Annotated in this window: 42 protein-coding genes; 33 read left to right on the top strand and 9 right to left on the bottom strand. The window is 39.5% G+C overall.

Going from position 1 to position 57671, the window contains the following annotated elements; all coding sequences use genetic code 11:
- The first annotated feature begins 69 nt into the window (after positions 1–69).
- The 3 genes from L870_RS0107020 (at position 70) to L870_RS16930 (ending at position 3620) form a co-directional block, all read left to right on the top strand.
- Entirely contained in the window at positions 70–1569 is a 1500-nt protein-coding gene (locus L870_RS0107020) for a radical SAM protein (RefSeq protein WP_028517540.1), read from the top strand.
- A 76-nt stretch (positions 1570–1645) separates the two neighbouring features.
- Positions 1646–2878 carry a hypothetical protein gene (locus tag L870_RS0107015; RefSeq protein ID WP_028517539.1) on the top strand — a complete coding sequence of 411 codons (1233 nt, stop codon included), beginning with the start codon at positions 1646–1648 and terminating at the stop codon, positions 2876–2878.
- A 19-nt stretch (positions 2879–2897) separates the two neighbouring features.
- On the top strand, positions 2898–3620 hold the full coding sequence (locus L870_RS16930; protein ID WP_051411453.1) for an ABC transporter ATP-binding protein: 723 nt from the start codon (positions 2898–2900) through the stop codon (positions 3618–3620).
- A gap of 243 nt (positions 3621–3863) precedes the next feature.
- On the opposite strand, the gene L870_RS19255 is transcribed toward L870_RS16930, so the two are convergent.
- Positions 3864–4214 carry a hypothetical protein gene (locus L870_RS19255; RefSeq protein WP_155250158.1) on the bottom strand — a complete coding sequence of 117 codons (351 nt, stop codon included), beginning with the start codon at positions 4212–4214 and terminating at the stop codon, positions 3864–3866.
- A gap of 136 nt (positions 4215–4350) precedes the next feature.
- Between L870_RS19255 and L870_RS0107000 the strand changes: the two genes are divergently transcribed.
- From L870_RS0107000 to L870_RS0106985, 4 genes are all read left to right on the top strand, one after another.
- Positions 4351–4782: a hypothetical protein gene (locus tag L870_RS0107000; RefSeq protein WP_028517537.1), complete on the top strand. Its 432-nt coding sequence runs from the start codon at positions 4351–4353 to the stop codon at positions 4780–4782.
- Between the two features lie 4 nt (positions 4783–4786).
- Complete coding sequence (locus L870_RS19250; RefSeq protein ID WP_155250157.1) at positions 4787–4948, top strand: hypothetical protein; 162 nt, start codon at positions 4787–4789, stop codon at positions 4946–4948.
- Between the two features lie 214 nt (positions 4949–5162).
- Positions 5163–5867: a LytR/AlgR family response regulator transcription factor gene (locus tag L870_RS0106990; RefSeq protein ID WP_028517536.1), complete on the top strand. Its 705-nt coding sequence runs from the start codon at positions 5163–5165 to the stop codon at positions 5865–5867.
- Positions 5864–7162 carry a sensor histidine kinase gene (locus L870_RS0106985; protein ID WP_028517535.1) on the top strand — a complete coding sequence of 433 codons (1299 nt, stop codon included), beginning with the start codon at positions 5864–5866 and terminating at the stop codon, positions 7160–7162. Before L870_RS0106990 ends, L870_RS0106985 begins: the two co-directional genes overlap by 4 nt.
- A 536-nt stretch (positions 7163–7698) precedes the next feature.
- Here the strand turns inward: L870_RS0106985 and L870_RS18480 are convergent.
- Positions 7699–8976, bottom strand: a complete 1278-nt coding sequence (locus L870_RS18480) for a sensor histidine kinase (RefSeq protein WP_051411452.1) — start codon at positions 8974–8976, stop codon at positions 7699–7701.
- A 2-nt stretch (positions 8977–8978) separates the two neighbouring features.
- Positions 8979–9656, bottom strand: a complete 678-nt coding sequence (locus L870_RS0106975; RefSeq protein ID WP_037271607.1) for a response regulator transcription factor — start codon at positions 9654–9656, stop codon at positions 8979–8981.
- A 236-nt stretch (positions 9657–9892) separates the two neighbouring features.
- Here L870_RS0106975 and L870_RS0106970 point away from each other — a divergent pair, with 236 nt between their 5' ends.
- Genes L870_RS0106970 through L870_RS0106955 form a run of 4 tightly spaced genes read left to right on the top strand, consistent with a single transcriptional unit; the run spans position 9893 to position 15189 of the window.
- Positions 9893–12079, top strand: coding sequence for an extracellular solute-binding protein (locus tag L870_RS0106970; RefSeq protein ID WP_028517533.1), 2187 nt, complete (start codon positions 9893–9895; stop codon positions 12077–12079).
- 2 nt (positions 12080–12081) lie between these two features.
- Positions 12082–12939 carry a carbohydrate ABC transporter permease gene (locus L870_RS0106965; protein ID WP_028517532.1) on the top strand — a complete coding sequence of 286 codons (858 nt, stop codon included), beginning with the start codon at positions 12082–12084 and terminating at the stop codon, positions 12937–12939.
- Positions 12936–13787 carry a carbohydrate ABC transporter permease gene (locus L870_RS0106960; RefSeq protein ID WP_028517531.1) on the top strand — a complete coding sequence of 284 codons (852 nt, stop codon included), beginning with the start codon at positions 12936–12938 and terminating at the stop codon, positions 13785–13787. Before L870_RS0106965 ends, L870_RS0106960 begins: the two co-directional genes overlap by 4 nt.
- 4 nt (positions 13788–13791) lie before the next feature.
- Positions 13792–15189: a biotin/lipoyl-binding protein gene (locus L870_RS0106955; RefSeq protein WP_028517530.1), complete on the top strand. Its 1398-nt coding sequence runs from the start codon at positions 13792–13794 to the stop codon at positions 15187–15189.
- Positions 15190–15340: 151 nt separating this feature from the next.
- Here L870_RS0106955 and L870_RS0106950 read toward each other — a convergent pair whose 3' ends face one another.
- The 6 genes from L870_RS0106950 to L870_RS0106925 form a co-directional block, all read right to left on the bottom strand.
- Positions 15341–15874 carry a hypothetical protein gene (locus tag L870_RS0106950; protein WP_028517529.1) on the bottom strand — a complete coding sequence of 178 codons (534 nt, stop codon included), beginning with the start codon at positions 15872–15874 and terminating at the stop codon, positions 15341–15343.
- Positions 15875–16086: 212 nt separating this feature from the next.
- Positions 16087–17268, bottom strand: coding sequence for a hypothetical protein (locus L870_RS19720; RefSeq protein WP_028517528.1), 1182 nt, complete (start codon positions 17266–17268; stop codon positions 16087–16089).
- Positions 17269–17330: 62 nt separating this feature from the next.
- The gene (locus tag L870_RS0106940) at positions 17331–18236 is read right to left on the bottom strand and encodes a PP2C family serine/threonine-protein phosphatase (RefSeq protein WP_028517527.1); all 906 of its coding nucleotides are present in this window, start codon (positions 18234–18236) and stop codon (positions 17331–17333) included.
- A 35-nt stretch (positions 18237–18271) separates the two neighbouring features.
- Positions 18272–19153, bottom strand: a complete 882-nt coding sequence (locus L870_RS0106935) for a vWA domain-containing protein (RefSeq protein WP_028517526.1) — start codon at positions 19151–19153, stop codon at positions 18272–18274.
- Between the two features lie 44 nt (positions 19154–19197).
- A complete protein-coding gene (locus L870_RS0106930; protein WP_028517525.1) occupies positions 19198–20541 on the bottom strand; it encodes a protein kinase domain-containing protein in 1344 nt (447 codons plus the stop codon).
- A gap of 20 nt (positions 20542–20561) precedes the next feature.
- Entirely contained in the window at positions 20562–21602 is a 1041-nt protein-coding gene (locus L870_RS0106925; RefSeq protein WP_028517524.1) for a leucine-rich repeat domain-containing protein, read from the bottom strand.
- Between the two features lie 514 nt (positions 21603–22116).
- On the opposite strand from L870_RS0106925, the gene L870_RS0106920 reads away from it, so the two are divergent.
- From L870_RS0106920 to L870_RS16910, 22 genes are all read left to right on the top strand, one after another.
- Positions 22117–23244 (top strand): sugar ABC transporter substrate-binding protein, encoded by a 1128-nt coding sequence (locus L870_RS0106920; protein ID WP_028517523.1) that lies wholly within the window; start codon positions 22117–22119, stop codon positions 23242–23244.
- A gap of 15 nt (positions 23245–23259) precedes the next feature.
- A complete protein-coding gene (locus L870_RS0106915; protein WP_028517522.1) occupies positions 23260–24465 on the top strand; it encodes a GGDEF domain-containing protein in 1206 nt (401 codons plus the stop codon).
- A 180-nt stretch (positions 24466–24645) separates the two neighbouring features.
- Positions 24646–25203 (top strand): hypothetical protein, encoded by a 558-nt coding sequence (locus L870_RS0106910; protein ID WP_028517521.1) that lies wholly within the window; start codon positions 24646–24648, stop codon positions 25201–25203.
- Between the two features lie 194 nt (positions 25204–25397).
- A complete protein-coding gene (locus L870_RS0106905; protein WP_028517520.1) occupies positions 25398–26495 on the top strand; it encodes a GumC domain-containing protein in 1098 nt (365 codons plus the stop codon).
- A 41-nt stretch (positions 26496–26536) separates the two neighbouring features.
- Positions 26537–28249, top strand: coding sequence for a [Fe-Fe] hydrogenase large subunit C-terminal domain-containing protein (locus tag L870_RS0106900; RefSeq protein ID WP_028517519.1), 1713 nt, complete (start codon positions 26537–26539; stop codon positions 28247–28249).
- Between the two features lie 76 nt (positions 28250–28325).
- Positions 28326–30047 (top strand): MutS-related protein, encoded by a 1722-nt coding sequence (locus tag L870_RS0106895; protein WP_028517518.1) that lies wholly within the window; start codon positions 28326–28328, stop codon positions 30045–30047.
- A gap of 219 nt (positions 30048–30266) precedes the next feature.
- Complete coding sequence (locus L870_RS0106890) at positions 30267–30977, top strand: class I SAM-dependent methyltransferase (protein WP_028517517.1); 711 nt, start codon at positions 30267–30269, stop codon at positions 30975–30977.
- Positions 30978–31376: 399 nt separating this feature from the next.
- Positions 31377–33581, top strand: a complete 2205-nt coding sequence (locus L870_RS0106885; protein ID WP_162148435.1) for an ABC transporter permease — start codon at positions 31377–31379, stop codon at positions 33579–33581.
- 36 nt (positions 33582–33617) lie between these two features.
- Complete coding sequence (locus tag L870_RS0106880; RefSeq protein WP_037271602.1) at positions 33618–34289, top strand: ATP-binding cassette domain-containing protein; 672 nt, start codon at positions 33618–33620, stop codon at positions 34287–34289.
- 585 nt (positions 34290–34874) lie between these two features.
- Entirely contained in the window at positions 34875–36035 is a 1161-nt protein-coding gene (locus tag L870_RS0106875; RefSeq protein ID WP_155250155.1) for an ACP S-malonyltransferase, read from the top strand.
- A gap of 50 nt (positions 36036–36085) precedes the next feature.
- Complete coding sequence (locus L870_RS0106870) at positions 36086–43132, top strand: condensation domain-containing protein (RefSeq protein ID WP_028517513.1); 7047 nt, start codon at positions 36086–36088, stop codon at positions 43130–43132.
- Between the two features lie 9 nt (positions 43133–43141).
- Positions 43142–44899, top strand: coding sequence for an ABC transporter ATP-binding protein (locus L870_RS0106865; protein WP_028517512.1), 1758 nt, complete (start codon positions 43142–43144; stop codon positions 44897–44899).
- A gap of 39 nt (positions 44900–44938) precedes the next feature.
- On the top strand, positions 44939–45619 hold the full coding sequence (locus L870_RS0106860; RefSeq protein ID WP_028517511.1) for a thioesterase II family protein: 681 nt from the start codon (positions 44939–44941) through the stop codon (positions 45617–45619).
- A gap of 23 nt (positions 45620–45642) precedes the next feature.
- Positions 45643–46782 carry an acyl-CoA dehydrogenase family protein gene (locus tag L870_RS0106855; protein WP_028517510.1) on the top strand — a complete coding sequence of 380 codons (1140 nt, stop codon included), beginning with the start codon at positions 45643–45645 and terminating at the stop codon, positions 46780–46782.
- A gap of 18 nt (positions 46783–46800) precedes the next feature.
- Positions 46801–47568 carry an electron transfer flavoprotein subunit beta/FixA family protein gene (locus L870_RS0106850; protein WP_028517509.1) on the top strand — a complete coding sequence of 256 codons (768 nt, stop codon included), beginning with the start codon at positions 46801–46803 and terminating at the stop codon, positions 47566–47568.
- Between the two features lie 9 nt (positions 47569–47577).
- Entirely contained in the window at positions 47578–48552 is a 975-nt protein-coding gene (locus tag L870_RS0106845) for an electron transfer flavoprotein subunit alpha/FixB family protein (protein WP_028517508.1), read from the top strand.
- A 67-nt stretch (positions 48553–48619) separates the two neighbouring features.
- The gene (locus L870_RS0106840) at positions 48620–49462 is read left to right on the top strand and encodes a 3-hydroxyacyl-CoA dehydrogenase family protein (protein ID WP_028517507.1); all 843 of its coding nucleotides are present in this window, start codon (positions 48620–48622) and stop codon (positions 49460–49462) included.
- A 128-nt stretch (positions 49463–49590) separates the two neighbouring features.
- Positions 49591–49821 carry an acyl carrier protein gene (locus L870_RS19245; RefSeq protein ID WP_028517506.1) on the top strand — a complete coding sequence of 77 codons (231 nt, stop codon included), beginning with the start codon at positions 49591–49593 and terminating at the stop codon, positions 49819–49821.
- Between the two features lie 12 nt (positions 49822–49833).
- On the top strand, positions 49834–50877 hold the full coding sequence (locus tag L870_RS0106830; RefSeq protein ID WP_028517505.1) for an HAD-IIIC family phosphatase: 1044 nt from the start codon (positions 49834–49836) through the stop codon (positions 50875–50877).
- Between the two features lie 29 nt (positions 50878–50906).
- The gene (locus L870_RS18475) at positions 50907–51602 is read left to right on the top strand and encodes a 4'-phosphopantetheinyl transferase family protein (protein ID WP_051411451.1); all 696 of its coding nucleotides are present in this window, start codon (positions 50907–50909) and stop codon (positions 51600–51602) included.
- A gap of 51 nt (positions 51603–51653) precedes the next feature.
- Positions 51654–56066 carry a non-ribosomal peptide synthetase gene (locus tag L870_RS16915; protein ID WP_051411450.1) on the top strand — a complete coding sequence of 1471 codons (4413 nt, stop codon included), beginning with the start codon at positions 51654–51656 and terminating at the stop codon, positions 56064–56066.
- Positions 56067–56314: 248 nt separating this feature from the next.
- A partial coding sequence (locus tag L870_RS16910; RefSeq protein WP_037271597.1) for a condensation domain-containing protein occupies positions 56315–57671 on the top strand: 1357 nt, incomplete at its 3' end.

The raw sequence follows: 57671 nt of genomic DNA, 5'->3' as shown, positions 1-57671 counted from the left end.
AAATTTGCATATAATACATATTAACAAATGGCATAATGGAAAAGTGATAAAAATATTAGGAGTTCATAAATGGGAAAAACATTGACGGTTGCATTTCAGACGCTGGAGAAAAATCAGTATCTTTATGATGTGAATACTGGCACTGTAATTTCGGATAACGGAATTCTTGGCGGTGCGATGCGTTTGTTGGACTCGGGTGCATCGGAGGATGAAGCGGAAGAGGCTCTTTGTAAGGAGTATCCGTCACATCTGGTACATGGTGTATTCCGATTCATTCGCCGATGGAGGGCGAATTACAGTGGCTTTGGAAACAGTTCGACGGAAAATAAGATAACAGAACCAAAGAAAGAACTGATTCAGGACGAGTATGATAACGGAATGACTTATTTGATGGTTCTGAATGTTACAGAGAACTGCAATTTCCGTTGTAAATACTGCTATTTGACGGAAGAGTATGATTTTACACGTAATCGTACTTCAAACCGTATGTCTTTTGAAACGGCAAAGAAGGCGATGGATCAGTATTTTGATTATCTGAGAAAACTGCGCAAGAAAATTCCCAATAAAAAAGCAGGAATTACTATTTATGGTGGAGAACCGTTGCTTGAAATAGATCTGGTTCGTAAGATCGTTGCATATTGCCGTGAAAACGAGCCTGTACCGATTATTCTTAATATGACATCAAACGGTTACTTGCTTACCGATGAGATCATGGACTTTGTAGTAGAAAATGAAATTCATCTTGCAGTAAGTCTTGACGGAAGCATGAAGAATCACGATAGAAATCGTGTACTGACAGGTGAGCAGGGGTCCCATGAACGCGTTGTTAAAAATCTGATGCGTTTTCAGGAAAAATACCCTGACTATGGAAACATCGGTATTATTTCTGTTTATGATACGAAAACCGATTTGGTTGAAAATGAGCGGTTTTTTATGGAAAATAAGCTTCCTCGTATCTTCTTTATAAATGAGGTTTCAGCAACGAACACAAATTATTACGATAGATTTACAAAGGATGATGTAAGAAATTTCCATGAAGTTCATGATAAGCTGATGAGAAAGTATATAAAAGCAAAGCAGAATAATGAAGAGATGTCAGATTATCTTCAGATGCTTTTTGAAGCACCTATATCACTGACGGTTATGCGTCTGCGTCATCTTGATGCAAAGTCTGCACTGCTTCCTTACACAAATACTTGTATTCCCGGAATGAAACTCAGTATCAGAACAGACGGAAAGATCGATATTTGTGAACGTATCAACAGTACTTTCCCAATTGGTGATATAGAAAACGGACTGAATTTAGATGCTATAAGCGGAATCATCAAGCAGTATAACGAGAGTGTAACGAAGGAATGCGCGGAATGTGATTCAAAGAACAATTGTCCGCTTTGCTTTGCATATACAAATGGAAATGGTGATTTTCACATTAGAGAAGGATTCTGTGAAAACTGGCGTAAATTGCAGAGAGAAAAATTCGCAGTTGTATACTCTATACTCGAAAAAAATCCAACAGCGTTTGATAATCTGCATAATAATCTTAGCAGTTCATTTTTATTCAGAGTATAAATATATACGGTATCCGCATGCCGAATGCATATGTGCATAAAATGTGGGCAGTATAAAATATAAGGAAGGTAAATAAATGACATATTTCCGCTTTTTTCCGGATGTGATCTGGATCAAGGGCAGGGTGCGTAGCACACTGTATGAATTAAGTGACCGCAAGGTGACTCATCTGTCAGCTGCGGATACAGCAATACTGTTTTCTTTTGCAGAGCGCAGCATTGAAGAAACTAAAGAGTTCTTCCCATCTGAGGATGTAGATAAGCTTCTTGAACAGATGATCGCAAATGCAATTGGTTCTGTTTATAATGGTGCTGTCTATGCAGAGCCGTACTTACCGCATATGCCGTTTGAACTGAAAGGTTATATGGAGCCTGTACTGAAAATTGACGAGTTAACGCTGGAACTGTACCCACAGGACGTATACGGTGTGCTGGAGAACAAGCCTTTGCTGATTTTCCAGGGATGTAACAGTTGTATTCCATCTGTTGAACAAAAACGTGATCAGGAAGAAGTCAGTGCGGAAATGCTTTCACAGCTTGCTGAATTAGATGAAATCTCAATCACAAATGTCAGACTGAATATTGGTGCTCCAACAGGACATTATGATGTATTCCGTCAGCTCATAGATCGCTGTGCTCACGGTGAAGACATTGGTGTTGAGTTTGTAACATACCTGAAGGAGATTTCAGGTGAATTTATAAAATTTGCGGCAGAATATGAAAATAGTACTATCGTAATTTGCTGTTCTGATGCAGAATGTCAGTCAGAGCTTGAATCAATCAAAAAGATTTCAACAGAAGCTTTGGAACACGGTGTTCGTACTGTTTTGAGTGTAATATATCTGCACAATACATCAGAGAATACGCATTCAGCTGTATCTGAGGCAGCAGCATCGCTTGGTGTGCAGCTTCGTACAACAGAATTGCTTAGGAGCGCAAAGGATCATGTGTTATCTATAGGACGCGGAGAAGATCGACTTGAACCTGCAGATGGTTCTGTATTTTATGCAAAAGGAAAGTACAGTACGTGTAAGTATGGTAAGCTTTCCATCAATTGTAACGGTGTTATCAGCGGATGTCTGCATGATAAGGCAGCTTACCCTCAAGAAGGCGGTTTATTTGATTTTCTGGTTAAAGAAGGACATAAGAGAGCTTGGGAAATGCCGAAGCGAATGTCTGCTGTCTGTAGAGAATGCGAAAATCGTTTTGCGTGCGTTGACTGCACAACTATTGAACAGGCACTGTATGAAAACCCTGAGTATATCAGCATGATATGCGGTTATAATACGCATACAGGTGAATGGTGCTAAAAGAAAAAGTGAGGATATAATGGAACAAATTGCATCTATTTCAAATGTCACAAAAAAATATCAGGGTGTTAGCGTTCTGAAGAATATCTCATTTACCTTAAACAAGGGAGATACACTCGGATATCTTGGCCCGAACGGATCGGGAAAGACAACAACGCTGAAAACAATGCTCGGCCTTTTGCGTTATGAAGAAGGTTCGATCACTATTATGGGAAATGATGTAAAGAAAGAGTATAACAAGCTTTATGGAAAAATCGGAGTGCTTTTTGATGAAAACGGACTTTATGAACGTTTGACAGCAGCAGAGAATATGGAATTTTTCCTGTCGGCTTACGGAAAGCGTGACCTGCTTCCTCAGGCAAAAGAACTGCTCGGAGAACTTGATCTTGGAGATGCAGGAAAGAAAAAAGTAGGTAAGTTTTCTAAAGGAATGAAGAGAAAGCTTGCTTTGGCACGTGCTATGGCAATTAGGCCTCAGCTTTTACTGCTTGATGAGCCTTTTGATGGCATCGACATTGAAAACCGATCAAGAGTTATTCGCATACTCCGAGAATATCAAACCGCACATAGTATTACTATGATGCTTACAACTCATGTTATGGCTGATATTGAGGAACTTGCATCGAGATTGGTTGTTCTGAAAAAAGGCTCTCTCATCGTTGATGAAAGTATGGAGCAGTTTTCTATGCGCAATGGTGCAACACTTACTGATAAATATCTGGAGGTGGTAAAGGATGAATAAAAGCTGGAGTAATGTTTTTCGTTCATTTGTACGAAAGGAATTGACAGAGACTTTTCATTCTATGATATTGATTTTATTGTTTAGTGTAATTGTCTCAAATTTACTTCAGTATGTAACGATGCAGGCTGTAATTGATCTTAAACTGTCAGATAAAGAAACAGGTTATCAGTTAGGCAACATTATGATGTATATGTCTGTTATCATAATTTTGTTTGTAGGTCATACATTGATAAATCGTTATATTTACGAGGAACGAACATCAAAAACGATAGGTGTTATGCTTTCGGGCGGTATGAACAAGACAGCAATATGGTGTGCTAAGTTATTCGTATCCATATTGCTCTGTATAGTTTTGCTTCTAATTGCTGTTGCTATAAATATGGTTATTGCATATGTAAGATTCGGAGTTATGGTCAGATTTACAGCGATTTCTGCGATACTTACATTTATTACAATGCCGTTTTTGTGCTTTGGAGTTCTTTCAATAATTTCTGTAGCATATTGGTATTTTAAAAATATGAATGTGTTTGGCATGATCTTTCCGATTGCAGCATATCTTGGTATCTGGAATCTGTCTATCAAGCTGGTTGGCATTGAGATACCTCAGTATATTGCATTGATTTCAATACTTGTAGGAGTTGCCTGCTTTATCGTGTCAGCGATTTGTCTGCGAATGATTCCGAAAGAACGTATCGCAGCAGCGACACAGTGACGGAAATGAGGTGATTTGATGCTTTTTAAAAATGATACACTTCAAGTATCAGTTCCGTTTGATGAAAACGAATGGAAGGCACAACCTAATTTTCAAGGCAGTTTCGTAACGCTGTTTGAACGCAGTGAAGCTGAAAACAAGTCGAGTCTTTCGGTAATGGTGTATCCCAATAACACACTTTCTATGCAGCAGATTTATCTTAATACTGTACTTGAATTAAGGAAAATGCTGAAAGAGTTTTCGGTAAAGCCGAATAATCTGAATGATAATATATGTGAATTTGAATATGAAGGCAAAGTGCAGGATATTAAAATGAAATTCTGTCAGCGAATATTCCGTTCAAATGTCATATGTTCCATTACAGGAGGATGTTCAGCTGAACTTGCGGAGAATCGAATTCCAAAATTGAAACAGCTTACAGAACAGATCACTGTTTCCGAGAGGAGTTGAATTTATGAAGCAAAAAAAATTATCGCTGAAGAAAATAATAATTTTGATTGCTGCTTCTTTAGCTATGGCATTTATTACAGCTTTAATTGTCCATAAGTTAGGATTTGACGGTGGCGGTTCCGACTCTGATATGAGTTGGTGGAATATGATAAACACAATGTTCTAAATCAGAAAAGATTTAAATACAATAAAAGGTTACATAAATCCTGCATACATTAATTGTATGCAGGATTTTTTTGTCTTGTCATATTAAATAGCTTTTATATCCAAGCTTGACAAACTGTTTTGTATCGTGTATAATAATTCTATCTGATTTGCTACTGATGATTATATGTTTAAATAAGGATGATGAATAGTTTCTTCTCAAGGAGGTAGTAAATGTGAAAATCGCAATATGCGATGATGATAAGATTTTTCGACAGCAAATATACAAATGTCTGAAAAATTATAATTCCAAGCTTGAATTAACGGAATATTCATCAGGAGCTGCATTATGTTCTTCTGATGTTGATTATGATATTATTTTTTTAGATATAGAAATGCCTGATCTTAACGGTATGGAAACTGCACAAAAATTACGTTCTGCAGGGCGGAACGGTTATATTATATTTTTGACCGCACACACAGAAATGATATATCAGGCATTTCATGTAAAAGCTTTCAGATTCCTGCGAAAGCCGCTTAAAATGTCGGAGCTGAGAGAGGCGTTTAGTGCGGCGGAAGCAGAACTTGCCGAAAATCAGGTATTGGTGATAAAAACAGGGGGCGATGTTTTAAGACTCAGAATAAGAGAGGTCATGTACTTAGAGGCTTATGGGGATGGAACATATATCTATAATGTTCAGGGAGATGTCTATGATGTGCATGAATCGCTGAAAGCGGTTGCAGAACGATTACCTTGTACAGATTTTTTTCGTATACATAAATCGTATTTCATCGGCTTGCGCTACGTCAGGGCTGTGAGTAACGGTAATGTTATCATGGATAATCAAAAAGAGCTTCCTCTTTCCAGAAGGAATACTGCGGCATTCAAGACAGCTTATCTTGAATACGTCAGAATGTATGGCGGAGGAATTTCAAAATGATAGACTTGCTAAAGGATATTGTAGATCTGATCGTAGAATGTGCAAAACTAATGTTGTGTCTGCATGGCTTTTTGAATTATAGATTCCGCCCCTCTCGGGCAGCAGCAACACTTTTTTCAGGCAGTATAGGTATAGTTATTTTGCTGAATATTATGCATATAAACTATCCTTCGGCGTTGCTGATGTTTGTCTGTATTCCCATATGTGCACTTTCTGTTTTGGGCAAAAAAAGATTTCTTTTTTCGGCAATTACATTTTTTGGCATCTGTTGTATAGATGAATTACTTGTGGCGTTTGTGCGTTCTTTCTTTCATATTTCCGCAGATGAGTTGCTGGAAAACCCTGTTTGGTTTGCTTTAATGAACTCAGCAGGTTTGTTTTTGTTGCTGTTTTTGCTGTTGCCGTGGAATATTCTGCGTCATAAGCGTAGCGGAAGTCAATACGGGTTAACTGAAATAGGAAATTCTTTTATTATATTTTTTCTGATCGGACAGATCGCTTCATTGATCTATATTAATGCCTGTCAGTTCGTTGGTTCTTCTATTAAGGGCCAATTTCTTCTGACAGGGTCTGCTTATATACTGGCAATATTATTCCTTGCATTGGGTATTGTGCTAAGTTACATGATCTCTTCCCGAAAACGTTATAAACGTCTTGCGATGGTCAACGAAAAGCTGTTGAAGCTGCAAAATGACTATTATCAGGAACAGATTAATAAAGACACAGAGCTGCGAAAATTCAGGCATGATATCTTTAACCATCTGTTTTGTGTTCATACATTGGTGCATGAACAGCGATATGATGAAGCAGAGGAATATCTGGAAAAGCTTCAGGATGTTGTTGAGAATTGCAAAGTCAGATATCAGACAGGTCATCCGTTGCTGGATGCTATCGTTAATGATATTGCGGGAAAATACAGTAATGTTGATTTTCAGATACATGGTATGATGTCAGAGGAAACCCGTATAACAGGTCCTGAGATTTGTACTATATTTTCCAATATTCTTGACAATGCTTTTGCTGCGGCTTCTGAATGTCCTGATGGCGGCAGTGTTCATCTGACTCTGAAAACTGTTGGAAGCAGTTTCTTTATTACTACTGTGAATACACTGGTCACACCTGTTTGCAGCAGCGCAAGAAGATTGCTGACCCATAAGAAAGATCCTGTCAATCATGGTATCGGACATCAGAATGTTGAACACTGTGTTGAGAATTTAGAAGGAACGGTAAAATATCATTATGATAATTCACAGTTCAGGACAGAGATTGTATTACCGTTTGTTTGCAGTGCTTGATTTTTGACCGTATGCCAATAAATCTACACCTTTCACCGTATATATATTGCTTTTTTATTCTGTTTGTGAGATGATAAAAAAGTAGTCGGTACATGGCTTATATGCCGATGTGCCAAAACGGACGCAGATGGAAGGTTTAGAAAATGGCAAACAATTCAGTTAAAAACACAGCATACATTGGTATATTTGATTGGTTATTCGGTAAAAATTAAAAACAGCCTTTGATTATCGGCAATGGTACTAAGTTAAAAAATGTAAATAGTCACAGGCCTAAACTGCATCATTTTGTGCGTACAGCATAAAACGAACCTATGGCATAATGAATTAATCAACGAACTGACTTCGCAATTCGAGCGGAGTCAGTTTTGTTTTAAGTTGAAAGTTGTGGAGTCGCCTGCGGCGACGTTATTTAAATAATGTGTAGGGATGACCATTGGTCGTCAGCTATTTACGATGTAAATAACATGAGCGCATTGTAGGGGCGCGTTCCGCGCCCCTACATAATACATAAAGTCCCGAATTGCTTCGGGACTTTATTATTTTTCACTGGGAAGTGTTATCACGAAAGAAGCACCGCCGAGGGAACTGTCCTCAACGGATATGGTTCCGTTATGGAGATCCATTATCTCCTTTGCAATTGACAGTCCGAGACCGAAGTGTGAGCGGTCTGTACGGGAGCGGTCTGCACGGTAAAAGCGTTCAAAGATATGTCGGCGATCCTCTTCGGAGATACCGCAGCCACTGTCGGAGACACGCACGATATGCTGCGAATTATCCACGCTGTAGGCTATCTCTATCCTTCCGTTTTCGGGAGTGTAGCTGACGGCGTTGTTCAGCAGTATGGATATTACCTGATTTATCCTCTCTGCATCTATCATAGCTTTCGGGATATTGTCATCGGGCAGCTTTACGGAAATGCTGATATTCTTTTCCTTTGCAGGCGAGAGAAAGGCTTCATAGCAGTCAAGGACAAGGGTGTCAAGCTCTGTGGGAGCGGCTTGTGCAGTAAAGCTTCCATTGTCAGAACGTGCAAGAGTAAGCAGATCTTCGGTGAGGAGAGCAAGGCGTTTGCCCTCTTTTCTGGCTATTTTTGAGAGGTACTGCTGCTGGTCGGCGCTGCTTGTCTCCATAGCGTCAAGAGCGGATATGATTGTATTTACGGGATTTCTAATCTCATGGGAAGCAGCCGCGATAAAGTGAGCCTGCTGCTGGTGAGCCTGTTTTACAGGCTTCAGGAGAAGCTTTGTGAAGAAGTAGGAAAATACAAAGAATACTATAGCTGCACCGAGAATTATGAGAATAAAGTATATTATAAGCTTTTTCAGCTGTTTTTGCTGGCTGTCGAGAGATTTTACGGCGTATATTTCTGTTATACCATTGTCTCCCGAAATGAAGATCATACCGACGTAATATCTGTGATTCTTTGCCGAATAGCTGAATTCATCATGTGCAACAGAGCCTGTGTATCTGAGCCGCTGTATGTCTGTTGAGAATACAGACTTTATATCCTCCAGAAGCTCGGAGCTTTCTTCGCTTATTCCCTGAGAAGTAGACAGCATAGCCTTGCCGTTATCAAAAATGTAAAGCTGATAGCTGTAATTAGTGTTTATATTCATAAGCCAGCTCTGCGAGATGATGCGGTCTTTTGAAAGAGTAGAGCTGAAATTTGCAATATCGGTCGTGAAGCTTATGAAAGAATTTCTGCGGATGTTGTTCCAGCTGAGATAAAGATACAGCAATGACATAACGGCTACGACAAGGGTACAGACTCCCGTAAACAGCATGGTAAGCCGTATATGGACTTTCCTGAACATACTCAGCCCTCCGTTGAAAGGCGGTAGCCGATGCCGTGAACGGTTTTTACAGATGAGGAGCTCCCCACCTTTTTCAGTCGTCTGCGGACGAAATAGATATAATTGTCAAGGTTGCCGTCCTCGATCTCGTAATCCGCGCCCCATATCCTTGCAAGGATAGTCTGACGTGAGAGAGTCTGATCAGGATTGCGCATGAACAGTTCAAGGAGCTCACTCTCCTTATTGGAAAGAGTGCAGCTCTCGGCAGGACCTGTCAGCATCTTGCCCTCGGCATTATAGCTTATATCGCCAACGGTGAGCTTTTCGAGGCTTTCAATACCTGTGGGACGGCGCAGTCTGCACCTGATACGCGCCATAAGTTCGCCGAATTCATATGGTTTAACAACATAATCGTCAGCACCGCAGTCCAGACCCGTTATCTTATCGCTGAGTTCGCCTAAAGCCGTCAGCATTATAACGGGAGTTTCATTGCCGTTCCTGCGCATTTCCGAAAGTATGGTAAGACCATCCTTGTGGGGGAGCATACAGTCAAGCAGCACAAGATCGTAGGCATTGCGGCTGAGGTAGTAGTCAGCGTCATCTCCGTCGTAGCACAGGTCAGCGGAAAAGCCCTCTTTTTCAAGTCTGAATTGCAGCAGATTACACTGTTCCTTGTCGTCCTCTATAATAAGTATACGCATAGAAGATTTCCTTTCGTCTTTAATAGAGCCTTTAGCCGTTAGCCAATGTGTCGCCTTCGGCTAACGGCTAACGCCTAAAGGCTGATTATTCAATCATTATTATAGCACATATTATGCGGCTTGGAAAGTTTTAGAGAAAAATTAGAGATTAATTAGAGAAAAATTAGAGAATAATTAGATAAGTTTTAGAGATTGATGTGATATTATAATATCATAAAGACAGGAGGTACACAAAAATGAACACACTGAAAAAGACTTTAGCTGTTATACTCTCACTTGCAATGCTTGCACCGCTTACCTCGTGCAGCAGTGAGAAAGCTCCCGAAGTAAAGCTGCTTTCATCAAAAGGCGGCTATGCCGAATCGAAGGTCGAGGGCAGGACTTATGATATGCAAAGTGTTTCCGAGTTTGTTACTATCGGCGAAAAAACAGGTGTAATATCCGCGTGGGAAAAAGAGCTTGTGTACATATCCAAGGACGGCACAAGAGTTTTCAGAAGTGAGGTCGAGGATCTGACTAAAAATGATGACGATGATATATATGCTGTCTATGCGGCATCTGATAAAGGCTTGGTAGTATTTAAGGACGCCGATACCTGTGTCATAAATGCGGAAGGTGAATGTAAAAAGATCGAAGGTGCGGATTATATTTACAATTTGGAATTTGCCGATAATGGCAGGCTTTTCGGTCTTAATTATGATGCACTGTACGAAATAGATATAAATACAGGTGTGGCAAAGAAGCTGGCAGATAAAGGTGAAAGAATAAATTTCTTTGACATCGTAGGCAACAGGATATTCTACGGTGACAGGGACGGCGTACATATTTACGATATCGAAAAGAACAGCGAGACGGAAGTTCCCGATGTTCTTGCCGATCTGCTGGGCAAGTACAAGGCTGAAAAAAGCGATGCCGAACACGCTCTGGACATCTGCGCAGGAAATAATGATGATATATATATCGGCTGTGAGGACGGACTTTATCACTATTCATGGGGCGGAAACTTTGCGGAGCAGATAATCGACGGTCTTATAAGCCGTTTCGGCGATCCCTCCGATCAGTTCGGTACCATATACTGCGCACCTGACGGGACTATATATGCCACATTCAACAGCGGTATGTACAAATACAGCTATGACCCCGAGCTTGAAACTGCCGTGGCATCAGAGCTTAAAGTATACAGCCTTGAAAAGAACAGCACCATTTCTCAGATAGTCAGCAGCTTTGCTGCGGACAACAGAAATATCAAGGTGGATTATCAGGTTGGCATGAAGGAAGGTCTGACCTACAGCGACGCCATGAAGGAGCTTACCACTCAGATACTGTCCGGAAATGCTCCCGATGTCATAGTCATTGACGGACTTGACAATGATAACCTCATTGAAAAGAATATGCTCACGGATCTTTCAAAGTATGAGGATAAATGGCACCCCGATAGCGATATTCTTGATAATATCGCAAAATGGAACACTGAGGACGGCAAGCTTTACAGCGTTGCCTGCAAATTCCGCATACCTGCCGTAGGTGCTGAGAGAAAAGACCTTGAAAAAATAAAGTGCTTTGCAGATGCAGCCGACCTCTGCGAGAAATATCGCAAGGAGAAAGATCCTCATTATACTATCTTAGACTTTTTCGAGGAGACCGACCCTATCCGTATGGGACTTATGTATGAGGGAAACAAGCTCCTCAGCGGCACTCCCGATAAGGCGGCCTTTGAAAAGTTCTATGAAAGCTGTGCAAAGCTGTATAACAACGATAAATCGAAAAGCGAAATGGATACTGCATTTATTTCAAGTGTCGACAACGACGAAGCAGGCTCTGAATACTTTTTCGGCACAAGATATATGGCAGAGAAGATGAATAAGAACGTTATTGCTCTGGGTTCATTGAATGGCTTTGAAAATGAGATCAATGTAGTAACTTCATTAATGAAGTTAGATAATGATATAGATGCAGCATACAGATACGGCATGGAAAGTGACAAGTGCTTTATGCCAAACTGCAATATAGCCGTCAGCGAGTCAAGCAAGAATAAAGATGACGCATTCAGATTCATAGCCTCCGCACTTAGCGAGGAAGCTCAGGAAATAGAACATTCCGACGGTTTTCCTGTAAATAAGACTGCACTTGAAGGCTTTTATGAAATGAACAAAGATGCTGATAATGTCTATTCATTATACGTACCGCCTTTTGACAGCAATGAAGAAGGAGAAGGATACGAGGTGGATATGGAATGGATGACAAATGAAGAGGCTGAGGAGTTTGACAGCTATATACAGACTCTCAGCGAGCCTGTATTCATAAAGTATTCCATAAGAGAGATAATCGAAAACGCAGGAAAGAAGTGCATAGAAGGCACTGTAACTGCGGAGCAGGCTGCCGAGGATACCGTAAAGCAGCTTGAACTTAGAATGAAAGAATAATCATGACAAATAAAGTGTTTTCGAAGAGAAAGCTTGGGTATCTGCCCTTCCTGCTGCCGAGCCTCGCAGGAGTGCTGATATTCACGTTCCTGCCCTTTGCAGACTCTCTGCGCAGGTCGTTCTGTACAGCTGTAACGGGTGATTTTGTTGGGGTAAACAATTATAAAGCTGTGTTCAGCAACGAAGCCTTCAGGCTTGCCGTAAAGAACACAGCAAAGTTTGTGGGAATATGTCTGCCGCTGCTCATATCCGTTTCATTTCTGGCAGCATACGCCCTCAGCAGACTCAAATACATCAGGCTCATAAAGTCTGTACTTCTGTTTCCGCTGGCAGTTCCTACCGCAGCTCTTGTGTTGGTCTGGCAGATACTTTTCAGCGACACAGGCTATATAAACAATATCCTTACCTCTCACGGACACAGTGCAGTAAGCTTTCTCGGCTCATCGGCTTCATTCCGGGTGCTGGTGGGGAGCTATATATGGAAAAACCTCGGATATACGGTGCTTCTTTGGCTTACGGGCATAATGAGTGTATCCACAGCTGTAATTGATGCTGCGAAGGTGGACGGTGCAAATGACAGACAGATACTTTTCCGTATCATACTGCCTGAACTTAAACCTACGCTTTATACTATCACAATAATATCATTCCTTAACTCCTTCAAGGTATTCCGCGAGGCGTACCTTGTTGCAGGAGCATATCCCGACCGGCACATCTACCTTTTGCAGCATCTTTTCAATAACTGGTTCGTGAATATGGATCTTGACAAAATGGCAGCGGCAGCGGTAATCGTATTCGCTGTCATACTCGGGGCGATAGTGCTGCTCAGAAAGGCATGGGACAAGGAGGAACAGCTATGACCGAAAAGCTTCGCGTATCTTCCGTGTACATTGTAATGGCGATAATATGTGTCATTGTTATGTTTCCTTTGCTACTTGCGGTGATACTTCCCTTACAGGCCTCAGACGAGCTTGCAGGGACTCTTTCGCCCCTTATCAAATTCAATGGAGATTATTCCAAAATAGACTATATCGCACAGTATCCTACGCTGGATAACTTCAAGGAGCTGCTGTTATATACTCCCGATTTTTACAGGGTATTCTGGAATTCCTTCCTGATAACGGGTTCCATACTTCTTTTTCAGACCCTTGCAGCCATACCTGCGGCGTGGGCATTTGCAAGATTCAAGTTCAAAGGGCGAAAGCTTCTTTTTGATATATACATAATATTCATGCTCATACCCTTTCAGGTAACGATGCTGTCGCAGTATCTTGTCATAGACTGTATGAAGCTCATGAACACCCGTCTTGCAGTCATACTGCCTGCCATATTTTCCACCTTCCCTGTGTTCCTGATATACCGCGGCTTTGCGGACATACCCCGTGATGTGGCGGACTCCGCAAGGATAGATGGTGCAAACGAATGGCAGGTGCTCAGGTATATCGGACTTCCTCTCGGAAGGTCAGGCATACTCGCCTGTGTGGTACTCAGCTTTCTCGACCTCTGGAATATGGTGGAGCAGCCGCTGACATTTCTCAAAAACAAGCGGCTGTATCCGCTGTCACTGTACCTGCCTATGCTTGGAGCAGACAGCGGAGCTATACTTTTATCAGCGGCGATAGTTACACTCATACCTGCGGTGTTTGTGTTCGTTATAGGGCAGGAGGAGCTGGAACAGGGAATAATCGCTTCTGCACTCAAGGAGTAGACAAATGAAAGAAAAAATAAAAAAGAGAGCAATAAAGTATTTTATGATATTTCTCGCAGCCATGCTCATACTTACTTTCGTTTCACGAATGCTTTACACAGAGCGTATGCCTCATGTGAGCTATACGAAACTGACTACCCAGAGCATAGCCCATGATCTTGAATACGGAGGGACAGTTGAGGCTCTGAAGAGCCGTCCCGTATTTGTTCCCGAAGGACTGAGGGTACTGGAGTCTGATGTGGAATGCGGAGACCGCGTGATAAAAAATCAGATCATAATGAAGCTTGATACCGAGTATCTCCACAAGAAGGCTGCACTGCTTGAAAAGGAGATAGCCGAAGAGCTGGAATCCGTGTCCGCTTATTCCTCTGAGGGCAGTATACCCGTATTTACGGAAGCAGGACTGCGCACCGCAGAGGTATGTGTAAAGGCAGGCGACAGCGTATCGGCAGGGCAGGTGCTTCTGCGCCTTGACAGCGAGTATCTCAGCAGCCGCATAGCCGATGTTCAGAACTCGCTCAATGCCGATATCTCCACACGGGAGGGCTACTATGAGAACGAGGATATGCATTCGGCGGAGACTATTACCAATAATATCGAGGAAAAGCAGCGTGAGTTGGATCGGTATACAGAGATATACAACAACGGCTGCAATGTATACAGCAGCGTATCAGGCGCAGTCACAAGCGTACTTGTAAAGGCTGGAGATGTGACAAGCGATTCTGCGGTAGTTCTGATAAGCGGTTCGCCCAGTGTCAGCTGCGTTCTTTCCGAAAAGCAGGAGAGACTTGAAGCGCTGAAAAAGATTGACGAGACAAATGGCAATATATACAGTCCGGCTGAGGGCATAGTAACATCTAAAAATGCCGCAATAGGGGAGCTTACTTCGGAAAATGCTGCCTTCATAGTCTCGGACGTATCTGAGGGGATAATTTTCAGAGCGAATGTAGACGAGGACGATATAGAGTACATATCCGTAGGCGATGTTTTCAAGCTGAGATTCAGAAACGGCAGGATAAAAGCGGAGGGCTGCGAGGTAAAGCGAGTTTACAAGGCGGCTGACGGAAGCGGATATACAGTTGAGCTGTCGCTTGAGTCCGACGAACTAAGGGCAGGAGAGGTCGGATTTCTGAAGGGAAGTATTCTGTCCGAGGAAAAGTACGAATGTATACCGCTTAATGCTATTGAATTCGGACGAAGCGAGACAAGGGGAGATATATTTTATATAGAGGAAAGTGAGGGATTTTTCGGAAAGGAATATACAGCAAAGAAATGCTCGGTCACTGTAAGAGAAAAAAACGGTACCTATGCAGGCGTTGACGTAAACGGGCTTCCACCCGATGCAAAGATAGTTCTTTCAGCGTCAAAGAAGCTTTATGATGGACAAAAGGTAAGATTATAATAAACGAAACGCCCCTTAAAGGCAGACGGCATATGCTTGTCCGAGCCTTTAAGGGGCATTGTATTCTGTTGACAGATTGTTATAGGATGGGAATACGCGTAATAATTTTTTTAATGATGAAGCTTTTTAACGGTATTCTGCGCAGTTAAGGTTATTCAAAAACTACGCCCCAACCGGCACTGACCTTACGATACAAACGCATTTTTTCCTTCTTTTTCTGGACTTTAAGCAGTGCAAAGGCTGCGATAATGACCACAACGGTGAGGACAGAACCGATTATAATTCCTATAACGCGATCCTTAACAAGGAAGAGTGCGAGACACCAGATAATTACAGCAGCAACAATAATGATCGGGAGACAGAAAGATGTGAAGCTTCTGTTCTTGATCTTGATATAGTGCTGTATATCTCTTAAGCTGAAGCACTCATAATTACGGGCAATAAAGTTATCAGGCTGTGCCCATTTGCAGAATGCGGCGAGATTTTCAAACTTTGCCGTATAGTCCTGATAATCATGGAACTTCTCGTTATATCTTGTAACGCGGTAGTAAACAATAACTGCTGCGCCCTGCTGTTCGGCGTCCATAACGTGGATGATAGTACCAACGTCAGCCTGACCCCTCATAGCTTTTGTAACGAGAAATTTACGGTCTATCGCTTCATCAATATTGAGCAAATAATTCATGGCTATCCCTTTCCTTAACGCGAAATATTAACTGTACATTACACACAAAAATACAGGTATTGACATAATATAGAAATCATATAATGACCTCGTAAAATTCATTATATCACAAAATTACGAAAAATGCAATACTTAACTTAATTTATTTGTGTGGCTTAATGAAAGTCCATTAATTTATTTCCGAAATGGGTCAAAAACAACGGAAATAATTATCAGAGCTTTTTCTTGAAGTTCAGATTAGCTTTTGCGACTTTCTTTCTGTCTTTAGCCTGCTTGAGCATATCTTCCTTTGACATGCTGTCGCCTGCACCGCTGTTGCTGTCGCCATCGCCTGTGCCTGTACTTGTATCACCATCATCGTCAAGGAAACTGTTGAGTCTCTTTCTGAAAGCATTCTCGCCGTTTGACTTAGAGGTAAGAGTAACGCTTACGCTCTGCTGAGGCTGCTGATAAAGACTTCTCATAGTTGTGCTTCCGCCGTGTAAGGAAGTACCTGTATAACCCTGTCTGTAAGGAGCAGCGTTCATACCCTGCTGCTGATACATTGAGTTCTGCATATTTCCGCCGTAGGGACCTGGCTGTGGGTAGCCCTGCTGAGGATAACCCTGCTGTGGGTAGCCGCCCTGCTGAGGATAACCCTGCTGTGGATAGCCGCCCTGCTGTGGATAACCGGGCTGCTGCGGATAACCGCCCTGCTGTGGGTAGCCCTGAGGATAACCCTGCTGTGGATAGCCCTGCTGTGGGTAACCGGGCTGCTGAGGATAACCTGGCTGCTGTGGGTAGCCAGGCTGCTGAGGATAACCCTGCTGCTGACCTACAAGATTCGGGAAGCCGCTTGCACCCTGCTGCTGAGCCTCTTCGGGATGCTCATAGAGTGAGTTGGCTGCGCCATCGTCTTTATTTTCTGCATTGAACGGATTAGCAGTATCAACGTTTACATCGTCTGCAAAATCAGCGGGAGCACCGAGTGCTGACTCGTCATATCCGCTGAGGAAATCAGGAGCTGCTGATGCAGGAGCAAGAGTAGCTGCTGCAACTTCTTCGTCAGGTGAAAGGACGACCTTACAGCTGCTGTTATCGACGCTTGAGTTGACGAGCAGAGACAGAGCCTCATCTTCAGGCTTGAAATAGCTGAAGTCGTCAAGCGAAATAACGATCATCTGCTTAGCGATAACGTGTTTTGCAGTAATAGCTGACATTACTGCGATCCTTTCTGCGGGTACATCTTCTACAGAACCTTCATTGATCGAAACAGTGGAAACTCCCGAAAAGATATCGCCCGAATCAGCGATTATAAGACATAAACAAGCATCATAAGTTGCGAGCTCAGGTCTTTTTTCTTTTAATGTTTCAGCAAAATTCTTGGCTGTATTGTAGAGAGTGCTAATTTCCATATCAAACACCACTTTTCTAAAATTTATTAAACGCTTCCTGCGTTAGTTACGTAAAGCTTATGTCAGACTTTTTTCTCAAGCATAGCTGCTTTTCTCTGTGCCGCAGCTTTCTTGTTTTCCTCGACCCTTTTATTTATAAGGTCGATCCTGTCTTTCAGAAGATCCTCATTATATATACAAGAAAGTGAAATATCGTCCTCTGTACCGAAATGAGATCTTTTACTGAGGTTGTTTACGATGATGTTTTTGAAGGTCTCAAGGTTAACGAGCTGACTTGTGATTATTGAATGATAATCGAGGAAGTCATACTCACTGCCGAAGGAAGTATACAATCCGTCGGTAGAACCGTAAAGGGCGATGAGTTTTTTATTCGGTGCGTAAAAGCTGCTGAACAGTGATGCAGCGTTTGAATTACATACCGAAGCAGTTACGTTGGCAGGTGCGGATTCGTTATACTCCATAGGCATAACAGCTCTTCCGTCCTCGAAGATAGCTACGAGGCTTCCGTCGCCTATCTGTACGCCGAAGGTATAATTATCTCCTGATATTCCTGCAACGAGTGTAGAGCCATAATATGATTCGGGCAGGATAGCCTCAAATTCTTCAGGTGTAAAGTTGCTTTTCTCATCATCGGTAACAGGGTTTTCAGCCAGATGCTTTTCAACCTTCATATTCCAGTTTGATATGATCTGCTTTTCTATATTTTTTATAATAAATTTATGGTTAGTCGGAAGATTTGCTTCCAGAGCCTCACGATCCTCATAAAAACGGTCTATAGCTTCTATAGTAGCTTCAACAGCAAATTTTGAACCGAGGTGGCTTCTGAAATGCTTTTTGCTTCCGTGACCGTCAGCAACTACAGCTATGGCGTAGTGATCGCCGACTTTAAAAGCAGAGCTGTCCTGACAAACCAGATTGGTCTTTTCGTGGCTTGCGCCCATGACCGAGTGGTTAAAGCCGTTGAACATATTTTTTCAGTCCTCCTCCCGAAATTATAATGATATTACCAACCTGTATCGAAGGGGACGTCATCTCCATCGGTCTGGGTGCTTACAAGCTCCTGGATCTGCTGACCGAGGAGTTTCTGTTTAGCAGCGAATACATCTTCTTCTCCGAGCTCGTGGCTTGTATCGTCAGAAAGAGTCATACTCTTACTGCCTATCTGAGAAGATGTTACAGCGATGATCTTGATCATCTGTGCAAGCTGCCCGCCTGAATATGCGTGAACAACTGTATCCTTAGAGCCTGTGAACTCTGCAAGGATATTGTCATTAGCTTCCTGACCGATACCAAGAGCGGCTTTAAGACCGAACTTATACCAGCTGTTTGTCTGAAGCTCTCTCAGACCCTCCTTATAGTCGTCGGAAGGATATCCGTCTGTCATAAGGAATATAACGGGAGCGAATGACAGAGAAGGTGAATTAAGGAAGCTGTTTCTTGACATTCTGTGGTTGAGCTCCTTGAAAGCTGCGCCCATGCTTGTAACGCCGCTTGCACGGAGTCTTGCCCATTCAAAGTCCTCTATCGGGATAGGATTGGAATACATCCATCTTACCTCTGTAGAGAAAGTAAGAACAGCTATTTTTACATCAGTATCAGCCTCGCCGACTCTGCGTATCTCGGGGATAAGCTCTTCCATAACGGTATTGAGCTCACCCATCTTTTTGCCCTTCATACTTCCCGAAGTATCAATAAGGAAGAATATTACAAGGCTCTTTTTGGAAACGCTTGTCGCACTGAGTGGATCGTCATCAAAATCGAGAATGCTGTCGTCGGATACGGGAGCTGAAGAAGCTGCAGAAGAAACTGTCTCTGCATTATCGAAATCGTCCAGAGGAGAAACGTTTTTGTTCACTTCCGGTTCTGTAATATGTTCATTGCTCATAATTTACATACATCCTTTCAGTAATACTGCTTTGAAACAGCAGGTTAGATCTGTGCTTTTACTTCGCCGAAATCGATCTCAAGCCCCTGCCATACAGGGAAACCTTTTCCCGGAGCGATATCGTAGAATACTCCGTCCGGCATTTTTGCCTTCCACTGTCTGTCCGAGCAATTCTTTATACCAAGAACGCCCTTTTTCAGCTTATTCTCAACGAGCTCTCCCGCAACGGCTGTGAAGTCGTCGGATTCGGGAACGATCTCGCATTCATAGAATTTACAGCCGAGATAAAGAGGTGTACGGTAATCGCGGTTGTTGAATCCGATAGTAACGAATTCCATACCGCATTTCGGACACTTGAATGTTTTTTCGTTCTGATGTATGAACATCGAACTGAAGTTTGTTCTTCCGCAGCCGCACTGTATGATCTCCGATCTGAGGCGTATGAACAGCTTCTGCCATTCATTCTCTATGATACGCTTTGTAGGATCGCTTATACCTGTGGTGAAGGAGCGGATGAATGCGTCTTTGATATAATCGGGGTAAATTCTCCAGAATTTGATTATATTGTCGTGTATGCCTCTTACGGGACGATTTGAAGCGTCGTCCGGGTCATACACGAATACTGCGTTCTGACCGTAGTGTTTAAGCTCTGAGGATTCTGTAAGGCAGACATCTCTTACTACCTTTTCGCCCTCCATAGGGTCGCCTCTGAAGAGGAGCTTAAATAAAACTACAGCAAGTGAATACTTATCGGTCTGGACATTTGGCTGTGCGATGCCTCTTACGACCTCGGGAGCCATATATCCCGGCTTACCGCCGATACCGAAGTTGCTTCCGTCAGGTGCGATATTATCACAGTCGCAGACGAGGACAGCTCCTGTATTTACATTGATAAAGAAGCCTCCGTCGTTAAGGTCCTGATAGCTCTTACCTGCACGGTGAAGCTGTCTGAAAGCGTTAACGATATTGATAACGCAGGTGACCATAGCACTGAGGGTATTGAATTTTACGGGACGCTTTACGCCTCTTCCCGTAAGCGGGTCTATCTCAAGCTTATATGTGTTGAGGATGTCTACAAAGGAGTCGAAGCCTTCGGGCTTGAGCTCCATAATATAGCCGAATGTTCCGTCCTCCATCTCTTTTGTGAGATATTTCGGCCAGAGGAACTTATTGCTTGGGGGACCATCGTTTATGTTATTCTGTAAGTTCTTTCGGAATGCGGCAGGTTTTGCCATCTTATTGATGTCATACCATTTGAGAGCCCATTTCTGTCCGTTGAAGCGTACCAGGTAAACAATACCCTGACCACCGCTGCCTATGACACTGAGGACCTTGGCTTTGCCTCCGAATTCCATTTCGACTTCCTGACCTATTTCAAGCTCTATCATATGATCTCATCCTTTCTTACTTAGTCAAGCTCATATTCTTCAGCCGAGGTCACGAGGACGAACCTTATTCCAGTGGCTAAACAGTACTTATGAACGTATGAATTTTCTATGCAGTATATAACCAGGTTAGGACAGTAGGAGAAAGCATTTGCATCAATGAATTTTATGCTTTCGGGGAGGAAAAGTTTCCTCAGCTTGTCGCAGCCCGAGAATGCTTCTGCACCGATACTGCTGACACTTGGCGGTATCTCGATTACTTCGAGGCTTGTACAGAAAGAGAATGTACTGTCCTCAATCTCAAGTACACCGTCAGGGATCTTTACCATAACAAGGTTAGCACACTGGCTGAAAGCGCCCTGCTTGATTATTCTCAGTCCTTCCGGAAGATCAAGACCTCTCAGGCGCTTGCACGAGGAGAAACAGTATTCACCGATAGCAAGCAGGGTAGATGGCAGCTTGATCGTTCTGAGGGAACCGAATTTATCGAAGCAGAATGCTTCGAGCTTTGTATATCCATCAGGAATGACGATATTGCCGCTGAGTCTGTATCTCAGAGCGTTACGCGGCATAAACACCATTTCGTTGATATCCACAGGCCTCTTCTTGATCTCTTCCTTTTTTTCATCGCCGTCGTCGCTTTCGGGAAGTACTTTCAGCGGTGATTCATAGGGCCAGCCAAGAAGGTATGTAAAACAAGCTACAACGAATTCAGAAGCATTCTCTGCGAGGAAAAGGTCTCCGAGCATATAGCTTTTTGCTTTCATTACAGCGATTTCGTGGTTCTTTTCCTCAAGCATCATTCTGAATACGCCTGTACGATACATATTAATAAGTAAGCGTCGCTCTTTATCATAATCGGGAATATGATCGTTGAGAAGACCGATAAATCTATCCCTGTTCGCAACAGCTTTTGTACCGTCATTTACAACGATAGCGCGCAGCTCATGCTGAAACTCCATTGTATTTTCAAACCCCTCTATATTCTGCGGAACAGGTGCACCGCATTGAGGGCAGGCAGTAAGCTTGGGGTCAAGTGGTGCGTTGCATTTTTCGCATTGCATGATCTCTCCTCCTGACGTATAAATATAGCAGCACAATAATTAGATATGAGTCTTTATATTGTTATCACATTTAGTATAACACTTTTCAATATCAATGTCAAGCGTAAAGAAAATGAACAGGCAAATTTGAATTAACTTTTACAAAAAAGACCGCTATACTTTGTGCAATATTAAAGTTCCTTTTACCGAGCGTAATATCGGGCAAAAATATTATGAAATGCAAACCTGTCCCGTATATCTGTAATTTATTAACCTAAATTAACGCCGTGTATAAAATTGATTAAAATGCATATAAATTTTTTGATATTTTTGTATATGCCGCGAATAATCAATTTACAAAATAGTGTTGAAATTGAAAAAGAAATGTGATAGAATTAGTTATGGATATCAATACATGGCCTGACTGGGGGAAATACCGCAAGCTCATATGTTCCATGATATGAGGATGTGAATGGAATATCAGCAGATATCCTGCGGTGTATCGGGTTTAATTGATTTAAGGAGGTTCAGTATAATGAACAGAAACAAAAGAAAAGGCATATTCAGAGCAATTGCTTCATGCACGCTTTCTGCTATGATGCTTCTTTCAGCCGGATGCGGAAAGCCTCAGAATGCAGGTGGTCCAAATGGCGCTCAGGGTGGTCCGCCTCCGAAGGTAGCAGTTATCACAAAGCAGCAGCTCAGCTTCTGGGATGACGTAAAGAAGGGTGCAGAGGATGCAGGAAACGAGCTTGGAGTAGAAGTACTTTATACTGTAGCAACAAGTGATAACGACTATGTTTCACAGGTAGCTGCTGTAAAGGACGCTATGCTCAAGGGCGCAAAGGCTATCGTTATCGCACCGAACAGCACGACAGAACTTAATTCCGTTTTGGGTGAAGCTGCTGAAAAGGGCATCAAGATCGTAAACATCAACTCAAAGGTAAGTGAATTCGACCAGGTCGAAACATTCATAAGATCATCGGACACAGACAGCGGCGCTGTTGCAGCACGTGGTGTTCATAAGATACTTGAGGAAAAGGGCGCTGATTATGAAAAGCTCGGCAAGATAGCTATTATCGGACATACCGCTTCTACAGCAGAAGAGCGTATCCAGGGCTTTATCGGCGTACTTACATCATACGCAAGCCATAATATCACAAGACCTAAGGTAACCGAAACAGATCCTGACAAGCTTGCAGAAGCTGAGAAGGCTGCTGATGAAGAGTACAACAGCAAGCTTGAGAAGTTCTCAAAGAACTTTATCCAGGGCGACAGAGTTGCAGAGCGTGATCAGGCAAGAGATGAAGCATTAAAGCTTCTCAAGACTGACGGAAACGGTATTTCCATCATGTTCGGTACAAACACAAATACTACCCTCGGTATCTGTGATGCTGTAAGTGAGCTTAAGCTTGATGACAAGATCATCGTTGTAGGCTTCAACTCAGATGAAAAAGAGCTCGGTTATATCAGATCGGGTACTCTTAACGGAACAGTTATCCAGAACCCATACGTTATGGGATACGTTGGCGTAAGATATGCACAGAAGCTTATCAACGGTATGACAGTTCCTTGTGACCTTGATATAGGTGCTACCTTTGTTAACGGAAGCAATATGAATGACGAATACATTCAGCTCTTGCTTTATCCCGATAAAAATTGATGGAGGTAGGAACTAATGGCTAAAGGAAAATCAAGATTTAAAGGTTCCGGTGCATATATTTTTGCCGGAATCCTTATAGGAATCATTTACCTTGTAAATACATTCCTCGTTGAAGGTATTTACTGGAGTAATACAAGTGTTTCACAGACAACATCTACCGTAATGAACTCTCTTAACAAGATCAATGGTCAGCTTTCCGAGATCAACAACGATTCAATCAGTATCGCAGCAGGTCTTAAAACGGATATGGAATCCATCGTAAAGGATACAAATAACCGTTATGCAAACATCATTGATGCAGAGCACGCATTCGAGTCTGTTGAAGGACTTTCGGATACTGCTATAAGAAGATACAATTACGCTAAGAATATCATCAGTACCTATAAACAGCGTCTTGACGCTATGGGTACAGGTGCCGTAACATCAGGCAACTATGAGGAAATGGGCTATATCCTGAAGCAGGACATCTACCCTATGCAGATCACAGCTTCGGAAATGCTCACATCTACTATTGATATCGTGTCTGCGGATACAGGAAAGATCATGCGTAAGAATACTATCAGATCTTACCTCCTCATGACAATGATGATGATAGTTGCTATCCTCGGTGAAATTGCTGTATGGATCTTCGCTAAGAAGGCTAAGAAGGCAAGACTCGAGCTCGAAGAGCGTGAGAAGAGCCTCGCAGAGGTTGACGCAAAGCTCAAGACAACACGTCAGAAGGCAAGCGACCTCGCTATCATCAACGTTCTTACAGGTATGAAGAATCGTTATGCTCTTGATAATGATATTAATGACAGACTCGAATCAGGCAGATTCCAGATCGCCGTATTCGATATGGATAACTTCAGAAGTATCAACGATACTTACGGATATGACTTCGGTGACGAGTACCTCGCAGCAGTTGCTGAGAAGCTCAAGGAAGAATTCAGTGAAGTTGCAGAGATCTACAACATCACAGGTAATGAGTTCTGCTTCGTATTCAACAAGAATATCTCCGAGAGCCAGGCAATGGGTATCGCACAGAATATCCAGCGTGTAATGAGCAGCCCATACGAAGTACTGAACCTCGCAGTTCAGCTTCCTTGCTCAGGTGCTGTATACCACTATTTACCGGGCGATTGCCTTAACGTAAACTCTCTCCTTGTAAAGCTTGATACAGCTATGAGAAACGCTAAGATGAACGGCGGTAACATGATAAGCACAGTAATGAATATCTGATCAAAATGATCGAAGAGCGGCTGTCAGTTGTGACAGCCGCTTTTTTACCCTGTATGTGTGCATATTATACAAAGATATCGTGCATTATGGATATTATTCTATTTGACAGAGAGTAGGAAAAGTGTTAGAATATACCTGTAGCATAAAAATAACTATAATAACGAAAGGCAGGTGTTTAAGGTGAAAAAATATGCAGTATATGATTCTCCAACGGGAAGCTATTGCTATAGATATGCCGATACTCTTGAAGACCTTGAGGGAACAGGCTTTGAAGATATAATCACCGAGGAACAGCTGCCCGTAGTTTTTGACGGAAGAGGCGGTTACTATCACTTCCGCCCCGATGAATACGGCTTTAACAGGATAATCGAGTCCGATAAGGAAACTCCCCTTGAGCTTGAAGAGATGTATACTCTCAACGATCCCGATTTCAAGCTGGGCTGGATATCTCCCGACGGAGACACCTATTCCTGCGGCTATACGAACCATAATAAATGTGCTAAGATGATAGTTCAGAAATTCTATCCCGATTCAAGATTCCCCGAAAAGACTCTTGACAGGAACGGCTGGCTTCAGGTAATAGACTCATGGGACGGCACTCAGCGTCAGCACGGACAGTTTGTGTTTACCGAGCAGGGAAAAATAACACAGAAGCAGGCAGACAGGCTCTTTGATCTCGGACTTTACAATAATGAAGAGGTAAAAAAACTTATAAAGGACAGCGAGAACGACTGGTAAGATCTGCTTGCGGAACAAAATGGTAAGATTTGGGCGGTTTACATAAAACCGCCCTGTTTTTTGTGCAGTTTTTTTATTGACTATATTTTCAATATGGTGTATAATAATTATATATCAATACTCGATAAATGCGCTTGCTTCTGCATTGCTTGCAGATCATCATTCGGTCGGGTGAAGCAAGGAGGATATTATTTATGGCTGAACCAAGATTTATCAAGACTGTTACCTTTGGCGGATATGATAAAGAATCCGTTGTCAGGAGAATGGAATTTCTGAATACACAGATACACGACCTCAGAAACGAACTCAGAGAAACAAAGCTTTTGCTTGAAGCATACAAAAAGGGTTCGGATCAGGAAAAGGCACATGAATCGGTCCTTGCAGAGGAACGCGCCAAGCTGACACAGGTTCAGGTCCAGAACAATACCCTTAATCTGAAGCTGAAGGCTACAGATGATGAAAACAATAAACGTGAGCAGGAGCTTAAAGACAAGCAGGCTGAGATAGATGATCTCAAGGATAAGCTGAAGGCAGCCGAGACAAAGTGCGCGGCACTTATGGCTCAGGACGAGGCTACGGCTCTGAGCAGCGTATTCATAGAAGCTCAGAAGTCAAGATCAATGCTTGAAAGCGATGCAAGAACTAAAGCTGCCGATATAGAGTATAAATCAAAGAAGCTTGCCGAGGATATTATTTCCGAGGCAAACCTTGAGGCAGAGCATATCATCTATGAGGCTGAGATGACAGCTGCCGAGAGACTGGCTGATGCTAAGAACAGAGCAGAGCAGATGGAGGTAGCTTCCAATAACCTCAGAGCTGCTGCAATAGATGACATACATATACTCAAATCACAGGTCGCTTTCATGGAGGACGCTTTTGAACAGCTCAGAAATGAAGGCATAGACAGACTGCTGAAGGCAAAGGAGCTTCTCGGAGATACAGAGACGAAGCTTGTAAACGGCGGTGTTCCCGTATTCAAGGTGCCTCAGCAGTATAACCCGGAGTATCCTGAAAAACCGCAGAGCCTTGCTGATAAGATACGCGATAATATGAACAGTGAGGAAGAAAAGCGCAAAAAGCAGGAAGAGCTTGATAAGCTCAAACAAATGGCTGAATCAATAGGAGCTAAAAAGGACAGCACTGAAAAAAATACAGAAGATAAAAAAGATGCCTCTGCACAGCAGGAAAAACCTGCCGAAGCCGACAAAAAGGCTGAGGGCGGAGAGAAAAAGGGCGGTAAGATAGACCTTGCTGCACTTGCTGCAAAGGCAAATTCGATCGGCAAAAAATAAAGTATAGAATTTTCCCGTAATTTTTTAAGGAGTTTAGATATATGAGTGAACTTATCATCGTAAAACCCGAAAAATGCGTCGGCTGTAATGCCTGCGTAAGAGAATGTCCTGCACCTGAAGCTAATATGACAAAGCAGCTGGAGGACGGACGTTTCATAACAATGGTCAATCCGCATAAATGTATTGCCTGCGGTGAATGTGTAAAGAAGTGCAACCACGGTGCAAGAGATTACATAGACGATACAGAGGAATGTATTGCAGAGCTGGCAAAGGAAAAGATCATAATTATGGCTTCTCCTGCTATAAAAACAGTTCTTCCGACAAAGTGGAAGGGCGTTCTTGACTGGTTCAAGAAGCAGGGATGTACAATATTCGATGTCTCATACGGTGCAGATATCTGCACATGGGTACATATGAGAACTCTCGAACAGGATAAGATAGGCAATATCATCACACAGCAATGTCCTGCTGTAGTAAAATATGTCGAGACCTACCAGCCCAAGCTTTTACAGAATCTGTCACCTATACACAGCCCTATTGCATGCAGTGCGATATACATAAAGAAGTATCTGAGAAGGAATAATCCTATCGCAGTTATAACTCCGTGTATTGCCGAAAAGAATGAGGCAGTAGATACAGGTCTTATAAATTATACTATTACTATCAAGAAGCTTCTTGAGTATTTTGACCGCAATGATATCAATATCGACATTGATACATCTGAGGATTTCGAGTATAAATTCGACGAATCACAGGGGCAGATGGGCGCTATTTACTCCCGTCCCGGCGGACTCAGAGATAATATGTGGCTCCACGATCCCGATATGAATATCACAAATTCAGAGGGCGTACATAAGGTGTTTGCAGAAATAGATATGTACGGAAGAATGCCTGAGTCGAAGCACCCGAGAATATTCGATGTACTTTCATGCGAATTCGGCTGTAATATCGGACCTGCCGCAGGTACAAAGCAGACGGTATTCGATGCTATGGCAACTATGAGAAGCATCGAGAACGAGGCAAAGAGCCGCCGCAAGTCCACAGGTCTTATGGGACGCGGCGATGACAGACTCTTCAAGAAGTTTGATGACGAGCTGAGAGTTTCCGACTTCCTCAGAAATTACAAGCCGTCTATGCCAACTCCTATGCCAAGCAATATGCAGCTTGATCCTATTTTCGAGAAAATGGGAATGCATACAGACGAGGATCGCAAATATGACTGTCATGCATGCGGATACAATACCTGCCGTGATATGGCGATAGCTATATACAGAGGTCTCAATACTCCCGATAACTGTATCGTTCATGCAAAGTCTGTTCTTCTTGCAAGACACTCTGCACTTAACAGACAGAATGAACAGCTGGAGGAGATCACAGAAGAATGTCTCGCACTTTCAGACAAGCTGAAGGAGAATGTTGCAAAGATCAATGATAATATGAAGAGTATAGGCGATTCCACATCGGCTACAAGTGAAAGAGCCGCTGTAGTTAAGGATCTGCTTGAGAATGTCGTTGCTTTCTGTAATGACAACTCTACAATGGATTCCGACAGCGTAACTCAGCTCATATCTATCCTTGAAACTACTATTGACGCATTCGGCGCTCTCGATGGCAATGTTACAACAACTAACGAAAGCTCCGAAACTATCAATAAGTCCATCAATGACATCATTTCACTTGTTGGTGAGATAAACGAAGTCCTTGTAAAAACAGGACAGACCGAAAAGGTAGACGTAAGCGATATCCACAAGTAATAAAAATAAGGCACAGATATTTCCGAAAGGATTATCTGTGCTTTTTTCTAATAAGATTATCGAAAGGAGCTGAAACATGAAAGCAAATAATCATTTCAGTATATTATTTCCCTACTATGAGGACACTGTATATAAGCAGCTTTCCGACTCTGCCTGCCATGATCTGGGACTGGATACGCTGTGTCATGAGCTTTCAAACGACCCGAAAGAGCAGAACCTTATAATGAGCATCTTATCCAATATGACTGCCGATATCCGTGTTGCAGGCTACAGGCAGAAGGTATTCGTGGATATACTTCGTCTGCCGCAGCTCAGAAAGCAGCTGACCGAGCTTTTTGAAAGGATAGAGTTCCTGAGGAAGTTCAGCGGCTCGAAAATGGAAACCGATGAAAAGCTGGGTTTCTGGCATCTTATGCATAGACTTGACGAGCTCGATGATTATATCAAGTGCGTGGAGGCTATGAGGGAATGTCTTTCCGATGCAGAGATAAAGTCCGAGGGACTCATCAATTTCAAGGGATATATCGACGAGCTGTACAACGACGCCTGCTTTGCGGAAATGAAAAAGGACATAGCTGACCTTAAAATAAAGTCTCTGAAAATTGAGAGCGTTACTCTCGGAGTCAACGTCAACAGCAGATTTGAGGCTGTCAGCATGGGACTTATATCCATTAATGACAAGCCGTTCAAAAAGTCCAATATCGTTACCAACTTTGCCGACGCCATTGCGTCAAAGGGCAAGGTAAAAGAGGGCAATGAATGGGACGGCGATATGCACTATCATCAGGTGGATAAGCTCAACGACCATAAGATCTCGAAATTCGTAGAGAATATGGGCGGCTATCTGGCTGTCAGAAATACTCCCTTTGTGGACGGCAGGATAAGAGCAACCATTACAAAGACTCCCGAGGGCGACGGTTCGGCAAATGCGACGGTCTATCTTGACAAGGTAATGAATAAAATGCTGGACTCTGTGGTGAAGAAGCTCCGCGATACCGTAACCAAGTATGCGGATATCGCTATCGTCAATATATCGCAGATAATCCCCGAGTTCATGTATTATATCAGGTTTGCGGAGTTCATAGACAGATGCACGGAGAAGGGCTTTAAGTTCTGTGAAGCTCAGGTCATCAGCAGTGACGGCGTATCTATGGACGCAAAGGACTTATATAATCTCAAGCTTGCGGTAAATTTACAGAGCGTTGAGGAATTGGTCTATAACGACCTTAAATTTGACAGGGAGCATACTATCTATATCCTTACGGGAGCTAACCGCGGCGGCAAGACTACCGTAACACAGGCTGTAGGACTTATGTATGTGCTTGCACAGGGCGGAATATACGTGCCTGCATCTTCATTTGAGTATAAGCCTGTGGACTGCATTTATACCCATTTCCCTGCCGATGAGGACAAAACTATGGACTTGGGCAGACTTGGCGAGGAGTGCGTGAGATTCAAGGCTATATACTCTGAATGTACGAATGACAGCCTTTTGCTCCTTAATGAGACCTTTTCCACTACCTCTTTTGAGGAGGGCTTCTATATAGCAAAGGATTCCGTAAAGGCACTGCTCCACAAGCAGGTAAGGACCATATATAACACCCATATGCACAAGCTTGCCGCAGAAGCAGAAGAGCTCAACAAGGAAAGCAGCGGCGTAAAGATATCGTCGCTTATCGTGAAAAGCGAAAACGGCAAGCGCTCGTTCAAGGTTGAGATAGCTTCTCCCGAGGGAATGTCATATGCAAAGGATATTGCAGAGAAGTACGGCGTAACCTATGAGATGCTCGTTAACTGATGCATGATAAAAACAGAATGACTTATTTCAGCTCCTGTTTGTTTTAAACGAATGGGAGCTTTTTATGGTGAAAAATGCCCTAATAAGGTATTGAAAATAAAAAAAACATTGACATATTTATGCAGAAATAGTATAATAAAAAAGATGGTGTATTGTTCGTGAGTGAAATATTTGAATGCGTTTATCATCATGATTTTTAATTACAAAAGGATTGGTACTATGTATATAACAAAGAACATCTATAATATGGAAGAAGAAAACTTTGACTGGACAAACTATTTTTCGGATAATGATGTGCAAAAAATATTATCGTCCGTAAATTACAAGGACATCTTTTTTGCCTTGCGTGAATTATTAAAAGAAGAAAAGCATACGATGAATATTTCTTTATTCAGGCTTATCAAGGATCTTATAAAGGATTATTCGATCAGCTCACCTGATATTTTGGAATTGGGTGCAGCAACAGGACTTTTAACACGAACCTTATTGAGTGTTTCAGGCGGAAAAGGCGTTCTGGTCGACAGCTGTGAAGAATCATACAAAAAATACCTTTCTACAGGATATACAGGCGATAATATAGAATATATCATGGAGGATATATTTGAATTGAAAACAGACCGCCGATTTGATATTGTATGCAGTTTTGGTCTGATAGAACATTTTACTGATAAAAAAGCAGTAATTGATGTGCATAAAGAATTTTTAAAAGATGATGGATACCTGATAATTCTTATTCCTATGGATTCCAATCATTCAAGAGCGTTTTTCTTGCTGCATCCTGAATTGAATCTGGGATACAGAGAATTGATCAATAGTACTGAATTCAGAAATATCCTGACAGAAAACGGACTTGATGTTCTGAAGATCGTTAAGAGCCGTGACTACAGTTACGATTTTGTTGCTGCAATATGTAGAAAATCAAAACAGTAAAAACTATATATTATTTTGCTTATAATAAAAGTATATACTATGCTTTACTATGCTACATAAGTGATTTTTAAATGTACTAATATACTTAGGAGGTAATATTGTAATTATTCTTGATTACAATGATTTTTTATGAAGTTGATCTTTAACTATATGATACGAGCTGTTTCAAAGTCAAAATTAAAAGCGACTATAGTAATTCTATCCTTCGCGTTTATGGCAGCGTTACTTTTGGTAAATATTATGACCCTTAATGCCGGTGAAAAGATATATACTGAAAGTTCTCAGGAAAAATACGGATGTGCAGATGTTGTTTGCAAACCTTTTGGAGAAAATCTGTTATTTATAAATAAAGACGATATTTCTTCTTTGAACGGAAACGATCTGAGGTCTCAGGTTGATATGGCAAATTTTATTGTATCATTTGAGAACAACGATCGAAAAAGAAGAATTATGGTATACAGCGGAAATCTTGATGAACTCAGGAAAACAGAATTATTTGATGATAACGAAAATAAAACAAATGATGATGTATTATATGTTTCAAAGGATTTCCTTAAAAAATACGGATATTCAGACGGTGAAGAGATAGAGATCGGATATTCTGAAAAAACGTGTAATGTCAAGCTGGTCTCTGCCAACGACAAAAAAGGTATATTGAGTCAGTCGTATTTTTTCGATCTGGCAGTAGCTGATGAAGGACTGTTTGAAAAAGTATCAGGAATGGAGTTTACACCGAATATGATCTATTATGATCTTGAAAAAGGTGTTTCAAAGACTGATTTTATTGATGAGCTCAATAAAAACAACCCCGATTACAGGTTTTCATCTCTTCTGAACGATGCAAGTATGAAGAAAGATATATCGACTCTGAATACAGTTCTGCTTATAGTAATGATACTGATCGCAGTAATGTCTACAGTTGTTATATGTGCATTATACAATCATATCATTGAATCGCATATTACAGCGGTAGGTACATTCAGAAGCATCGGTATAAAAAAATCAAGGATAAATCTGATCTTATCGTCTGAAACTGTTTTATATGGCTTATTAGGCGGTATTATCGGCGCAGGCTTGGGAGTATTCTTCTTCAGGTACATGATAAAGGAAATGATAGGATCGGATTCATATGTCAAAAGTACCCCTGTTTCTTATATCCTGATCACAATTTTGTTCCCTGTTGTATGGTCATTGATCCTGACATTTTTTATGCTTAGAAAGGTTTATAAAAAACCGATCGTAAACATAATAAAAAAGTACAGCTCGGACTTCAAGAGATTCAAGTATAAAAAGTATATAGCTGCGGCTGTTATTTTGATAATCGGCTTTGTAATGTCATTTGTTAAGAACAGAATGGTATGTATTGCTGCATATCTGATCATGGCAGTATGTTTTACATACATCGTCCCGCTGCTTATTGCACTTGTGAATAAGCTGCTTAACAGGATATTCGGCATAGGAAATAAGATCAGTTATATTTTAAGTTCTGTTGTTTCAAATAAACTTATCATGAGAAGTATAATTGTATCAATTGTTTCGATGAGTCTTATAATACCTGTATTTGCCGCAAAGAAATCAATTAACGATGTATTTCGTTTTGCAGAGCTTAATTATGAATATGACGCAGTAATCGGTCTGAACGGTAATACGGAAATTGATATTGAAGAAATAGATGAGCTGAGCAGTGTAGACAAATCATACAGTATGTATTTTTTGTCTACAGGCGCTAACTTATATATGGAAGCTGAAGGAACAGACGGAAAGATACCGGTATGCTATTTAGGCCGTGAAGAAAACGATGAATTTGATGACTGGCTGCATGATTCGGTCGATGTGGAGGCTTCGCTTTTAAGAGAGCTGAAAGAATCAGAGAATAATGTAATTATAGATAAATCTCTTGCGAAAAAGTATTCAATAAACAAAGGCGATACAGTAGTATGTCATTCCAATCAGTATAGCGGAGAATATAAAGTAATTGGTTTTTGCGATTCCTATAAGTTTGATTCAAATACAAATACTGTCATCATGGATCTGGAGCAGTATAAGAAAAATATAAACAGTGCCCCGCAGAGTACATATTTAAGAACGAAAACTACTGTAGACGAAATGATCAAACAAGTTGATGAAAAATTTATCGACTATAGTATCGTGATCAAATCAAAGAAGGAGTTCATTGATAAGCAGATAGAGGGAAGCAATATGCTGCTTCAGCTTATTACAGTTGTGATCTATTTCAGTTTGATCATTTGTTTTATTGGAATCATAAACAATCTTGTTACAGATTTTCTTAACAGAAAAAAAGAGTTTGCAGTTCTTATTTCAACTTCAATGTCACATAAACAGCTGTCTTTGATAACAGTAGTACAAATGCTGTTTGTTGCTTTATACAGCATTATAGGCAGTGTGATACTGTCATGTATTATTACAAAGCTGATTGATAATATTGTTGTACATTTTGATTTGCTTAAAAATGGTCTTATTTATCCTGCAAGTGATGCAATCGGTATATTTATCATTTCATTGATCGTTTTTATCGCAGTAATTATTGTTCCAGTATATATCATCAAAAAGATCGATATATATTATTATTTACGAAGAGAATAATGATCAGTCCACATATGTAATAAAAAAGGAGCTATTATGGGAGTAATTGAATTAAGAAATATTCATAAAGAATATAATAATACTGAAATAATAAAAGGTGTAAATATATCTATTGAATCAGGTGAATTTGTATCTATTGTCGGACCGTCAGGAAGCGGAAAAAGTACACTTATGTACATAGCTGACGGTATTGAACAGCCTACAAGCGGCGAAGTTCTGATACAGGGAGAAAATATAAATAAGCTTAAAACCAATGAACTTGACAATAAAAGATGCAGTACACTCGGATTTGTTTTTCAGTTTTTTAATCTTGTCGATAATCTGACTGTTCGTGAAAACATTATTCTTCCTGCTGTTATGTCATCAAGGAAAAAAAGTGAGATCAATGAACAGCTTGAGAGACTTGTAGAGATTACAGGCTTGAAAAACAAGCTCAATGCTTTCCCCGGGGAATTGTCGGGAGGTCAGCAGCAAAGAGTTGCAATTGCAAGAGCTCTGATCAATAAGCCCGAGATCATTTTTGCCGATGAGCCTACAGGCAACCTTGACAGTAAAACAGGCAATGAAATAATGGAGCTTTTATTAGAGATCAATAAAACAGAAAAAGCTACTGTTGTTCAGGTAACTCATAACAATGAGATGGCATTGATGGGAAGCAGAGTCATCACAATAAAAGACGGTCTTGTACTTGAAGACAGATATTTATAATGTAACTTATATATTTTTAAAATGAAAGCTTATCGTTTGGCAGCTTTTAAAGTCAAACGGAAAATATATTGGTATTTTATTCCAATATATCAGACAATTCGGTTTAACTGCAAATTTAATAATATACTATTATTCGGTTTTTTCATCACAGTATTTTTTCAGCAAGCAGTTCCGCGAGTAAGATTATATTTATGATTTCGTTTTGTCGGACATACTGTAGTTTTTTATTAAGCTTAACAGTATACCAATGAAAATGAGAAAGTAAGCATTATTCTAAAAGAGGATATCAGCTTTTATGTAGAGCTTTAAATTGTAAGCATTGCATTAGTGTTTTTATTACTGTGAAATGAAAAAACCGATTTTTTATTATAATAACGATGCATTAATATTACGTATTATTAAGTAGTAATAAAGAGTTTGATATGGGATCTCTTCTAAAAGTCCTGTAAAATATGATATAAGGAGAAGTATGATTTTTAGATTGCATTATATTAAAAACTGAGAATGAGGATAACATAAAAGGTAAAAGCTTAGCTTTTAGAAGTGCTCAATTATTCGGTAACTGCAATTTCATACGAAAAAGAAATGAAGTATATATTAGTATTTCCGGGAAATGGCATACAATATGTTGGAATGTGCAAGAAATTATGCGATAATTATCCAATAGCAAATGAGATATTTGAACAGGCAAATCAGATACTTGGATTTGATTTAAAAAAGCTTTGTCTTAAAGGAAGCCTTGCGAAGCTTTCAAAGCTGGAAGTGTCTCAGGCTGCCATTTTAACTGCAAGCTATATAATGTACAAGGTTTATATCGAGAGCAATAATATCGTTCCGATTGCTGCAACAGGTCACAGTTTAGGTGAGATAACCGCGCTTTTATGCAGCGGAGCTATGTCGTTTGAAGAAACATTGAAGCTTGTTTATTACAGAAGCCTGTATATAAATGAAGCTAAAGGAAAGAGCATTCTTATAGACGATGCTGATGAATACAGTCTGAAAAAAATCATAAAAAGAATTGGCAGTAATAATATATATATTTCATGTTACAATTCTCCTTCTCAATTTATGGTCTCATGTACAGATGAAGAATATGATGAGCTGTTTGAACAGCTCAAACAATCGGAATTCAGTATTACTCCGATGTTTAACAGCGGACCTGTTCACTGTCCTTTACTGTCTGAGGCGGCAGACAAGCTGAAAGAGTATATACGTGATTTCAGTTTTAATGATATGGCTTTTCCTGTTTTATCGGGAATCAGTGCAAAAGCTTATTCAGGTAAAGATGAAATCCCGCATAATCTTTATAATCAGCTGACAAACAGTGTTTGCTGGGATAAAGTAATGCAGAAAATTGAAAATTCGGAATGTGAGTGCGTTATTGAAGTAGGTCCGAAATCAATTCTGACAGAGCTGATGATAAATAACACTATTATGAAAAATACTTTTTCATTGGATACACCTGAAGGAATAAAAGAATTTGAGGAGAATTATCTGAAAAAGGGTATTGAAAACAGCCGTATCGTGAGAGAATATATCCGTGATGTTATTGCTTTAAAGAATAATATGAAAAACTATGACGAAGACGATTATAATAATAAGGTTTGTTTTCCGTATAATAAAATGAAGGAGATCTATGAAAAATATACTGATGAAGGAATTGATTTTTCTGAAAAAGATATGAAAGTAATTAAAGACTATGCAGATATGATAAAAAGAACGAAGCAAGCTTTTATTTATGAATAATATGCGCTATTATACCGTAAACAGTTGATTCGATTTTTGGAGGGTTTAGATTGAGTAAAGATATAGCAATAATCGGAATGTCGTGCAGGCTGCCAAAAGCAGATAATTACAGAAAACTATGGGGAATGCTTGAAAAAGGAATAAGTACATTCGGTGAACTTCCCGAAAGCAGAAAAAAGGAGATAGAAAAGATAAGCGATGCTGATTTCCCGTTTGAATATGATAAGGGAGCTTTTCTTGATTCGATTTTCTCTTTTGAGCCCGAATTATTCTCGATAAGTAAGGAAGAAGCAAAATATCTCGATCCACAGCAGAGACTTCTGATCGAAATGACGGAAGATGCCATTCTGGATTCAGGATATAATCCTGATGAATTAAGCGGTAAGAATGTGGGCGTTTATATAGGAAATACAAGCAATATTTATAAACAGCTTTATAATAGTGATGATCCACACGAATTTATAAATGGTTTAGATGCTTCAAATGCTGCAAGAATTGCGTATACATATAATTTTACAGGTCCGGCGTTTTGCCTTGATACTGCGTGTTCTTCTTCTGTTGTTGCACTTAATCAGGCTATAAACGATATAAGATTAGGCAAAACAGATGAGGCTATAGTTGGTGCGGCAAGTATCATTCTGCTGCCTATAAAAAATGAAGCAGTTGTCACAGATGAAATAATGTCCGATAAGCTTGAGACGAGAGCGTTTTCTGATGATGCAGACGGCTTTGTTAACGGAGAAGGCGGCGTTGTTTTATATATCAAAAGCTACAACAAGGCAATAGAAGATAATGATAATATTCATGCAGTCATAAAAGGTATAGCCGTAAATTCAAACGGTCACAGGTCGAACGGAATTGCTTCGCCAAGCCCTAATGCTCAGGCTGAAGTAATAAAGCAGGCTATAAAAGATGCAGACGTTGATCCGACCATGATATCATACGTTGAAGCTCACGGTACAGCTACCAAAATAGGTGATCCGATCGAATTAAAGGGCATCGACAGTGCATTCAGCGAGTATAACATACCAAGACAGGTCATTGGAATAGGCTCGGTAAAGTCCAATTTCGGACATACAGGCGCGGTTGCAGGTCTTTTGAACGTTATTAAAGTAGTTCTTATGATGGAGCACAGAAAAACTGTTCCTTCACTCAATTTTAATTATCCTAACAGATATTTTGAATTTGAAAAGTCATGTTTATATGTGTGCACTAAAAAAGCGGACTGGAACGGCAAGCTTATTGCAGGCGTATCTTCCTTTGGATTAACGGGAACCAATTGTCATGTTATAGTCGAAGCTTATGATGAACATAATGATAAGCCCGAACAAAAGAATGATAAAAACATGATCATTGTCTCAGCAAGAACAAGGAAATCCCTGTTCTATATGCTGAAGAGACTGAAGGAGCATTTTCTGGAAAATCCGGATTTACCGATTGACGATATAGCAGCAACGCTTAACTGCGGCAGAAGACATATGGAATATATGTTTTGCGTAACGGTGCATGATCTTAACGAACTTATCGAAAGGATAAACGAAGCGCTCGAAGATGAGGCTCATATCTCAGAAAAAAGCGATTTAAAGGGAAAAACAGCATTTATATTCTGTAATTATGACAGCTCTGAAAATTATTGTTATACTGAAAGCACTTCTTCTGATGACAGCATTCTGCAATTTTTTGAGAAGGAAAAGTTCCTTGCTGACAGCTTGAAAAGCTTTGAGATCAAAAGTGATATTGTTACAGGTATCGGCGCGGGAAAAATAGTTGCAGGTTACTGGAAAGAAAGCTATTCAAATGAAAAAGCACAGGAAATGCTTAAAAATAATGAATTTGATAATTCAGTGTCACTGACAGCAGAGAGAGTAAATGTTCTTTTGAAGAAGTACTATGAAAACGGCTGTGTCAGAGTAATTGTTTTTAGTCCCGACCAAACCTTTTTTGATCTGCTGAAAAATGAAGCGGATAGGTACGGTATCGAAATAATGGCTTTGAACGAGCTTAATGATATAATGGATATAGCTTGTAAATTCATTGCTTCGGGAACAAGACCGTCTATAAATGCAGGTAAGTCAATATATAAAAACAGAAAGAAAATAGTTCTGCCTACATATTTTTATGACAGGGATTTTTACTGCCTTGATGCGTCTGAACTTATCCGTAAGAACCTGTATCAGAATAATGATATGATGCTGTCGGACAGCGGTAAAACAGCCGAAAATGAAAATATTACCTTTGATAAGGACTATGTTATCGGTTTCATGGATAAGGTCTTTAAAGAAGTCTTATCAAATGATTATTCCGATACTCAGTATATTTATGATTTTTCAGTAAACTCTGTGGATGTAATGCATTGTATTGCTATTTTCAGAAAAGAATTCCACGTTGATATACCTGTAGTGCTGTTTTATGAGGGAAATAATTTAGGCGAGATAAAAAATAAGATACTTGATGCTGTTCTGAACGGTGACCAGAAAGGTATCTATGCTGTAAAGAAAGTACCGATACAGTCCAGATACGAGCTTTCAAATGCACAAAAAAGAATGTATGCGTTATCTCAGCTTTTCGATAATACTTATGCGTACAACAATATTATACCGGTATTGATAACAGGTGATATTAACATAGAGAAGCTTGATAGTGCTTTTCGCAAGCTTCTTCAGCGAAACAGGATATTAAGAACAAAATATGTCTTTGAAGACAATGATATCTATCAGATCGTTGTTGATGATGTTGATGAAGGAATAGATGTCATTGAAATGAACAAGGCTTGGGATAGTTCCGAAAGCACTCTTTCACTTGTTAAGTATCTTCATCTCTTCAAGCTCGATGAAGCACCTATGATGAAGCTGACATTGCTAAAATATAACAACGGTCACAGTGTGCTTATATCCAATTGTCATCATATTGCTTCTGATGGTTTTACCAATAATCTTATTATCAGAGAATTACTGTCTATATATTCGGGTAGGCCTTTACAGCCGAACGAATTTGATTATTTCGACTTTATCTCATGGCAGAAGGATTTTATCGAATCGGAAGTGTTTAAAAAGCAGGAGCAGTATTGGCTGGAAATGTATAAAGATGAAGTACAGCCACTCGATCTTCCTACTGATTTTCCGCGAAGTGAGATCGTAACAGTTGTCGGTAAAAGCAGTAACTATACACTTTCAAAGGAACTCTGGAAAAAAGTAAAAGCGTTCATAGAAAAAGAAAGTATTACCGAATATATCTTCTTTATGACTGTACTTAGCCTGATGCTCAGGATATATACAAATCAGAAAGATAATGTAATAGGCTCTCCTATTTCAGGAAGAAAATACCGTGATTTTGATAATACGATCGGACTTTTTGTAAATACTATCGCAATTCGCAACAGAATAGACGATAATTCAAGCTTCCATGAAAGTATCCTGAAAGTCAAAAACAGTATATTATCAGCGTATGAAAATCAGGATTATCCGTTTGAGCTGCTTGTTGATAAGGTCGTAAGCAAACGAGACATAAATAGAAATCCATTGTTTGATGTAATGTTTGCGATGCAGAATAATCACATGGATAAAACCAATTATATGGATAATGTGACCTTTGAGGAAATAGAGATAGAAACAAGCGAATGCAGATTTGAGCTGGATATTCATGCTTTTCCGGGAGAAGAGGACGTTCTTTTCAGAGTAATGTACAATAGTGGATTATTTAAGCAGAGCACTATTGATACCTTTGTAGAGAGATTTTTCAAGCTGACCGAAAAACTTATCGACAATTCCTCAGATGCAATCGGAAGCCTGATGTTTGATGATATATGTGAGTATTCAATTCTTGAAGGTCAGAAAAACACTGATATAAGAGAAGAAAGCATACTTGAGAAATTTGAGCTTGCTGCATCATCTTTGCCGGATAAAACGGCAATAGTTGAAGCAGGTGCTTCATTAACGTATAAAGAGATCGGCAAGAAGGTAGATGAGCTGGCTGCATTCCTGTATTTCAGATTAGGTATAAGAAGCGGCGATCGTGTTGCCATACTCCTTGAGAATAGTGTGGATTTTGTTGCTTCTGTTTATGCAATATGGAAGTGCGGAGCGGCTTATGTGCCAATCGACTGCAATTATCCAAAGGATAGGATCAAAAAGATCGTAAGAACATCGTGCGTTTCGGCTATTATATATCATAGCGGCTCAATAAAACTTGTTAATGATCTTTTATGGGAAAACAAATGCTTAAAGAGTACCGTCTGCCTTGACAGCTATGATAGTGCAGGAATTGATGAGAGCGAAGAAAACATTCTGATGAACAAAGAGCTCTGGTCAGTGGTTGCAGAACAGTCTGATGATGAGATCATGGGAGGCGGCTGGAGAAACAGCTTTACAAATGAATTCTTTACAAAGGCTGAAATGCAGGAATACTCAGATAATATATTCCTGAAGCTAAAGCCGTATCTGTCTCCTGATAAGAGAGTATTGGAGATAGGATGTGCATCAGGTCTGACTATGTTCCGCTTATGCGAGTATGTGGCAGAATATGTAGGAACCGACCTTAATACAGAGATCATTAAAAAAGATGAGCAGATAGCTATAGACCGAAAGATCAACAATATCAGGCTGTTTGATATGCCTGCACATGATATTGATACTATTGATATCGGAAAGTATGATATTATTATAATCAATAGCGTTATTCATTGTTTTCACGGACACAATTACCTTAATAAGATAATCAGAAAATGTATTTCACTTATGAAGGAAAACGGAATAATCTTTATTGGTGACGTTATGGATCTTGACAGCAAGGAACAGTTCAGGAATGAACTGAAGACATATTGGAGCTTAAAGCACAGCTCTGAAAAATTCAATGAGGACAATATAGATTCCAAGCTGTTTGTTTCAAGGGAGTATTTTTATAATTTACAGGGTATCTGCGGTGAAATAAAGGAAGTAAAATGTTCAAGCAAAATAGCGACTATTGAGAACGAGCTTACAAAGTACAGATACGATGTAGTTTTCACAATTGATAAAAATGATCCCGAGATACGTTTTAACTGTACCAAAAACAGCTATGATCTTAGCGATGTCAAGCAGTATGAAAATATGCATATCAACTCTCTGGCAGTAGCCAACAGTGCTGCATATGTGATATTTACTTCGGGAACTACAGGAGAACCCAAGGGTGTTGAGATATCTCATAAGAACCTGAATAATTACGTTGATTTCATAATAAACAAATTCTCGATCAATAAAAACGATGTATCTGTAATGCTTTCGTCAATGTGTTTTGATCTGGGATATACTGTATTATATACAACGCTTTCATGCGGTGCTGAATTGCATATTGTAGACAAGCAGATGTATCTGGATTCTCAGTATATCTACAGGTATATCAACGAAAACGGCATAACATTCATGAAAATGACTCCGACTCTTTTGTCATTGTATCTGATAAGCAGCGACAAGAATGTTTGTCCGGGTGTAAGGCTTATATTCCTCGGCGGTGAAAAGCTGATAATCAAGGATATAAAAAGAAGCAGAAGTATATTTGTTAATTCGGCTTTTGTAAACCATTACGGACCTACCGAAACAACTGTCGGAACAAGCGTTAAGGAGCTTACAGAGTATGAGATAGAAAATGAGATCTTTAACGACAGCATAGGTAAAACCATAGACAATAATATTATATACATTTGTGACAGTGACAGAATTGTTCTGAAGGGTATTTACGGAGAGCTGTGTGTTGAAGGTGCGGGCGTTTCGGGCGGTTATATAGGCGCTGATGATGTTACTGCTGAAAAATTCCGGTATATTGACTGTAACGGAGAATTAAAGAAGGTATATCATACAGGAGACTATGGAAGGCTGCTTGACAATAATGAGATCCAGTTAAAGGGAAGAATTGACAAACAGGTCAAGGTAAACGGCTACAGAATAGAGCTTTCGGAAATAGACAACTGTATGCTGGAGATCCCTGAGATAAAGAATGTAAGAAGTGTGGTCGATGAGGACGAGAATAATAAGTATATAACAACGTATTTCGTTTCCGATTCAATTATTGATATAAACAGCATAAAGAAGCATTTATCAGACAGATTGCCGGAATACTTTGTTCCTAAGAAAATAGTACAGGTCAAAGAGATAGTAATGACAGATAACGGCAAAATTGATACAAAAAAGATAAAGCGGGCTACGTCAGAAGCCGATAATACAAGAACTGTTGCTTATAAGACGGATACCGAGAAAAAGCTGAGTGGGCTTTGGCGGCAGATACTTGGTACGGATCAGATCGGAGTCAATGATGATTTCTTTGATCTTGGAGGATATTCGATCAAGGCTGTTATGCTTGCCAATCTTATAAGACGGGAATTTTCCTGCGAAATACCGCTGAGTGATGTTTTCATTTATTCTGTATTTGAAAAAATGGCAGAACGAATAGATCAGATAACCAATAATAACACAGGTGACGAAGGATATATTATCCTTAATCCTGATAAAGAGAAAACTATATTTGCATTCCCGCCTTTTGTAGCTTACAGTGCGTTTTACTTCAGATTATCGAAATATCTGAGCGATTACAGAATAATCTCATTTGATTTTATTGAAGAAAACAGAATTGAAAGCTATGTGGAAATTATAAAGCAGTTTTCACAGGGCGGAAAGGTTTCCTTGCTTGGATATTCGCTGGGCGGAAGTCTTGCAATGGAAGTATGCGCTGCGCTTGAAAAAAATGATGTCGAAGTAGAGACCTTAGTTATGGTCGATTCGAGCAAACCGCAGGGAAAGAATCTTATTGATGTTGATGAGGTGATGTCTGTAATAAATACAGAGATAATTTCCGAAACAGGACTGAGTTCCGATGAATTCGTTCAGTATGAAGGAAAAACAAGGAAATATCTTATGTATTATAATGAACTTTTGTTATCCGAAAAGGTAAAATGCGGCATTAAATATATATGCGCTGATGATAACAACGGTAAATGGCAGAAATGGGAAGAGCTTACTTCAGCAGATGTGTATATGGTTAAGGGAAAAGGAACACATTTTAAAATGTTCGATGAAGAGTATATTGAATATAATGTGTCACTTATAAAAGAGCTGTTTTGTAAGGAGTGATGTTTTTATATGAATAAAAAAAGTGTCGCTTTAAAACAATTCGAGCATAAAAACCTGTTTAATAAATACATGACATATATACTTCTTACTTTTGAAACTCTTTCTGAGATCGCTCTGGGATTTTTTGTAAAAGAGTTTGTAGATGTTGCAATTAAGAAGGACGAAAAAGCAATACATGATATTATCATATTGTTTATCTTTTACATTATATTTGTGTCGATCGTATTTATTATGAGAAACTACTTCAAGGAGAAATATATTACCAAGGCTATTATACAGTATAAGAGGTATTTCTTCGCAAGGCTTATGGAAAAGAATATAAGCTTTATTAAACAGTATAATATAAGCAATGTTCTCAGTACGCTTACAAATGATACGAATACTATCGAAGTAAAATATCTTCTTGGCAGCTTTACAATATATAAGTTTAGTTTATTGATCGTCATGTCACTTATATCAATGATATATTTGAATGTATTGGTTACTCTTGTAGTTATCGGCTCATGTCTGATACCGGTACTGATAACAGCTTTTATAGGAAAAAAAGTCGTTCTTGCCGAGAAAAAAGTATCAAATGCAAATATGTCCTTTGTCGGATATTTAAAGAATATCCTTAACGGCTTTTCAACGATCAAGTCATATACAGTTGAACAGGAGATAGTCTCAATATATGATGATAAATGCAATAATACTGAGAGGATCAAAATGTTCAGCAGACTGCTTTTGGACAGCATGAGCTGCGTATCGTATATAAGTTCGTATCTGATATATCTTTTGGTTTTTGGTATCGGAGCTTATCTTACACTCAGGGATATATTGACGCTTGGTGTAATGATAGGAATGGTACAGCTGCTTGCTTCACTGATTTCTCCTGTTCAAAGAATAGGAGGTCTGGTTGCGGACAAAAGAGCAGCTATGGCGCTGATAGAGAAGAATGAAAAAATACTTGATATGTGCACTCCAAAGACTCAGAATACAGTTACAGGCAGATTCAATGATCACATTTCATTTGAAAACATTAATCTGTCCGTTGAAGATGACAATAAAATACTGAAGGATATAACACTGGATATAAAGTATGGCAAAAGCTACATAATTGTCGGTGAAAGCGGTTCGGGAAAGACCTCTCTGATAAATATGCTTCTTGGATATTATTCCGATTATACAGGAAAAATCAGTATTGACGGTGTTGATATTAAAGACATCTCATTTGATTCGCTGTATAATCTGATATCCGTAGTTGAACAGAATGTTTTTGTATTTGATGATACAATAAAGAATAATATAACGATGTATCAGGATTATTCAGATGAAGAATACAGGAATGCCGTTAAGGTATCGGGGCTTGAGAAGCTCATCGAAAAAGCAGGTAATGATTATATCTGCGGTGAAAACGGAAAGAATTTATCAGGCGGAGAAAAGCAGAGGATTTCGATTGCAAGAAGTATTTTAAGGCAGTCAAGACTCCTGATAATGGACGAACCTACATCAGCTCTGGATCAGATTAATACTATGAATATACAGGATTATATTATGAAGATACAGGGCGTGACACGTATTATTATTACTCATCATATAATTCCCGAGGTGTTTTCACAAAGTGATTATGTGATCGTTATGAAAAACGGAACTATCAGAGAATTCGATACATACGAAAAACTTATCAGCAAAAAAGAGTATTTTTATCACAATTTTTATATCAGAAATAATCGTGAAAATGATAATAAAAAGGGAGATACGTATTGCGGAAGCACACAGGATACTTGATTGATTCTGTGTGTACAATATAATAAAGGGGCAGTAATAATGAAAATTTTTTCAGTTCCATATGCAATTGGTGACAGCAGGACATATATAGAAACAAAGAGGCGTGTTGAGCCTTTGGCAAAGTTTATATCATTTGATTATCCGGGACACGGTTTTCGGATAAACGAACCTCTGTTAAGGACTATTGAAGAGCTTGCAGACGATGTTTACCGGAATATAATGAAAGAAGGCATAGATGAAGACTATTGCCTTTTAGGGTACAGCATGGGGGTACTGGTATGCCGTGAGGTGTATTTCAAATTGGCTGAAAATAAATGCAGACTTCCGAAAATGCTGTTTTTGTGTGCTTGTCCGTCACCCGGATATAAATATAAAAATAATGATATTTATAACTGCAGCCGTGATGAAGTTATAGAAATACTCAGAGATTACGGCGGTACCTCTGAGGTAGCCCTTCAGTCAGATGAACTGATGGATCTGGTAATACCCATGGCCAGAGCAGATTTAGGAGCTATAGAACAATATGTTGCAAAAATAGATTTCAAGAAGATCGAATCAAAAGGAATTATCGTATACAGCAACAAGGAAAAAGAAAATATAAAAAACTGGGATACTGTATTTGAATCGGAATGCGATTATTACCACATTGACGGAAATCACTTTTTTATCAATGAGCAGATCGAAGCTGTCTCGGATATTATAAATAAATATCTGGGCTGATTTATTGTAAAAGGAGTATTGATATGAATTTTGAACTTACCAAAGAACAGAAGCAATTGAGAAGAGAAATTATTTCCTTCGCAAAAGAAAAACTGAATGACGAAAAATATTTAGAAGTTTATTCACCGGAAATGTTTCAGGCAGTTGCAGATTTCGGACTCCTCGGAATTACTGTCGGAGAGGAATACGGCGGACTGGCTGAGAGCTATCTTACCACTGCCGTTGCGTTTGAGGCATTAGGCTATGCCTGCGAGAATAACGGTTTTGTATTTACTGTAAATAACCATATCTGGGTGTGTCAGAATCTGATATATCTTTACGGAAGTGAAGAGTTAAAAAAGAAGTATATGGAAGATATGGTCGCAGGAAAGAAAATCGGAGCAATTGCAATTACAGAGGCTGATTCGGGATCAGATGCATTATCAATGAGAACTACTGCAAAGGAAGAGGGAGATCATTATATTCTTAACGGAAGAAAAATGTTTATTTCCAACGGTCCGATCGCAGATGTCTTTGTAGTTTATGCTGTTACGGAAAGCGAACCGTATAAAAAGTATACTGCATTTGTTGTTGATAAGACCTGCGAAGGCTTAAAGGTAGGAAAAGATATTGAAAAAATGGGTTTGGGAGCTTGCCCGACGAGCGAACTGGTTTTCGACAATTGTAAAGTACCGAAGGAAAACATTCTCGGCGCATACAATAATGCATCTATAATTATGACACAGGCCCTTGAGTGGGAGCGTTTATACGAATTTGTTCCTCATATAGGCGCTATGCAGAGAGTTATGGAGCGCTGCATAGAGCAGGTTAAAATGAGAAAACAGTTTGGAAAGAGCATAGGTGAAAATCAGGCTGTATCTCATAAAATCGCTGATATGAAGTCGTCGATCGAAATGGCAAAGCTTATGATGTATAAGATAGCATGGATGAAGGATATGAAGAAAAGTGCATTTTTGGAAACATCAATTTTTAAGCTGTTTGTAAGTGAAGCGTATATCAGGACCTGTCGTGAGGCAGTGCAGATATTTGGTGCATATGGATATTGTACGGAATATAAGCTCGAAAGAGAATTAAGAGATGCGTTAGCTTGCAGTATTTATTCGGGAACCAACGAAATGCAGAGAAATACCATATACGGAATTGCATCAAATCAAGTATGCTGATCAATAAGGTGTGTATTTATGAATATTACAGTTTGCATAAAAGCAATAAAAAGTGAATTATTATCTGTAAGTTCAGATAATGAGAGTCATTTAATACCGAATCCGTATGATATTTTCGGATTATACGATGTATTGAGGCTTAAAAAGGAAAATCCCGAAATAGAAGTAAACTGTTTCAGCATGGGTACAAATTCAGTAGAAGAGTGCCTTATAAAGTGCATGGCTATAGGCGCGGATTCGGCTTATCTTCTGTCTGACAAGAGACTTGCGGGAGCAGATACGGTTGCAACTTCTTATGCTATCGTCAAAGCCTTGGAAAAAGCAAACAGACCTGATCTTATTGTTTGCGGCTACAAGTCGCTTGATGGTGAAACAGGACAGGTCGCATACGGAATTGCACAGAGAATGAATATGAAATGTATCTCCAACGTCCGTAATATAGAGGAAATAGGAGAGGATCATGTCGTTCTGCGTACATCTGATGAAAACGAGAGCAGAGTCATAAAAGTTAAGCTGCCTGCGGTAATAATATACAATGATTTTACCGTGAAATATATGGATGTAAGTCTGCTTAAAATGAAGCAGGCAAAGCGAAAGGGAGTCAACGTTCTTGATGTTGATTCAATAGGCGCAGACCCTGAAAAGTGCGGCATGAAGGGCTCTTTTACGGAAGTATTAAACTGCTGTTCGATACATAAAAACAAAAAGGAATGCAGCCTGATCGAAGGAAGTACGAGCGAAAAAGCAGAAGCCATTTTCAATATCATCAATAGTAGCTGTGTATAAGGAGAGTATATGTCAAGAGAAATAATGGTTGTAAATGACAGTTTTACAAATTGTTCAGATGCAAACTTTTATGGGCGCATATCCAAGGCATCGGAATTGTCGGAAGAAAGCAATTGTACTGTAACAGCAGTTTGTATAGGAAATTTTAATGACGAACTGAAGAACGTTTTTGAATACGGTGCAGATAAAGTTCTCTTATGTAAATATGACGGCTGTTCGCACACTGATTTTTGCAGGATTGCAGATAAGATCATTGCAGAAAGCAGACCTAAGATGATTATTTTTCCGGGAAGCGAGTTAGGCAGAAGATGTGCGGCATCAATGTCTGTTAAACATGAGATGGGCCTGACTGCGGAGTGCATTGACATTGAATGGAACGGAGAAGCATTTATCTATAAGAGAGCTGCGATCAACTCGTCCGCGATCGTACAGATAAAATGTGTAAACTGCGAGACCGAATCCTGCACGGTAAAGGACGGCGTATTCCTGCCAAATAAGGTCGATACGCCCAAAGCGGAAAATATCGAGCTTTTTGACAGCAGCGGTGCCGACCTTGAGCTTACCGATGATATAGAAGTAATATCCTGCGAAAAAAAGGAAAAGTCTGTCAGCACATTTTCAAAAATCGCATTCGGATTCGGAAGAGGTGCTTCTGATAAGGAAACGCTGGATACTATTTACGAAAATGCAGCTTTTTTTGATGCACAGGTATTCGGTACACGTGCTGTTGTTGAAGATGAATTGATCGACAAGGAGCATCAGGTAGGTCAGTCAGGAATAAGTATATCGCCTGATGTTTATGTTGCACTTGGAATTTCGGGAGCTTGTCAGCACGTAGTCGGGATTAAAAATGCAAAAAAGGTGATCGCTGTCAATCAGGACGAAAATGCACCGATTTTTGATTATGCCGATTATGCTGTCGTAGGTGATGCAAAAGAGATCACAAAAGAGATCAAAAAAATAATTGAATATCAGAAACAATAATGTGATATGAAGGCTGCTTATAAAAGCGGCAGTCGGATTATCGGCGAAAAAACAAAAGGAGAAATGTATGAAAATTGGAGTAATTGGTGCAGGAGTTATCGGCACAGGTGTTGCTCACAGATTTGCTCAGTACGGATATGATGTCAGCGTCGTTGATATTGATCCCGGCAAAGAAAAAGTCATGAGACGCAACATCAAGAACAGTATTATGGGCTATAATCTTGTAAACGGCGGCGAAAAAAAGGTCGATTACAAGGAAGTTCTTGAAAAGATATCTTTTTCAACGGAGCTGGAGTCGCTTGGCGAGTGTGAGTATGTGATCGAGAACGTTACGGAAAAAATCGAGATCAAGAAAGAGGTTTATCTCAAACTTGACAGTATTTGCAATGAGAATTGTATTTTTCTTGTAAATACATCTTGTATCCCTATCACAAAGATCGCAGGATATACTTCAAGGAAGGAAAAGGTCATAGGAGCTCATTTTATGAATCCTGTTCCCATGAAGAATGCCTGTGAAGTAATAAGAGGCTGCTATACATCAGAAGAGACAATAAAAAGTGTTTCTGACTTTTTAGGTTCTGCGGGCATAAAGCCTATCATCGTAAATGATATGTCAGGCTTTGTTTCTAACCGTGTATCTCATGTTTTTATGAACGAAGCAGCTATGGTAGTTCAGGACGGAGTTGCATCTCCCGAAGATGTTGATGCAATATTCAAGGAGTGTTTCGGACATAAAATGGGTCCGTTGGAAACAGCTGATCTTATAGGAATAGATACGGTCGTTTACTCATTGGACGTACTGTACGAGTACTATCATGATCCCAAATACAGAGCCGCACCCATTATGAAAAAAATGGTAGATGCAGGTCAGCTTGGAAGAAAAAGCGGAAAAGGTTTTTATAATTATTAAGAACAGCTTGATATTGAATAATATCGGAATATCAATACAGTATATTTTGAACTGATGCAGTATATTGCAGTCAGGTGATTAATATAAAACAGAATTATCAAAAAACACATTATCAGGAGGAAAAAAAGATGGAAATCAAGGAGAAAATCAGAAAGTTTGTTGCTAATTTTATCAAGACAGAGGAATTCGGTGATGATGATAATATACTTTTAAGCACAGTAAATTCACTGTTTGCAATGCAGCTTATTATTTTTATTGAAAACGAATTTGATATTGAAGTTGATAATGATGAACTTGATCTGAATAACTTCAATTCAGTAAATGCTATTGCAGATTATATTGCTTTCAAGACAAAATAAGGTGATAATAATATGGATTCAAGAAAAATAAAGTGCGTCGTATGGGATCTTGACAATACTTTATGGGACGGTATCCTTTCGGAAGACGGAGCTGTTTCTTTAAAGCAGAATGTTGTCGGCATTATCAAAGAACTTGACCGGAGAGGCATATTACAGTCGATATGCAGCAAAAATGATTATACTCTGGCAATGAACAAGCTCAGGGAATTCGGACTGGACGATATGTTTATTTATCCGCAGATCTCATGGGAGCCAAAATCCAAGGGTATTAAGGAAATACGCGATGATATAAATATAGCTATGGATTCCATTGCTTTTATTGATGACGATGAGTTTGAAAGAAAAGAAGTGAATTTCAGCGTACCCGAGGTGCTTTGTGTTGATGCAGCGGATATAGACGGCATCCTTGAAAACGATGCATTTATCCCGAAATATATCACAAACGATTCCAAAAACAGAAGATTATTGTATCAGACTGATATCAAGCGCAACAAGGCAAAAGATGAATTTAAAGGAACAGAAGTCGATTTCCTTAAAATGCTTGATATGAAGTTCATTATTGATAAAGTACATGAGGACGATCTGGCACGTGCAGAAGAGCTTACAGTACGTACTCATCAGCTTAATTCAACAGGTATTACTTTCTCATACGATGAATTAAAGAAGTTATCTGAAGATCCGGGATATGTTCTGCTGATCGCCGAGCTTAAAGATGTTTTCGGTGATTACGGAAAGATAGGACTGTCGCTTATAGAAAAGGGCAAAGACCGCTGGACTATAAAAATGCTTCTTATGTCATGCAGAGTAATGTCAAGAGGTGTGGGAGCAATTCTTATCAACTATATCTCAAAAATGGCTAAAAAGAATAATGTCGATCTTTATGCGGAATTCATACATACAGATGTTAACCGTTCCATGTATGTGACATACAAGTTTAACGGATTTAAAAAAGTCAGTCTGGAAAATGATATTGAATCTCTGAAGCAGTCAGATGATTTTGTCGGTGTCATACCTGATTATGTAAAGCTTATTGATGACGAGAGTATCTGGAACTGATCCGTCACAGATCGGTATATGGAGCAGAAATGACAAGTATATATGCAGTAAACATAAAAGATCTTTCCGATGAGGATTTTTATAATATTGATCTAAGATGTATTTCATCTGAACGTCGTGTCAGAATTCAGAGAATGAGATTTGTAAATGATCGTAAATTAAGCTTTTTAAGCGAATTATTGTTATATTACGGATTTGATCAAAAGCTGAAAGGCAATAAAACTATAAAATATGATGAAAACGGAAAGCCTTTTTTTGCGGATTATCCTGAATTCGGTTTTAATATTTCACACAGCGGAGAATGGGCGGCTGCCGCATTTTCAAATTATGAAGTAGGTATTGATATAGAAAAAATTGATTCTGCCAAAATGGATATAGCGGAAAGATTTTTTCATATTAACGAATACAATAAATTGATCTCAATTGAAAATGAGGAAGAAAAAAACAGATATTTCTATACTTTGTGGACATTGAAGGAATGCTATCTTAAAAATACAGGGATAGGGTTAAAAGGCATGGATCAGGCTCTCAGATTTGAGATAAATGAAGAGACAGAATGCTTTAAGGACGATGTCAAAGTTGATAAACAGTTTTTTTCGATGCCTTTTGATGACGGATATTGTATGTCTGTATGCTGTGACAAAAAAGAAGTGTTCAAAGGTGAGAGATCAATTCAGATGCTGAGTGCATCGGATTTGATAGATAAGTATTATGATCATGTTTAAATATCTATGAATGTAATTCTGCAAAATAGTAAGTTGTAAGGTGGGTTTGGAATGTATAATTTATCATTTTCACAAAGGGAAATGTATTCAATTGAAACCTTTTTTGAAAATTCGAGTGTTAATAATATCTCGCTGCTTCTGGCATTCAAAAAGAAACATGAATATAAAGTACTGAATGATCTTTTGAATAAACTTATCGAAGAGAATGATTCCTTCAGGATAAAAATCAGTATCGTTAATGGCGAAGCCAAACAGGACGCATACGAATTCGAGTATACAGACTTTCCTCTTGTGGTATGCGAAGACGAAGAGGAACTGATGCAGAAAGCAAAGGCAAATTGCAATAAGCCATTGTTTGCATATGATAAGTACCTTTATAATATTGTTGTTTTTTACAATAAAGCTGCTGACATCTACTGGCCGCAGTTAACATTGAATCATATAATAACTGACGGCTGGTCGATGGGCCTTGTAATGAATTTTTTCAGCGATAATCTTAGGGACTGCTATGTGCCGCTGGAAAAGGCTGACAGTTTTCTTGAGATCATTGATGAAGAAGAAAAATACCTTGAATCAAAACAGTATGCAAAGGACAAGGAATACTGGGATAGTAAGATCAGTTCGTATTCGGGTTCTCCTTTGTTTATATACAAATCTGATGTCGGTATTGCAGCTCAGGGAAAAAGCATAACATATCTTTTTTCAAAAGAGATAAACGAGGGTATTGATAACTTCTGCCTTAATAATAATATTGGAAAACCATCATTTTTCAATATCGTTGCAGCACTGTATAAGAGCATAATTACAAGAAACAAATCGGTATCGGTCGGAGTTCTTATTCACAACAGAAGAAAGAAGAGCTATAAAAATACTACAGGTACCTTTGCAAGATTTGTACCTCTTATACTTGAGATCGACAATGATATGACGATCAGTGATTTTCTGAAATATGATAAAGCAGAAGAATATGAGCTCCTGAAGCACAGTAAATTTGATATTGTTAACAGCGATTATAAATTTGAAAAATCACTTTCGGATTTATTGGTATCATATCAGATGCTGAATCTTCCGGTAGAGCTATTTGATGTACTGGATCCTGTATGGGTACAGTCAAGAGCAAATGCGAATTCATTTCAGCTGATCATGTCTGACTATAATGTGGATCATGAACTTGAGATGAGATATGAATTCAGTACATCGCTTTTTTCCGATCACGGAATTGAACTTATGCACAGAAGAATAACCTGCATAATTGAAAGCATCATCAACAATCCTGACATAAAGATCGGCGATATCAAGCTTTGCACTGATGAAGAAAAAGAGCTTATTACAAATAAGTTCAACGGAACAGCCAAAGATTACCCAAAGGACAAGACAATTGTTGAACTGTTTGAGGAACAGGTAAAAAAGACACCTGATAACAGTGCAGTTGTATTTGAGGATAAGAGTCTTACATTTGCCGAGTTTAACGCAAAGGCTAACAGCCTTGCACACAAGCTTCGTGAATTAGGCGTAAAGCCCGATGATTTTGTAGCGATAATAGCCGAAAGAAGCATTGAGATGATGTGCGGAATCTATGGAATCATTAAATCAGGCGGAGCATATGTGCCGATAGATCCAAATTATCCTGATGATCGTATCACCTTCATGCTCGGTGACTGTAAGCCGAAGGCAATACTCAGGTATACAAGCGTGAATATACCGCTTGATACGGAAATACCGATAATAGACCTTGCAGATGATAAGGTCTGGGAAGGTGCGTCTGAAAATCCCGAGCACGTAAATAAACCCGAAGATCTTATCTATTGTATCTATACCTCAGGTACAACAGGCAAGCCTAAGGGAGTCCCCAACAGACACAGAGGTCTGATAAACCGAATCAACTGGATGGACGGAAAGTATCCGATTGGAAAAGGCGATACTGTCTTGCAAAAAACTACATTTACATTTGACGTTTCTGTCTGGGAAATAATATGGTGGAGCTTAAAAGGTGCAAGATGTGCTCTTCTTTCACCGGGAGGGGAAAGAGAGCCTGAGATGATCTGTGATGCGATACAGAAATATAATGTTACAACAATGCATTTCGTTCCGTCAATGCTTTCAATGTTTGAGGAATATATCGAAAACTTAAAAGACCTTAATAAGAAAATAAGCAGTTTAAGAAATGTCTTTGCAAGCGGAGAAGCATTAAAAACCATACACGTTCAGCGTTTTTACAGTATTGCAAAAGCTAATGGTCTGAAAATGAAGCTTGCAAATTTCTATGGTCCTACAGAAGCAAGTATTGACGTAACATATTATGACTGTCAGGAATCAGATGTCAATCTGGTACCTATAGGAAAGCCGATCGACAATACACAGATATACGTAGTTTCCAACGGTAAATTCTGCGGAATAGGAGTACCGGGAGAACTGTGCATAGCAGGAGACGGACTTGCAAGAGAGTATCTTAACAGACCCGAGCTTACAGCAGAGAAGTTTGTAAAAAATCCCTTCGGTGAGGGAAGAATGTACAGATCGGGAGATCTTGCAAGATGGCTCCCTGACGGAAATATTGAGTATCTTGGAAGAATAGATGAACAGGTAAAGATAAGAGGCTTCAGAATAGAGCTCGGAGAGATCGAGAGCCATATCAGAAAGATAGACGGCATTAAGGACTGTGCGGTAATAGTTCGTGAAGATGACAACGGTGATAAGGCTATATATGCGTATTTCACAAGCGACAGTGATATAAGTATACATAGTATAAAAAGTGCGCTTAGTGCTAATCTTCCCGATTATATGGTGCCTGCATATATCATGCGCATAGATTCTATACCTGTAACTCCCAATGGCAAACTGGACAGGAAGGGCTTGCCTGTTATAAAGGCAAAAGCGTCAAATGAATATGTTGCTCCGAGAAATGATGCAGAGAGTGCAGTATGTAAGGCCTTCGGGGATATACTCAACATTGAAAAGATCGGTATACACGATAGTTTCTTTGATCTTGGCGGAGATTCAATAAAAGCAGTCAGAATAATCTCAAGATTAAGAGATTACGGGTATGAAGTCAATGTCAAAGATGTAATGGTCGGAAGAACAGCAGAACAGCTTGCTGTTCTCATAAATCCTATTTCATCGGAAGCGGAATATGCTCAGGGTGAAGTTTCAGGAAAGGCTGAAACAACTCCGATCATAAATACGTTTATAAATCGTCATATGCCGCATCAGGAACATTTTAATCAGGCACTGATGATAAATGTAAACGGTATTGATAATGCTGTTCTAAAGAAAGCGATGGAGGAGATCGTCAAGCATCATGACGTACTCAGAAGTGTTTTCAGAAACGGAGAACTTGAGATACTTTCAATAAATGACAGTAAGCTTCCGGACTATTATGAATTTGATCTGAGCGGATCGGAAAATGCAGATGAGTTCGTAGAAAGAAAGTGTACAGAAATACAGTCCGGCATTGATCTTGCAAACGGACCTCTCGTCAAGGCAGCGGTATTCAGTCTGAAAAATGAAAAAATAATGATGATCTGTATACATCATCTTGTCGTTGACGGCTTATCATGGAGAATAATTCTGGAGGATCTCAGAACAGCAGCAGATCAGCTTATAAAGGGCGAAAATGTGGTATTGCCCAAAAAGACAGCCTCTTTCATTGAGTGGAGTCAGATGCTGAGGAAATATGCAGAAGATCATGCAGAAGAAAACAACAGATATTGGCAGAGTGTATCCGATGAAATAAGAGAAAATATGATCGTTGGTGACTATACTGACGGAAAAACAGGATACAGTACATTCACTCTTGACGGTGAAACTGCAAAAATCATAAAAAATAACAGTGAAAATATATGCGGTGCAAGTACAGAGGAAGTCCTTATTGCAGGACTGACGATGGCAATGAAAAAGCTGACAGGACAGGATAAGCTTTCACTGCGTATAGAAGGTCACGGCAGAGAGGAGATAATACAGGATATCTCAATAGACAGGACGGTCGGCTGGTTTACAAATATTTACAGCATTACTCTGGAATATTCAGATGATATTGAAAAAACTATAATATCTGTAAAAGATAAAAACCGTATGCTGCCTGATAAAAGAATGGGATACGGTTTTGCCGAACATGACAGCGAGCCTGAATTGTGCTTTAATTATCTTGGGGAATATTCCGAAAATGCATTTGAATTATCAGAATATTCAAATGGCTTGTGTGCAAATGAAGCAAACGTGTTCAATGAGCTTGAGGTCAATTGCTTTGGACGCTGCAGTAAGATGATATTTACCATAAAAAGCGGAAACAAGCGATTTGGTCAGGTATTTACAGATAAGCTTGCTGATCTGTATGGAAAGAGTCTGTCAGAGCTGGCAGAGTATTGCAGTATGAATAATAATTCAGAAGTAAAGACATTGTCTGATATGCAGATCAAGGAAATTAATGAAGATGAACTTGATTTTATTAATTCTCTCTTAGATTAAGAAGTTATCCATATATCATTACCTTATTTACAATTTAATATTCAGATAAAACACTTTGACGGGTTTAGCAATGATCGTCCCATTACGTAGGATCAAACTATAAGATGCGGAGTTGCTGTTATGCAGCTCCGCGATCATTTACACAGATTTTGCAGTATAATATATTCTTCAATTTTTAGCACATTTTTTAAAGCGAACGCATCATTTCATCATTGCAGGGGGCCCTTTGCAGAAAGGCGGATATAAACATGGCTAAGGTAAATAAAAAAATAGAGAATATTTATTCCCTTACACCTTTACAGGAAGGAATGTTGTTTCATAACATATATGACAGTAAATCGACAGCATATATAATGCAGATCGTTTTAGATATAAGAAACAACTTCAGATATGAGTATTTCGGACAGGCATTGGCATTGATCGCAGAAAAGCATCAGACTCTGAGATCAATGTTTGTTTATGAAAATGTCAATTCACCCAAACAGGTCATTTTAAAAGAACGTGAAATAGAGTCTGAATTCATTGATCTGACAAATAATGATGAAGAAAAAAGAATTGAAGAATATAATCAGATACTGAAAGATGATAAAAATCGTGGATTTAATCTGCAAAAGGATTCTTTAATAAGAATAAAAACCATTAAGCTTGGCGAGAAATCGTTTAAAGTTATTTTAACTGCACATCACATTATTACCGATGGCTGGAGCAATGCTGTTCTTATTAAAGAGCTTTTTGACATATATGACAAGCTGGTTGACGGCACTGATCTACAGGATATTGCCAATATCATAAGAGAAGAAAAAGCTTCATCTGCTGATTACGGTGATTATATACTGTGGCATGAGAAGCAGGATAAGCAGGGAGCATTGGATTATTGGGACAAAGTGCTCGAAGGTTATGAGGGCTCGTGTGATATTGCGCCTTTGGCTAAAGGAGAGCAGACAGATGAACAGATGCTTGAAAAGAGCATTGCAATAAAAAGTGAAATAACCGCTAAACTCCGTGATATAGCCAAAAAGAATGATGTTACAATAAACACTGTTGCGGAAACAGCTGTAGGAATGCTGCTGCGTTCATATACAAGGAATGATGATGTGGTCTATGGAAAGGTCGTATCAGGAAGAAACGCTCATATAAATGGAATAGAGCGTATGGTTGGCTTGTTTATAAACACTGTTCCTTTAAGAATGAAAGTTGAAGAAAATGAAACAATAGACGATCTGCTTGTAAAAATACAGAAGCAGGGAAACGAAAGCAGCTTATACGATTATTGTTCTCTTGCTGAAATACAAAGCAAAACTATACAGGGACCTGATCTTATCAAGGTTATTTTTATTTTTGAAAATTATAGTTCAGGAATGAAAAGCAGTGATATTGCGCAGGAAACAGAAACGGTTTCGCTGGAATATTCAAGAGAGCAGACAAACTACGGAATCAGCATTATTTGTTATGATGAGGGTGATCTTCGTTTTAACATTATGTTTGATCCCGCTAAATACAGCGATAAAGAAATAGATCTGATCTTAGAGCGTATTGAAAAAATATGCGAAGAAATATCGGAAAAACACGATTTAAGAATAAACGAAACAGAGACCGTAACAAATG

It is taken from the genome of Ruminococcus flavefaciens ATCC 19208, assembly GCF_000518765.1.
Classification (GTDB): domain Bacteria; phylum Bacillota; class Clostridia; order Oscillospirales; family Ruminococcaceae; genus Ruminococcus; species Ruminococcus flavefaciens.
This window is presented reverse-complemented; position numbering and strand designations above follow the sequence as displayed.

Excerpts from the sequence above, each read along its gene's own strand:
- L870_RS0106830 (WP_028517505.1), top strand. The coding sequence starts at position 49,834 with ATGGATTCAAGAAAAATAAAGTGCGTCGTATGGGATCTTGACAATACT.
- L870_RS0106920 (WP_028517523.1), top strand. The coding sequence starts at position 22,117 with ATGAACAGAAACAAAAGAAAAGGCATATTCAGAGCAATTGCTTCATGC.
- L870_RS0106865 (WP_028517512.1), top strand. The coding sequence starts at position 43,142 with ATGAATAAAAAAAGTGTCGCTTTAAAACAATTCGAGCATAAAAACCTG.
- L870_RS19255 (WP_155250158.1), bottom strand. The coding sequence starts at position 4,214 with ATGCCAACCAGCTTGATAGACAGATTCCAGATACCAAGATATGCTGCA.
- L870_RS0106890 (WP_028517517.1), top strand. The coding sequence starts at position 30,267 with ATGTATATAACAAAGAACATCTATAATATGGAAGAAGAAAACTTTGAC.
- L870_RS0106855 (WP_028517510.1), top strand. The coding sequence starts at position 45,643 with ATGAATTTTGAACTTACCAAAGAACAGAAGCAATTGAGAAGAGAAATT.
- L870_RS19245 (WP_028517506.1), top strand. The coding sequence starts at position 49,591 with ATGGAAATCAAGGAGAAAATCAGAAAGTTTGTTGCTAATTTTATCAAG.
- L870_RS0106875 (WP_155250155.1), top strand. The coding sequence starts at position 34,875 with ATGAAGTATATATTAGTATTTCCGGGAAATGGCATACAATATGTTGGA.
- L870_RS0106975 (WP_037271607.1), bottom strand. The coding sequence starts at position 9,656 with ATGCGTATACTTATTATAGAGGACGACAAGGAACAGTGTAATCTGCTG.
- L870_RS0106930 (WP_028517525.1), bottom strand. The coding sequence starts at position 20,541 with ATGATAGAGCTTGAAATAGGTCAGGAAGTCGAAATGGAATTCGGAGGC.
- L870_RS0106845 (WP_028517508.1), top strand. The coding sequence starts at position 47,578 with ATGTCAAGAGAAATAATGGTTGTAAATGACAGTTTTACAAATTGTTCA.
- L870_RS0107000 (WP_028517537.1), top strand. The coding sequence starts at position 4,351 with ATGCTTTTTAAAAATGATACACTTCAAGTATCAGTTCCGTTTGATGAA.
- L870_RS0107015 (WP_028517539.1), top strand. The coding sequence starts at position 1,646 with ATGACATATTTCCGCTTTTTTCCGGATGTGATCTGGATCAAGGGCAGG.
- L870_RS0106985 (WP_028517535.1), top strand. The coding sequence starts at position 5,864 with ATGATAGACTTGCTAAAGGATATTGTAGATCTGATCGTAGAATGTGCA.
- L870_RS0106885 (WP_162148435.1), top strand. The coding sequence starts at position 31,377 with ATGGCAAATTTTATTGTATCATTTGAGAACAACGATCGAAAAAGAAGA.
- L870_RS0106935 (WP_028517526.1), bottom strand. The coding sequence starts at position 19,153 with ATGAGCAATGAACATATTACAGAACCGGAAGTGAACAAAAACGTTTCT.
- L870_RS0106880 (WP_037271602.1), top strand. The coding sequence starts at position 33,618 with ATGGGAGTAATTGAATTAAGAAATATTCATAAAGAATATAATAATACT.
- L870_RS0107020 (WP_028517540.1), top strand. The coding sequence starts at position 70 with ATGGGAAAAACATTGACGGTTGCATTTCAGACGCTGGAGAAAAATCAG.
- L870_RS0106950 (WP_028517529.1), bottom strand. The coding sequence starts at position 15,874 with ATGAATTATTTGCTCAATATTGATGAAGCGATAGACCGTAAATTTCTC.
- L870_RS18475 (WP_051411451.1), top strand. The coding sequence starts at position 50,907 with ATGACAAGTATATATGCAGTAAACATAAAAGATCTTTCCGATGAGGAT.
- L870_RS0106905 (WP_028517520.1), top strand. The coding sequence starts at position 25,398 with ATGGCTGAACCAAGATTTATCAAGACTGTTACCTTTGGCGGATATGAT.
- L870_RS0106900 (WP_028517519.1), top strand. The coding sequence starts at position 26,537 with ATGAGTGAACTTATCATCGTAAAACCCGAAAAATGCGTCGGCTGTAAT.
- L870_RS0106960 (WP_028517531.1), top strand. The coding sequence starts at position 12,936 with ATGACCGAAAAGCTTCGCGTATCTTCCGTGTACATTGTAATGGCGATA.
- L870_RS16915 (WP_051411450.1), top strand. The coding sequence starts at position 51,654 with ATGTATAATTTATCATTTTCACAAAGGGAAATGTATTCAATTGAAACC.
- L870_RS0106955 (WP_028517530.1), top strand. The coding sequence starts at position 13,792 with ATGAAAGAAAAAATAAAAAAGAGAGCAATAAAGTATTTTATGATATTT.
- L870_RS0106965 (WP_028517532.1), top strand. The coding sequence starts at position 12,082 with ATGACAAATAAAGTGTTTTCGAAGAGAAAGCTTGGGTATCTGCCCTTC.
- L870_RS0106840 (WP_028517507.1), top strand. The coding sequence starts at position 48,620 with ATGAAAATTGGAGTAATTGGTGCAGGAGTTATCGGCACAGGTGTTGCT.
- L870_RS19250 (WP_155250157.1), top strand. The coding sequence starts at position 4,787 with ATGAAGCAAAAAAAATTATCGCTGAAGAAAATAATAATTTTGATTGCT.
- L870_RS18480 (WP_051411452.1), bottom strand. The coding sequence starts at position 8,976 with ATGTTCAGGAAAGTCCATATACGGCTTACCATGCTGTTTACGGGAGTC.
- L870_RS0106895 (WP_028517518.1), top strand. The coding sequence starts at position 28,326 with ATGAAAGCAAATAATCATTTCAGTATATTATTTCCCTACTATGAGGAC.
- L870_RS0106915 (WP_028517522.1), top strand. The coding sequence starts at position 23,260 with ATGGCTAAAGGAAAATCAAGATTTAAAGGTTCCGGTGCATATATTTTT.
- L870_RS0106940 (WP_028517527.1), bottom strand. The coding sequence starts at position 18,236 with ATGTTCAACGGCTTTAACCACTCGGTCATGGGCGCAAGCCACGAAAAG.
- L870_RS16930 (WP_051411453.1), top strand. The coding sequence starts at position 2,898 with ATGGAACAAATTGCATCTATTTCAAATGTCACAAAAAAATATCAGGGT.
- L870_RS0106850 (WP_028517509.1), top strand. The coding sequence starts at position 46,801 with ATGAATATTACAGTTTGCATAAAAGCAATAAAAAGTGAATTATTATCT.
- L870_RS0106925 (WP_028517524.1), bottom strand. The coding sequence starts at position 21,602 with ATGCAATGCGAAAAATGCAACGCACCACTTGACCCCAAGCTTACTGCC.
- L870_RS0106860 (WP_028517511.1), top strand. The coding sequence starts at position 44,939 with ATGAAAATTTTTTCAGTTCCATATGCAATTGGTGACAGCAGGACATAT.
- L870_RS0106970 (WP_028517533.1), top strand. The coding sequence starts at position 9,893 with ATGAACACACTGAAAAAGACTTTAGCTGTTATACTCTCACTTGCAATG.
- L870_RS19720 (WP_028517528.1), bottom strand. The coding sequence starts at position 17,268 with ATGGAAATTAGCACTCTCTACAATACAGCCAAGAATTTTGCTGAAACA.